56 protein-coding genes (2 of these 56 running past the window's edge) are annotated in these 55,854 nt (G+C 67.8%); 41 read left to right on the plus strand and 15 right to left on the minus strand.

Features of this window, described 5'->3' with window-relative positions:
- Positions 1-526, minus strand: the 5' portion of a protein-coding gene (locus LH400_RS12785) for a M14 family metallopeptidase (RefSeq protein WP_229153102.1). 1,205 nt of this gene lie to the left of the window's left edge; 526 of the gene's 1,731 nt are visible here — the first part of the coding sequence; the start codon lies at positions 524-526; its stop codon lies off the left edge, out of view.
- Positions 527-659: 133 nt separating this feature from the next.
- On the minus strand, positions 660-1,571 hold the full coding sequence (locus LH400_RS12790) for a LysR family transcriptional regulator (RefSeq protein ID WP_229153103.1): 912 nt from the start codon (positions 1,569-1,571) through the stop codon (positions 660-662).
- A gap of 107 nt (positions 1,572-1,678) precedes the next feature.
- Between LH400_RS12790 and LH400_RS12795 the strand changes: the two genes are divergently transcribed.
- The 12 genes from LH400_RS12795 (at position 1,679) to hpxZ (ending at position 13,334) form a co-directional block, all read left to right on the plus strand.
- Positions 1,679-2,686: an ABC transporter substrate-binding protein gene (locus LH400_RS12795; RefSeq protein WP_229153104.1), complete on the plus strand. Its 1,008-nt coding sequence runs from the start codon at positions 1,679-1,681 to the stop codon at positions 2,684-2,686.
- A gap of 46 nt (positions 2,687-2,732) precedes the next feature.
- Positions 2,733-3,623 carry an ABC transporter permease gene (locus tag LH400_RS12800; protein ID WP_229153105.1) on the plus strand — a complete coding sequence of 297 codons (891 nt, stop codon included), beginning with the start codon at positions 2,733-2,735 and terminating at the stop codon, positions 3,621-3,623.
- A complete protein-coding gene (locus LH400_RS12805) occupies positions 3,624-4,409 on the plus strand; it encodes an ABC transporter ATP-binding protein (RefSeq protein ID WP_229153106.1) in 786 nt (261 codons plus the stop codon).
- Positions 4,409-5,167: an SDR family NAD(P)-dependent oxidoreductase gene (locus LH400_RS12810; RefSeq protein ID WP_229153107.1), complete on the plus strand. Its 759-nt coding sequence runs from the start codon at positions 4,409-4,411 to the stop codon at positions 5,165-5,167. Before LH400_RS12805 ends, LH400_RS12810 begins: the two co-directional genes overlap by 1 nt.
- Positions 5,161-5,895 carry an SDR family NAD(P)-dependent oxidoreductase gene (locus tag LH400_RS12815; protein ID WP_229153108.1) on the plus strand — a complete coding sequence of 245 codons (735 nt, stop codon included), beginning with the start codon at positions 5,161-5,163 and terminating at the stop codon, positions 5,893-5,895. The genes LH400_RS12810 and LH400_RS12815 overlap by 7 nt, the downstream gene beginning before the upstream one ends.
- Before the next feature lie 29 nt (positions 5,896-5,924).
- Positions 5,925-6,698: a creatininase gene (locus tag LH400_RS12820; protein ID WP_229153109.1), complete on the plus strand. Its 774-nt coding sequence runs from the start codon at positions 5,925-5,927 to the stop codon at positions 6,696-6,698.
- Between the two features lie 68 nt (positions 6,699-6,766).
- Positions 6,767-7,654 carry an agmatinase gene (speB, locus tag LH400_RS12825; RefSeq protein ID WP_255617275.1) on the plus strand — a complete coding sequence of 296 codons (888 nt, stop codon included), beginning with the start codon at positions 6,767-6,769 and terminating at the stop codon, positions 7,652-7,654.
- 310 nt (positions 7,655-7,964) lie between these two features.
- Positions 7,965-10,331: a xanthine dehydrogenase family protein molybdopterin-binding subunit gene (locus LH400_RS12830; protein ID WP_229153111.1), complete on the plus strand. Its 2,367-nt coding sequence runs from the start codon at positions 7,965-7,967 to the stop codon at positions 10,329-10,331.
- On the plus strand, positions 10,328-11,158 hold the full coding sequence (locus LH400_RS12835) for an FAD binding domain-containing protein (RefSeq protein WP_229153112.1): 831 nt from the start codon (positions 10,328-10,330) through the stop codon (positions 11,156-11,158). Before LH400_RS12830 ends, LH400_RS12835 begins: the two co-directional genes overlap by 4 nt.
- Entirely contained in the window at positions 11,155-12,324 is a 1,170-nt protein-coding gene (locus LH400_RS12840; protein ID WP_229153113.1) for a xanthine dehydrogenase family Fe-S subunit, read from the plus strand. The genes LH400_RS12835 and LH400_RS12840 overlap by 4 nt, the downstream gene beginning before the upstream one ends.
- 58 nt (positions 12,325-12,382) lie before the next feature.
- Entirely contained in the window at positions 12,383-12,913 is a 531-nt protein-coding gene (locus LH400_RS12845) for a MarR family winged helix-turn-helix transcriptional regulator (protein WP_229153114.1), read from the plus strand.
- Positions 12,914-12,959: 46 nt separating this feature from the next.
- Positions 12,960-13,334, plus strand: a complete 375-nt coding sequence (hpxZ, locus tag LH400_RS12850) for an oxalurate catabolism protein HpxZ (protein ID WP_229153115.1) — start codon at positions 12,960-12,962, stop codon at positions 13,332-13,334.
- A gap of 16 nt (positions 13,335-13,350) precedes the next feature.
- Here hpxZ and speB (LH400_RS12855) read toward each other — a convergent pair whose 3' ends face one another.
- Complete coding sequence (gene speB, locus LH400_RS12855) at positions 13,351-14,310, minus strand: agmatinase (protein ID WP_229153116.1); 960 nt, start codon at positions 14,308-14,310, stop codon at positions 13,351-13,353.
- 17 nt (positions 14,311-14,327) lie between these two features.
- The gene (locus LH400_RS12860; RefSeq protein WP_229153117.1) at positions 14,328-14,951 is read right to left on the minus strand and encodes a DUF1989 domain-containing protein; all 624 of its coding nucleotides are present in this window, start codon (positions 14,949-14,951) and stop codon (positions 14,328-14,330) included.
- A gap of 515 nt (positions 14,952-15,466) precedes the next feature.
- Between LH400_RS12860 and LH400_RS12865 the strand changes: the two genes are divergently transcribed.
- The 5 genes from LH400_RS12865 (at position 15,467) to LH400_RS12885 (ending at position 19,347) form a co-directional block, all read left to right on the plus strand.
- Positions 15,467-16,339 carry a transporter substrate-binding domain-containing protein gene (locus LH400_RS12865; protein WP_229153118.1) on the plus strand — a complete coding sequence of 291 codons (873 nt, stop codon included), beginning with the start codon at positions 15,467-15,469 and terminating at the stop codon, positions 16,337-16,339.
- A gap of 43 nt (positions 16,340-16,382) precedes the next feature.
- Complete coding sequence (locus LH400_RS12870; RefSeq protein ID WP_229153119.1) at positions 16,383-17,033, plus strand: amino acid ABC transporter permease; 651 nt, start codon at positions 16,383-16,385, stop codon at positions 17,031-17,033.
- Entirely contained in the window at positions 17,030-17,683 is a 654-nt protein-coding gene (locus tag LH400_RS12875; protein ID WP_229153120.1) for an amino acid ABC transporter permease, read from the plus strand. Before LH400_RS12870 ends, LH400_RS12875 begins: the two co-directional genes overlap by 4 nt.
- A 9-nt stretch (positions 17,684-17,692) precedes the next feature.
- A complete protein-coding gene (locus LH400_RS12880) occupies positions 17,693-18,481 on the plus strand; it encodes an amino acid ABC transporter ATP-binding protein (RefSeq protein ID WP_229153121.1) in 789 nt (262 codons plus the stop codon).
- A gap of 101 nt (positions 18,482-18,582) precedes the next feature.
- Positions 18,583-19,347 carry a phosphoribosyltransferase gene (locus tag LH400_RS12885; protein ID WP_229153122.1) on the plus strand — a complete coding sequence of 255 codons (765 nt, stop codon included), beginning with the start codon at positions 18,583-18,585 and terminating at the stop codon, positions 19,345-19,347.
- 65 nt (positions 19,348-19,412) lie between these two features.
- Here LH400_RS12885 and LH400_RS12890 read toward each other — a convergent pair whose 3' ends face one another.
- Positions 19,413-19,919 (minus strand): MarR family winged helix-turn-helix transcriptional regulator, encoded by a 507-nt coding sequence (locus tag LH400_RS12890; RefSeq protein ID WP_229153123.1) that lies wholly within the window; start codon positions 19,917-19,919, stop codon positions 19,413-19,415.
- 125 nt (positions 19,920-20,044) lie between these two features.
- Here LH400_RS12890 and LH400_RS12895 point away from each other — a divergent pair, with 125 nt between their 5' ends.
- Both LH400_RS12895 and LH400_RS12900 read left to right on the plus strand, forming a co-directional pair.
- Complete coding sequence (locus tag LH400_RS12895) at positions 20,045-21,328, plus strand: amidohydrolase/deacetylase family metallohydrolase (protein ID WP_229153124.1); 1,284 nt, start codon at positions 20,045-20,047, stop codon at positions 21,326-21,328.
- Positions 21,325-22,194, plus strand: coding sequence for an alpha/beta hydrolase (locus tag LH400_RS12900; RefSeq protein WP_229153125.1), 870 nt, complete (start codon positions 21,325-21,327; stop codon positions 22,192-22,194). The genes LH400_RS12895 and LH400_RS12900 overlap by 4 nt, the downstream gene beginning before the upstream one ends.
- 21 nt (positions 22,195-22,215) lie before the next feature.
- Here the strand turns inward: LH400_RS12900 and LH400_RS12905 are convergent, their stop codons facing one another.
- The 3 genes from LH400_RS12905 to LH400_RS12915 all read right to left on the minus strand — a co-directional run bounded on the left by LH400_RS12905 (position 22,216) and on the right by LH400_RS12915 (position 24,478).
- Positions 22,216-22,602 carry a Rieske (2Fe-2S) protein gene (locus LH400_RS12905; RefSeq protein WP_229153126.1) on the minus strand — a complete coding sequence of 129 codons (387 nt, stop codon included), beginning with the start codon at positions 22,600-22,602 and terminating at the stop codon, positions 22,216-22,218.
- 105 nt (positions 22,603-22,707) lie between these two features.
- On the minus strand, positions 22,708-23,706 hold the full coding sequence (locus LH400_RS12910; RefSeq protein WP_229153127.1) for a bile acid:sodium symporter family protein: 999 nt from the start codon (positions 23,704-23,706) through the stop codon (positions 22,708-22,710).
- A gap of 79 nt (positions 23,707-23,785) precedes the next feature.
- Positions 23,786-24,478, minus strand: coding sequence for a GntR family transcriptional regulator (locus tag LH400_RS12915; RefSeq protein ID WP_229153128.1), 693 nt, complete (start codon positions 24,476-24,478; stop codon positions 23,786-23,788).
- 487 nt (positions 24,479-24,965) lie between these two features.
- Between LH400_RS12915 and LH400_RS12920 the strand changes: the two genes are divergently transcribed.
- The 9 genes from LH400_RS12920 (at position 24,966) to LH400_RS12960 (ending at position 34,694) form a co-directional block, all read left to right on the plus strand.
- Positions 24,966-26,051, plus strand: coding sequence for a TRAP transporter substrate-binding protein (locus LH400_RS12920; RefSeq protein ID WP_229153129.1), 1,086 nt, complete (start codon positions 24,966-24,968; stop codon positions 26,049-26,051).
- Entirely contained in the window at positions 26,048-26,581 is a 534-nt protein-coding gene (locus tag LH400_RS12925; RefSeq protein ID WP_229153130.1) for a TRAP transporter small permease subunit, read from the plus strand. The genes LH400_RS12920 and LH400_RS12925 overlap by 4 nt, the downstream gene beginning before the upstream one ends.
- Positions 26,582-26,584: 3 nt before the next feature.
- Entirely contained in the window at positions 26,585-27,910 is a 1,326-nt protein-coding gene (locus tag LH400_RS12930; RefSeq protein ID WP_229153131.1) for a TRAP transporter large permease, read from the plus strand.
- Positions 27,911-28,158: 248 nt separating this feature from the next.
- Positions 28,159-29,787, plus strand: coding sequence for an ABC transporter substrate-binding protein (locus tag LH400_RS12935; RefSeq protein WP_229153132.1), 1,629 nt, complete (start codon positions 28,159-28,161; stop codon positions 29,785-29,787).
- 55 nt (positions 29,788-29,842) lie between these two features.
- Positions 29,843-30,940 carry an ABC transporter permease gene (locus LH400_RS12940; protein ID WP_229153133.1) on the plus strand — a complete coding sequence of 366 codons (1,098 nt, stop codon included), beginning with the start codon at positions 29,843-29,845 and terminating at the stop codon, positions 30,938-30,940.
- Positions 30,937-31,866 (plus strand): ABC transporter permease, encoded by a 930-nt coding sequence (locus LH400_RS12945; RefSeq protein WP_229153134.1) that lies wholly within the window; start codon positions 30,937-30,939, stop codon positions 31,864-31,866. The genes LH400_RS12940 and LH400_RS12945 overlap by 4 nt, the downstream gene beginning before the upstream one ends.
- Positions 31,866-32,702 (plus strand): ABC transporter ATP-binding protein, encoded by an 837-nt coding sequence (locus LH400_RS12950; protein ID WP_229153135.1) that lies wholly within the window; start codon positions 31,866-31,868, stop codon positions 32,700-32,702. The genes LH400_RS12945 and LH400_RS12950 overlap by 1 nt, the downstream gene beginning before the upstream one ends.
- Positions 32,699-33,475, plus strand: coding sequence for an ABC transporter ATP-binding protein (locus LH400_RS12955; protein ID WP_229153136.1), 777 nt, complete (start codon positions 32,699-32,701; stop codon positions 33,473-33,475). The genes LH400_RS12950 and LH400_RS12955 overlap by 4 nt, the downstream gene beginning before the upstream one ends.
- Before the next feature lie 145 nt (positions 33,476-33,620).
- Positions 33,621-34,694 (plus strand): dipeptidase, encoded by a 1,074-nt coding sequence (locus LH400_RS12960; protein ID WP_229153137.1) that lies wholly within the window; start codon positions 33,621-33,623, stop codon positions 34,692-34,694.
- Positions 34,695-34,783: 89 nt separating this feature from the next.
- Here the strand turns inward: LH400_RS12960 and LH400_RS26365 are convergent, their stop codons facing one another.
- Complete coding sequence (locus LH400_RS26365; RefSeq protein ID WP_229153138.1) at positions 34,784-35,917, minus strand: mandelate racemase/muconate lactonizing enzyme family protein; 1,134 nt, start codon at positions 35,915-35,917, stop codon at positions 34,784-34,786.
- A 52-nt stretch (positions 35,918-35,969) separates the two neighbouring features.
- Positions 35,970-37,028 (minus strand): LacI family DNA-binding transcriptional regulator, encoded by a 1,059-nt coding sequence (locus tag LH400_RS12970; RefSeq protein WP_229153139.1) that lies wholly within the window; start codon positions 37,026-37,028, stop codon positions 35,970-35,972.
- A 196-nt stretch (positions 37,029-37,224) separates the two neighbouring features.
- Between LH400_RS12970 and LH400_RS12975 the strand changes: the two genes are divergently transcribed.
- The 9 genes from LH400_RS12975 (at position 37,225) to LH400_RS13015 (ending at position 46,610) form a co-directional block, all read left to right on the plus strand.
- Entirely contained in the window at positions 37,225-38,535 is a 1,311-nt protein-coding gene (locus LH400_RS12975) for an ABC transporter substrate-binding protein (RefSeq protein WP_229153140.1), read from the plus strand.
- A 65-nt stretch (positions 38,536-38,600) separates the two neighbouring features.
- Positions 38,601-39,338 (plus strand): SDR family NAD(P)-dependent oxidoreductase, encoded by a 738-nt coding sequence (locus tag LH400_RS12980; protein WP_229153141.1) that lies wholly within the window; start codon positions 38,601-38,603, stop codon positions 39,336-39,338.
- A gap of 11 nt (positions 39,339-39,349) precedes the next feature.
- A complete protein-coding gene (locus tag LH400_RS12985; protein ID WP_229153142.1) occupies positions 39,350-40,219 on the plus strand; it encodes a carbohydrate ABC transporter permease in 870 nt (289 codons plus the stop codon).
- A gap of 13 nt (positions 40,220-40,232) precedes the next feature.
- Positions 40,233-41,060: a carbohydrate ABC transporter permease gene (locus tag LH400_RS12990; RefSeq protein WP_229153143.1), complete on the plus strand. Its 828-nt coding sequence runs from the start codon at positions 40,233-40,235 to the stop codon at positions 41,058-41,060.
- 6 nt (positions 41,061-41,066) lie between these two features.
- Positions 41,067-42,083, plus strand: a complete 1,017-nt coding sequence (locus tag LH400_RS12995; protein ID WP_229153144.1) for an alcohol dehydrogenase catalytic domain-containing protein — start codon at positions 41,067-41,069, stop codon at positions 42,081-42,083.
- Positions 42,083-43,162 carry an ABC transporter ATP-binding protein gene (locus LH400_RS13000; RefSeq protein ID WP_229153145.1) on the plus strand — a complete coding sequence of 360 codons (1,080 nt, stop codon included), beginning with the start codon at positions 42,083-42,085 and terminating at the stop codon, positions 43,160-43,162. Before LH400_RS12995 ends, LH400_RS13000 begins: the two co-directional genes overlap by 1 nt.
- Positions 43,163-43,192: 30 nt before the next feature.
- Positions 43,193-44,647, plus strand: a complete 1,455-nt coding sequence (locus LH400_RS13005; protein ID WP_229153181.1) for an NAD-dependent succinate-semialdehyde dehydrogenase — start codon at positions 43,193-43,195, stop codon at positions 44,645-44,647.
- Positions 44,644-45,576 carry a sugar kinase gene (locus LH400_RS13010; RefSeq protein WP_229153146.1) on the plus strand — a complete coding sequence of 311 codons (933 nt, stop codon included), beginning with the start codon at positions 44,644-44,646 and terminating at the stop codon, positions 45,574-45,576. The genes LH400_RS13005 and LH400_RS13010 overlap by 4 nt, the downstream gene beginning before the upstream one ends.
- Positions 45,573-46,610 carry a tagatose 1,6-diphosphate aldolase gene (locus LH400_RS13015; protein WP_229153147.1) on the plus strand — a complete coding sequence of 346 codons (1,038 nt, stop codon included), beginning with the start codon at positions 45,573-45,575 and terminating at the stop codon, positions 46,608-46,610. The genes LH400_RS13010 and LH400_RS13015 overlap by 4 nt, the downstream gene beginning before the upstream one ends.
- Positions 46,611-46,689: 79 nt before the next feature.
- Here the strand turns inward: LH400_RS13015 and LH400_RS13020 are convergent, their stop codons facing one another.
- From LH400_RS13020 to LH400_RS13040, 5 genes are all read right to left on the minus strand, one after another.
- Entirely contained in the window at positions 46,690-47,742 is a 1,053-nt protein-coding gene (locus LH400_RS13020) for an ABC transporter ATP-binding protein (RefSeq protein ID WP_229153148.1), read from the minus strand.
- Positions 47,739-48,749 (minus strand): ABC transporter ATP-binding protein, encoded by a 1,011-nt coding sequence (locus LH400_RS13025; RefSeq protein WP_229153149.1) that lies wholly within the window; start codon positions 48,747-48,749, stop codon positions 47,739-47,741. The genes LH400_RS13020 and LH400_RS13025 overlap by 4 nt, the downstream gene beginning before the upstream one ends.
- Entirely contained in the window at positions 48,746-49,603 is an 858-nt protein-coding gene (locus LH400_RS13030; protein WP_229153150.1) for an ABC transporter permease, read from the minus strand. Before LH400_RS13030 ends, LH400_RS13025 begins: the two co-directional genes overlap by 4 nt.
- A complete protein-coding gene (locus LH400_RS13035; protein WP_229153151.1) occupies positions 49,600-50,538 on the minus strand; it encodes an ABC transporter permease in 939 nt (312 codons plus the stop codon). Before LH400_RS13035 ends, LH400_RS13030 begins: the two co-directional genes overlap by 4 nt.
- A 75-nt stretch (positions 50,539-50,613) precedes the next feature.
- Positions 50,614-52,191: an ABC transporter substrate-binding protein gene (locus tag LH400_RS13040; RefSeq protein ID WP_229153152.1), complete on the minus strand. Its 1,578-nt coding sequence runs from the start codon at positions 52,189-52,191 to the stop codon at positions 50,614-50,616.
- Positions 52,192-52,380: 189 nt separating this feature from the next.
- Here LH400_RS13040 and LH400_RS13045 point away from each other — a divergent pair, with 189 nt between their 5' ends.
- The 4 genes in view from LH400_RS13045 to LH400_RS13060 are tightly spaced (each overlapping or abutting the next) and all read left to right on the plus strand, a layout consistent with a single transcriptional unit that may run on beyond the window.
- Positions 52,381-53,370, plus strand: a complete 990-nt coding sequence (locus tag LH400_RS13045) for a GntR family transcriptional regulator (RefSeq protein ID WP_229153153.1) — start codon at positions 52,381-52,383, stop codon at positions 53,368-53,370.
- Positions 53,367-54,068, plus strand: a complete 702-nt coding sequence (locus LH400_RS13050) for a creatininase family protein (RefSeq protein WP_229153154.1) — start codon at positions 53,367-53,369, stop codon at positions 54,066-54,068. The genes LH400_RS13045 and LH400_RS13050 overlap by 4 nt, the downstream gene beginning before the upstream one ends.
- Positions 54,065-55,123 carry a ketopantoate reductase family protein gene (locus LH400_RS13055; protein ID WP_229153155.1) on the plus strand — a complete coding sequence of 353 codons (1,059 nt, stop codon included), beginning with the start codon at positions 54,065-54,067 and terminating at the stop codon, positions 55,121-55,123. The genes LH400_RS13050 and LH400_RS13055 overlap by 4 nt, the downstream gene beginning before the upstream one ends.
- A protein-coding gene (locus LH400_RS13060) for an SDR family NAD(P)-dependent oxidoreductase (protein ID WP_229153156.1) crosses the window boundary here: on the plus strand, positions 55,120-55,854 show its 5' portion. 24 nt of this gene lie beyond the right edge of the window; only the first 735 of its 759 coding nucleotides appear in the window; the start codon lies at positions 55,120-55,122; its stop codon lies off the right edge, out of view. Before LH400_RS13055 ends, LH400_RS13060 begins: the two co-directional genes overlap by 4 nt.

A 55,854-nucleotide genomic window follows, 5' to 3' on the forward strand; every position in this document is an offset into this window, starting at 1 on the left:
ACAGCGTTTCGAATTCGCTCGCCAGAGCCTCCCCCTGCCCGGCGCCGATCCGCAGCCAGCCGGACGCCGCGAGGACAGGGTCGCCAGTCGTTCCCTCCCGCAGGACATTGGGCGCGAAGACACGGTGGGTGATGACGCGCCCGTCCGCACGGGTCAGTTCGACCTCATAGTCGAGCCCTTCGCCGCCCGCTTCAAAGACGGTTTCGACCGGCGCCAGAAGCGGCTTCAGCGGATAGCACTCCAGACGGAAGCGGTCCGGATGGGCCGCCTCGTGCCTCGGATAGCGGATAGACGCCCGCTCCAGACCGGCCGTGTCGACCTCCTCGCGGAAGAAGCAGAGGAGCGGCTTGTAGGCGCTTCGCAGGCGAACCTCGACACCGGCGGCGGCCAGCCGGCGTTCCGCCGCCCGCCGTGCCGGGCCGTCCTCGAACAGCCAGGCCTCCACCCGCTCCCGCGGTTTTGCCGTCAGTTGCGCCACCAGCGCGTCGAGCGTTCGCGGATAGGTCTCGTCGAAGATCGTGGTCATCCGGCATCTTTTGCATCGAGGCGGTCGCGGGACCAGTCGCCGAAGTAAATCCGGCCGATGATTGGCGGCGCGATAGCGAGCCGGAGAGGATGAAGCCCTTGAGGCGTTTCGCGATCGGCTCCCATCGCCGCGCTCAATGTTTCGTCTCGCGCCGCATCTGGCCCCGCACCTCCTCGACGAAGGCCGTGATCGGCGGATGAGCGCGATCGCCCGTGCGCACCGCGATGAAATGCTGCGAGGAGAAACTGTAGCGCGAGGGCTTCAGGGCCCGCATCTCGCCCCGCGCCACATAGGGATCGCCGATATGCCGCGGTAGAAACCCGACATAGGCGCCCGACAGGATCATCATCGCCTGCCCCTCCATCTGCATCACCGTCCCCTCGGGGCGCGGATGATGGGCGCGGTAGATGTCGTCGAAATGCAGATAGCCGCGCACGCTGAACGATGCGGCCTCGATCTCGGCGGCGCTGATCTCCGCGTCGGGCCGGGAAAACAGCGGGTGGCCGCCGCCGCAGTAGAGCGCATGCGGCTCGCGCCAGATCGGCTTGTAGGTGATGCCGGAGATCTTCTGCGACATCGGCCCGATCACGAGGTCGCGCCGCCCGTCCGCCAGGGCCCGCTCGAGGTCGCTGGGCGTTGCCAGCCACAGGTCGACGAACACGTCCGGCGCATAGGCGTGATAGCGACCGAGCGCCGTTTGCAGGCCGAGTTCGGGCGAGGTGACCACGCCGTCGACGATGCCGATGCGCAGACGGCCGGTCAGCCGCTCGCTTTCCTTGCCGATGCGGGCATGGAAACTGTCGATGTCGGCGAACAGGAGCTTGGCCGCGGCATAGGTCGCCTTGCCGAATTCCGTCAGCCGGAAGCCGCCCCGCCCGCGCTCGCAGAGCCGGTTTCCCAACTTCTTCTCCAGCGTCGCGATATGGGTGGAGAGCGTCGACTGGCTGAGGTTGAGGGCGATCTGGGCCGGACCGAAACCGCCGGAATCGGCCAGTTCCACGAAGACTCGGATCAGGCGAAGATCGATATTGTCCAGGCGCCGCATGACTTCACATCGAAGTTTTTCAATCTGTCCTTCGATGAAATCTGATTTCTTTCGATGTGACAATTGCCGACACTCAGGCTCCTTCCCACGAAGAGAAAGGCCCGCCGATGAAATCCCGCAGCCTTACGGCAGCCAGCCTCGCCCTTGGCGCCGCGATCCTGACCTCTTCCCTCGCCTTCGCCGACGACACCGTCCGCGTGATGGCGCCGACCTGGCCGGGCTTCGCGCCGGTCTTCGTCGCGATGGACAAGGGCTATTTCAAGGACCTCGGCCTCGACGTGCAGTTCACCTTCGAGGACGACCGCTCAAACGTGCTCGCCGCCATGGCGCGCGGCGACATCGACGTCGACATGCGGACCGTCGGCGAGCATCAGGGCCGACCGAGGACGCCGGAAACGCCGGGCAAGATCATCGGCACGATCGACAAGTCGGTCGGCGGCGACGGCGTCATTGCGGCCGGCTCGATCGATACCGTCGCGGACCTCAAGGGCAAGAAGATCGCCGCCGAGCCGAACATTCCGGCGCGGCTCCTCCTGCAGCTCGCGCTGAAGAAGGTCGGGCTGAAGCTCAGCGACCTGTCGATCGTGGACATCGCGACGGCCGACACGGTCGCGGTCTTCTCCGACGATTCCATCGCCGCCGTCGCGACCTACGAGCCGTTCATGTCGCAGTCGGTCAAGGCGCTGCCGAACCGCAAGCCGAAGATCCTCATCTCGTCGAAGGACAGCGACATCATCGTCGACGTCATCACCGCGCGGGACGCCGATCTCGACGAGAACCCCGAGAAATACGCCAAATTCCTCGCCGGCATCTACAAGGCGATCGACCTCTACAAGTCCAATCCCGACGAGTTCATCGCCGATGCGGCTCCGCACTACAATCTGTCCGACGCCGAGGTGAAGGACATACTCGACACCTCGCTCGCCTATACCGATCTCGCCGAGTCCCGCACGCTGATCGGCACGGCGGACAAGCCGGGAACGCTGACCGGCATCTTCGACACGGTGATGCAGCTGAACCTCGAGAACGGCGCGGCGGAGGTCGAGCTGAAGGCCTCCGAGGAGATCGATCCGAAGCCGATGTCCATGGTCGAGGATGGCATGGTGAAGGGCTGAGAGGGCGCTTTTGCCGGTCCGGCCGAACGATCGCGGGAGAGAAGCGATGAGCGACGTCCCGAGCGTCCTGTCCGCCGGAACGCGGCGTGGGGAGGGCGCGGCGACACTGGCCGACGGCGCCGCGGCCGTGGAGCGCCGGCCGGCGCGTCCCGCCCGCCGCTCCTCGCGCTTCGGCTTTCGCAAACCCCTGCCGCGCGCGCTCGAACTCACGATCGCGCTCGGCGCCAGCGCTGCGCTTCTCCTCCTATGGGAGGCGATTGCCCGGCTCGGCTTCGTCAACACGCTGTTCTTCCCGGCCCCGTCTGACGTCGCCGCCGCGATGGTCCGCATGTTCGCCGACCAGCACCTCGCCTGGCATGCCGGGGTATCGACGCTCCGGGTCTGGTCGGCCTTCCTGCTCGCCGCCGTCATGGCGATCCCGATGGGCATCCTGATGTCGAGCTACAGGGTGATCGGCGCGGCGTCCGAGCCGGTGATCGACTTCATCCGCTATCTGCCGGTGCCGGCGCTGGTGCCGCTCGCGATCATCTGGTTCGGCGTCGGCGAGGAGACCAAGATCTTCCTCCTATGGCTCGGCACGTTCTTCCAGCTGGTGCTGCTCGTGGCGGACGACATGCGCCGCGTGCCGCAGGAATATATCGAGATCACCCAGACGCTCGGCGGCCGACCGCGCCAGATCCTGCGCGACGTCGCCTTCCGGGCGATGCTGCCGAACCTCGTCGACAATCTGCGCGTCACGCTCGGCTGGTGCTGGACCTACCTCATCATCGCCGAGATCGTCGCGGCCTCCAGCGGCATCGGCTTCGTCATCTGGGCGGCGCGCCGCTACATGAAGACGCCGGAAGTGATGGCCGGCGTCGTCCTGATCGGAATCATCGGCCTTGCCTCCGACCAGATCCTGCGGGCCGTCCATCGCCGCATGTTCCGGTATCTCTAGATGTCGACCTCGGTTGCCCCCTATCTCGTCTTCGACGGCGTCACCAAGCGGTTCGGCGACATTCCGGTCGTCGAAGCCCCCTTCGACTTCGCCATCGCGAAGAACGAGTTCGTCGTGTTTCTCGGGCCCTCCGGCTGCGGAAAGACCACGCTGATGCGGATGATCGGCGGCCTCGACGAGCCGTCTGGCGGCGAAATCCTGCTGCAGGGCGCGCCTGTCGGCCCGCCCGACCGGCGCCGCGGCATGGTGTTCCAGTCCTATTCCTCCTTTCCCTGGCTGACCGTCGCCGAGAATGTCGCCTTCGGCATGAAGTATCGCAAGGATATCGGCGAGGAGGAAAAGCTCGCCCGGCGCGACCGCTATCTCGACCTCGTCGGCCTCTACGAGTTCTCCGACGCCTATCCCTCGCGCGTCTCCGGCGGCATGCGCCAGCGCATCGCGATCGCCAGGACGCTCGCCGCCGGCTCCGACGTCCTTCTGATGGACGAACCCTTCGGCGCGCTCGACGCCCAGCGGCGGGAGGGCCTGCAGGTGCAGCTCCGCAAGATCCAGAAGCGCGACGCCAAGACCATCGTCTTCGTCACGCACGACGTGGAGGAGGCGGTGTTTCTCGCCGACCGCGTCGTCGTCTTCACCAAGCGCCCGGCCTCCGTCGCCGCGGAAGTGGACGTCGGCGCGCGTCTCGGCCCCGACCGGACGCTGGAGCTTCGCGAGAGCGCCGAATTCTTCGCGCTGCGCAACGAGCTTCTGCACCTGCTGCGCTCGGCGGCCGGCGAGGACGACTGATGGCCGGGCTCGACTTTGACGGAAAGACCGTTCTCGTGACGGGCGCCAGCCGCGGCATCGGCAACGGCATCGCGCAAGGGTTCGCCGAGGCGGGTGCGCGGCTGCACATCTGCGCCGAGACCGATCAGGTGTTCGAGGCGGCGAAGGCGCTCGGGGCGACGCCGCATCGCTGCGACGTCTCCCGCAGCGATGAGATCGCGGCGATGATGGCGGCGACCGGGCCGCTCGACGTCCTCGTCAACAATGCCGGCCTCGAGCTGATCACGCCGCTCGACGATCAAAGCGCCGAGAACGAGGCGGCGGTGCGCCGCATCCTGGAGATCAACGTCGTCGGCACCTTCCTCGTCACCGGCGCGGCGGTTTCGGCGATGGCGGCGGGCTCTGCCATCGTCAACACGGCGTCGGTCTGGGGCCGGGTCGCCGAGCCCTGCTTCGGTGCCTATGTGGCTTCGAAACACGCCGTCATCGGGCTCACCAAGACCTTCGCCAAGGAGCTCGGCCCGAAGGGGATCCGCGTCAACGCCGTCTGCCCCGGCTGGGTGAGGACCGAGGCCTCGATGCGCTCGCTCGGCAGAATGGCGGAGCGCGCGGGCGCCGAGCGCGAGGCGCTTCTTGCCGACATCGTCGGCGCGCAGGCGCTTCCGGGCCTGATGGAGCCGCGCGACATGATCGGCGCCTATCTGTTCCTCGCCTCGGATCTCGCCGCCAACATCACCGGCCAGAGCCTCGGGGCCGATCGGGGAGAAGTGCCATGGTAAACACCGAACCGCCCGTCCATCACGATTCGCACCAGGGCCGCCGGGTCATCGTCACCGGCGCCGGATCCGGCATCGGCCGCGCCGCCTTCGAGGCCTTCCGCACCGCCGGTGCCCGGACGATCGGCCTCGACGTGAAGCCTTCGCCGGCTCCCGCGCTCGACTGGGTCGTCGCCGACCTCACCGATGAGGCGGCGATCGTTGCCGGGGTCGCGCAAGCGGTCGCCGCCTTCGGGGGCCTCGACGTCCTCGTCAATTGCGCGGGGATCGAGATCGACGCGCCGATCCGCGAAATCGACGTCGCGGACGTCGACCGGATGATCGCCGTCAACCTGCGCGCGCCGATGCTGGTGACCCGCGAGGCGCTGAAGGGCATGGGCAAGGGCGGCCGCATCGTCAACGTCGCCTCGGAACTCGCCTATCTCGGGCGGCCCAATGCCTCCGGCTATTGCGCGACCAAGGCCGGCATCCTGTCGCTGACCCGCTCCTGGGCGCGCGAACTGGCGCCGGACATCCTGGTCAATGCGGTGGCGCCCGGCCCGGTCGACACGCCGCTTCTTGGCTTCGGCGCGATGAGCGAGGCGCAGAAGGCGATCGAGACCGCCAATCCGATGGGCCGCATCGGCAGACCGGAAGAGGTCGCGCGGGCGATCCTGTTCCTCGCCGCGCCCGAGACGAGCTTCACCACCGGACAGTGCCTGAGCGTCGACGGCGGCGCCGCCATGCACTGACACATCAGAAAATCCACCGAGGACGAAACATGAACGACAGCGTGATGATGGCCGAACTGACCTGGCCGGAGTTTCAGGCGAAGGTCGATGCGGGCGCCGTTGTGTTCCTGCCGCTCGGCGCGACCGAGCAGCACGGCCCGCACATGGCGCTGAACGTCGACGTGGTGCTGCCGACCGGCGTCTGCGAACGCGTCGCCCGCAATATCGGCGGCCTCGTCGCCCCTTGCATTCCCTATGGCTACAAGTCGCAGCCGCGCTCCGGCGGCGGCGAGGCGTTTCCGGGCACTGTCAGCCTCGACGCCAACACGTTTTCGCTGGTCGTCCGCGACGTGGTGCGCGGCCTCGGCCACAAGGGCGTGAAGAAGATCGTCCTGGTGATCGGCCATTTCGAGAATGCCTGGCCGGCGGTCGAAGGCCTCGATCTCGGCCTGCGGGAACTGCGCCGCGACGGCCTTACCGACATCGAGGCGATGCGGCTCGAATATTGGGATTTCGTCGAGCGGGCGACGCTGGACAGGCTCTTCCCGGACGGCTTTCCCGGCACCGAACTCGAGCATGCGAGCCTGCTCGAGACCTCGCTCATGCTGCTTCTGCGACCCGACCTCGTCGACATGTCGAAGGTGCCGGACGACGGGCCGGCGAAATTCCCGACCTTCGACCGCTGGCCGGTGCCGGAGGGCTTCGTGCCGGCTTCGGGCGTGCTGGCGCGGGCCGAGGCGGCGACCGCCGAAAAGGGCGAATGGCTGATGGCCGACCATGTCCGGCTGATCACCGAAGCCGTGAAGGCCGAGTTCAAGCTGTGAGGGATCTCGCCCGCTTCCAGCCACTGGATTCCGGCGCCGTCCCGCGCTTCGCCGGACCGTCCACCTTCATGCGCCTGCCCATCGCGACGCCCGCGGAAGTCGACATCGCGCTCGTCGGCATCCCCTTCGACGGCGGTACGACCAACCGGACCGGGGCGCGCCATGGCCCGCGCGAGATCCGCAACCAGTCGAGCCTGGTGCGCCGGGTCCACCATCAGACCATGCGCTCGCCCTTCGATCTCGTGCGCATCGCCGATTGCGGCGATGCGCCGGTCAATCCGGTGGATCCGGCCGAGAGCCTGGAGCTGATCGCCGGCTTCTACCGCGCCATCGCCGAGGCCGGCGCCGTGCCGCTGACGGCCGGCGGCGACCATCTCGTGACCCTGCCGGTCCTGCGCGGCCTGTCGAAGGGTGAGCCGCGCGGCCTGATCCACTTCGACGCCCATTCCGACACCTATGACGACTTCTTCGGCAACCGCTACAATCACGGAACACCCTTCCGCCGCGCCGTCGAGGAAGGGCTCCTCGACCCCAGGCGCATGGTGCAGATCGGGCTGCGCGGCGCGATCTCGGACGCGGCCAATTACGACTTCGCCAAGGCCGAGGGCATCCGCCTGATCTTCATCGAGGATCTGATGGCGCGCGGGGTGTCAGATGTCATGGCCGAGGCGCGCGAGATCGTCGGCCGGCGGGAGACCTACGTCACCTTCGACATCGACGTTATCGATCCGGCTTTCGCGCCCGGCACGGGCACGCCCGAGATCGGCGGCGTCTCGACCTTTCAGGCGCAGGCGCTGGTGCGCGAGCTCGCCGGGGTCGACATCGTCGGCGCCGACCTCGTCGAGGTCTCCCCGCCGCTCGATCCGAGCGGCATGACCGCACTGACCGGCGCCACCATGCTCTTCGAGCTCCTGTGCGTCGCCGCCGAGGCGAGTGCGCTGCGCCAGCCGGTCTGACCACCACCCACCTTTCCGTCTCTCCCGCACGGCGCCCCGGCAACCTGCCCGGCGCCACGTGTCCGATCGCCGCGAAGCTGCGCGAAATCTGCGCTGATTTCGCGGCTGCAGCACTTGTCAGCATGCCGATCATCAGTATCATGACGATCTGTGGTGTCTTCCGGAACGGGATCCCGGCGGCGGGCCGGCGCGCCACCGGCACGGTTCCTGCCTGTCGTGGCGGGACTACCCGGAACGCTCGCGCCGATCCCGCCCCGCCGGGTCCGGCACGCATTCGCGAGACGGCGAGAGGAAAGATGTGGATCACGCGATGGACGATGCTTCGCAAGCAGCACAGGGCCCGGCTTCACGGCAGGGCGTCGGAGCCTCGGTCGAGCGGCTGGAGGACGGCCGCTACCTTGCCGGCCGCGGCCGGTTCGTCGCCGACATCAAGCTTCCCGGCATGCTCGACATCGCCTTCGTCAGAAGCCCGCATGCCCATGCCCGCATCCGCGGGTTCGGCAAGCCGGACGGATGCGACGACACGGTTTTCGCGGCGGCCGATCTTGCCGGCGTCAAAGGGATCCGCGCCGATTCCGGCCTGCCCGGCTTCCGCTCCTCCGTCCAGCCCATCCTCGCGGCCGAAAAAGTGCGCCATGTCGGCGAACCGATCGTCGCCTGCCTCGCGACCAGCAGGGCGCGCGCCGAGGATCTCGCCGAGAGCGTGACGGTCGATTTCGAGGAACTGCCGGCGGTGTCCGAGATGACGCGCGCGCGAAGCGCAGACGCCCCGCTCCTGCACGAACATTGGGACGAGAACGTCTTCCTGGAGACGGCGGTCGACACCGGCTTCGAAGCCAGCATCCGGAAAGCCGCCGCGGTGGTGAAGCGGACCTATCGCACCGCCCGCCAATGCATGGCGCCGATGGAGGGTCGCGGCGTCGTCGCTACTTGGGACAATCAGGCCGAACAACTCGTCATCTATACGTCCACACAGATGCCGCACATCGTGCGCACCGGGCTCTGCGAATGTCTCGGCCTGGAGCACAGCCGCATCCGCGTGATCCCGCCGGATGTCGGCGGCGGCTTCGGCTACAAGGGCGTCCTGTCCAGCGAGGAGGTCTTCGCGGCATGGGCGGCATACACCCTGCGCCGGCCGGTGCGCTGGATCGAGGACCGGCGCGAGCATCTGACCGGCGGGGCGAACTGCCGGGAGCACCATTACGAGATCACCGGCTATGCGGCAGCCGACGGCACGCTGCTTGCGGTCGACTGCGAGGCGATCGTCGATTCCGGCGCCTATTCGATCTATCCCTTCTCCGCCTGCCTCGAGGCCGCGCAGGTCGCCAGCATCCTGCCCGGCCCCTACCGCATGGCGGGCTATCGCTGCCGGACCTGGTCCGTCGCCACCAACAAGCCGCCCATCCTGCCCTATCGCGGCGTCGCACGGACCGGCGTGTGCTTCGCGATGGAACTGACGATGGACGCGCTGGCGAAGGAGCTCGGCATCGAGCCGCACGAGATGCGGATGAAGAACCTCGTGCGGCGCGAGGACATGCCCTTCACCAACATCACCAACAAATATTTCGACAGCGGCGACTATCCCGAAGCGCTGCGGCGGGCCGTCGCGGCCATCGACCTTCCCGCGATCCGGGCAAGACAGCGGGCCGGCGAGCGGATCGGCGTCGGCTTCTCGATCTTCTGCGAACAGGGCGCACACGGAACCTCCGTCTATGCCGGCTGGGGTATTCCGATGGTGCCGGGCGCCGAGCAGGCCGGCGCGCGCCTGACACCGGATGGCGGCCTGGAACTGAGAGTCGGCGTCCAGAGCCACGGCCAGAGCCTGGAGACCACCCTCGCCCAGATCGCGCATGAGGAGCTCGGCGTTCCGATCGACCGGGTCCGGCTGATCCATGGCGACACGGCGCTGACGCCCTATTCCACCGGCACCTGGGGCTCGCGCTGCGCCGTGATGGCCGGCGGCGCGGTCGCGAGCGCGACCGCCAAGCTTGCAGAACGGGTGAAGACGATCGCCGGCCATCTCCTGCAGATCCCGGCGGAGGACGTCGTGCTCGCGGACGGCTTTGCCCGCGCGGGATCCGGCCAGGGCGAGGTCTCGCTCGCCGAGATCGGCCGCCTCTGGTATCTCGCGCCCCAGCACCTGCCGGCCGGCGCCGAAATGGCCGGGCTCGAGGTCACCGAGGCCTACAAGCCCAAGCGCGACAGCGGCACCTTCTCCTATGCCTGCCACGCCGCGGTCGTCTCGCTCGACGCGGAAACCGGCGGCGTCGAACTCCTCGACTATGTCATCGTCGAGGACGGCGGCGTCCTGATCAACCCGATGGTGGTCGACGGCCAGGTCTTCGGCGGCGCGGCGCAGGGGATCGGCACCGCCCTCTACGAGGAGATGGCGTTCGACCCCGCGGGCCAGCCCATGGCGGCCACCTTCGCCGATTACCATCTGCCGGGCGCCGCCGAGATCCCGAAGATAAGGATCGAGCACATGGAGACGCCCTCGCCGCTGACCCGCTTCGGCCAGAAGGGCATCGGCGAGAGCGGCGCGATCGGCCCGCCGGCGGCGATCGCCAACGCCGTCAACGACGCGCTGGCCGATCTCGGCGTGAGCGTCTCCTCCCTGCCGATCAAGCCGGAAACCGTGCTGCGGGCGCTCGCGGCCCGCCGAAAGGTCGCCGCATGAAGCCCGTCGCCTTCGACTACGATGCCGCCGCTTCGCTCGCCGACGCCCGCGAGGCGCTGGGCGCGCGCGGCCCCCTCGCAAAGATCGTCGCCGGCGGACAGTCGCTCGGCCCGATGCTGAACCTCCGTCTGGCACGCCCTCAGGCCCTCGTCGACGTCTCGCGCCTCCCTTACCTGCGCAGGGTGAGCGACGAGGGAGAGACGCTGCTCTACGGCTCGGGCGTCACCCATGCCGAGATCGAGGACGGGATCTTTCCCGACCCGACGCCCGGCTGGCTTCCCGCCATCGCCCGGCGGATCGCCTACCGCGCCGTCAGGAACCGCGGCACGATCGGCGGCAGCCTCGCCCATGCCGACCCCGCCGCCGACTGGGTGGTGACGCTGACCGCGCTCGGCGCGGAACTGGTCGTCGTCGCAGCAGCCGGCACCGCCACGCTGCCGATGACGGACTTCATCCAGGGGCCGTTCGCGACCGCGCTCGAACCGGGCGACGTCCTCACCGGCGTCCGGCTGCGCAAGCGCGGCCCCTCGGCCCGCTGGGGATACTGGAAGTTCACCCAGAAGATCGGCGAATTCGCCAAGGCCAGCGCCGCCGTCCTGATCGACCCGGAGCGCGCGGAGATGCGGGTCGTGGTCGGCGCGATCGAACGCCCGCCGATCGTGCTGCCGGAGCCGGAGGCGCTCATCGCCGATCCGGACCGCATCCTGTCCGCCCTGGAACAAGCCACCGTGTCGAACCCGCCGGCCACCCTCGCCCTTCATGCCGCAGCCGTTCGCCGCGCCATCGCCGCGGCCACATCGCCGAACGGCAAGGAATCCGCCTCGTGACCGCTATCTGGCTCATCGTCAACGATCGTCGCCATCAGGCCGAGGTCGAGCCGCGGACCCATCTCGCCGACTTCCTGCGCGAAGACCTCCTGCTCACCGGGACGCATCTCGGCTGCGAGCACGGTGTCTGCGGCGCCTGCACGCTGATGGTCGACGGCCGGCCGGTCCGCTCCTGCCTGACCTTCGCCGCGACCTGCGAGGGAGCCGACGTGCGCACCATCGAGGGCTATGACGGCGACCCGCTGATGGCGAGCCTGCGCGCAGCCTTCTCCCGCCATCATGCCCTGCAATGCGGCTATTGCACGCCGGGCATGCTGGCGACCGCCTACGACATCGTGCGCCGGCTGCCGGAGGCGGACGAGGCGCGCATCCGCGAGGAGCTTTCCGGCAATCTGTGCCGCTGCACCGGCTACGCCGGCATCGTCGCGGCGATCGCCGACGTGCTCGCCGCCCCGCCGGCGGCGGCGGTTCAGCCGATCGCGCGGCCGGCCCCGCAGCGGGACACCGACAGGGACTCGCCGACCCGCGAACGCACCCCCGCACCTCCCGAGGGCCGCCCCGCCGCACCTGCATCCCCCTCGGTCGCCATCCCCGAGCGGATCGAGGACGGCGTGACGCTGGAGCGCCGGCTGGAACTTTCCGTCGCACCGGACCGGGTCTGGACGCTGTTCCAGGATCTGCCGTCCGTGGTGCGCTGCCTGCCGGGGGCGGCGCTCGACGCGGCCAGCGAGGATCCCGCCGAGCCAGTCCGCGGCAGCTTCACGGTCGCCATCGGCCCGATGCGCGCGACATTCGAGGGCCGCGCTCTCGTCAGCTATGACGCGGACCACCGCGCCGGCCGGGTCCGCGGCGCCGGGTCCGATCCCGTCAGCCGCTCCCGCGCCGAAGGCGAGCTACGGTTCCGCGTCGCTGATGGCAGCCATTCCGGCGCCTCGGCGGTCGTCGTCGAGATGACCTATCGCCTGAAGGGTCCGCTCGCCCAGTTCGGCCGCCCGGCGATCGTGGCGGACGTCGTCGACCGGCTGATGGCCCGCTTCGCCGACAATCTGTCGGCCTTTGCCGAAGGAGGCGAGGCCGTCCACTCCGAGCCCGTCTCGGGCTTCGGCCTGCTCTTCGGCGCGCTGGTCGACCGGGCAAAGCACCTCTTTGCGCGGCGCCAGGGATGACGGGCGGATGCCTGCGCCTTCGAGTTGCCGATCACCGCCCTTTCTGCTTTCTGGCGCCATGACAACTGCCCTTCCGGACCCTGATTCCACCTCAGATCGTGACGATCCCGCCGAAGTCGGCGGCCAGGAGGCAGGGCTGGCGGCTCTGCGCGAGCGGCCCGGCTTTCTGATCCGCAGGCTGCATCAGATCCACGTCGCCCTCTTCGCCGAGGAATGCGCCGGCGAGAACATCACCCCGGTGCAGTTCAGCATCCTCACCGCGCTGGAGGAGATGGGCGGCTGCGAGCAGACGACCCTCGCTTTGACCGTCGGGCTCGACCGGACCAACATCGCCGACGTGCTCGACCGGCTGCAGAAGCGCGGCCTGGTTCGGCGCCGCGTCGCGCCGAAGGACCGGCGGCGCAAGCTCGTGGCCCTCACCGATGTCGGCGTGGCGACACTGTCGCGCATCAAGGCGGCCGCGGCCGCGGCCCATGATCGGACGGTAAAGGCGCTGCCGCCGGAAGACCGGCAGCGCTTTCTCGACTATCTCGTGCGGCTCGTCGAGGCGAACAACGAGGTCGGCCGGGCGCCGCTGCGCCTGACCTGAGGGACCGGATGGTCCGATCATCCGGGACGGGAGCACCGAGAGACCCATGGACATCAACCTGCCGGACATCGTCGCCGAGGTGACGGCGGCCTTCGAGCGATACGAAGCGGCGCTCGTCTCCAACGATGTCGCCGTCCTCGACGAACTCTTCTGGCAAAGCGAATTCACCGTGCGCTTCGGCACGACCGAGAACCTCTTCGGCTATGAGGCGATCGCCGCCTTCCGCGCGGCCCGTCCCTCCGCCGGCCTCGCCCGCCGGCTGAGCGATACCGTCATCACCACCTTCGGCCGCGACTTCGCGACCGCCTCGACGCTGTTCCACCGCGAGACCAGCGAGCGCGTCGGCAGGCAGATGCAGACCTTCGTCCGGACCGACGCCGGCTGGCGGATCGTTGCGGCGCATGTCTCGCTGACGGGGTGAGCCGGGTCTCGCCGACCTACCGCCGCCTTGTCCGCGCGGCGAAGATCCGGCCGATCGTGTTGAGCAGGATCTGCGCGGCGAGGATCGCCGTCACATCCGCCGGATCGTAGGCCGGCGCCACCTCGACCAGGTCGATGCCGACGATGTCGCCGCGCAGTGCAAGGCCCGCGACGAGCTCGAGCACCTCGTAATAGAGGAAGCCGCCATGGCTGGGCGTGCCGGTTCCCGGCGCGATCGACGGATCGAAGCCGTCAATGTCGAGTGTGAGATAATAGCGCCGGCCCGCCGGGATCCGCTCCAGCACCGCCTCGACGCCCAGACTGCGGACCTGCCGCACCGACAGGATGTCCGATCCCATCGCCCGCGCCGCTTCGTAGCCTTCCTTTGCCGTCGAGGAGACGTTGCGGATGCCGATCTGGCTGAGGCCTGTAACATAAGGTTTTTCGGCCGCCCGACGCATCGGATTGCCATGGCCGTAGCGCACGCCGTGCCGCTCGTCGACGAAGTCGAGATGGGCGTCGATCTGGACGAGATGCACCGGCTCCTCGTGTGAAAAGGCGTCGATGCAGGGGATGTTGATCGAGTGGTCGCCGCCGAGAACGACCGGCAGCGCGCCGGCCGCCAGGATCTTGCGCACGCCATGCTCGATATTGGCGTGGCTCGCGCGCGTGTCGGTGTGGATCATGTCGGCGTCGCCGAGATCGACCATGCGCACGCCGTCGAGATAGGTGACGTCGTCCTCGTGGTCGTACGCCCCGGCATGCCCGAACGCGAAGAGGGTGGAGGCCTCGCGGATGCCGCGCGGTCCGAACCGCGCGCCCGAACGCCACTGCGTCCCCATGTCGAAGGGCGCGCCGAGGATCGCGACATCCGCGTCGATCGCATCCCAGTCGCCGACATAGGGGCTCTTGGCGAAGGTCGAAATGCCGACGAAGGGAAGGTTCAGCCGTCCCGATGCGTAGCCATGCTCTGCCACAGGTTCTCTCCTCCGCCTCAGGCTCTCACGACCGTAACCTCGATTGGCGTCGGCTTCAGCCCTGCCGCCGGATTATGCACCTGCGGGCAGTTGGACAGGACCGCGAGCACCGGCCGTTCGGCTTTGAGGACGACATGGTCGCCGGGCTTGGAAATCCCGTCCGAGATGACGACATGACCGTCCTCGCGAAACGGCACGCGCATGAAGAAATTGATGTTCGGGACGATCTCGGACGGCCCGATTGCCCATTTCGCCAGTTCCGCGATGAAGTTCGAGCGGCAGCTCGCCGTCGTGTCGACATCGTAGCGCAGCTTGTTGCTCTCGTTGCTGCAGCAGCCGGCAAGCGTGTCGTGATAGCCGCAGCTGTCCTCCTCGACCGTCATCAGCACCCTGGCGAGGTCGGAATAGATTCGGCTGCCCTTTGTCACATAGAGCGACTTGTTCACCTTGATGGTGTTCGGCAGGTTCATCCGGTCGAGCGGCAGATCCGCGCCATAGCACAGGAAGTCCACTGCCTGCTGGCCTTCGAGATCGGTGATGCGCAAGCGGTCGCCCGTCTCAAGGCGCCTTGACCAGCGCCCTCCGGCGGGAACGATCTCGGTTTCGCTCGTTCCGGAGACCGGCGCTTCGATTGTGCTCATGGTCGCGATCCTTCCTTGCGTGTGGAGGCGGGCCGGGGGGCCGGGCCTCATCGCCTCGCTCGAAGCAAATTCGAGGCCAGTCACGAGGCATCCGCGCTTAGATCAGCATACTGATCATTCAGGCGTCGGACGCGTTCCGGATTGCGGTTCCTGGCGAGGGATACTGCTCGTTCCCCGCCCGGCGCCGCTCAACTCCACCTCCGGGCGGACCGCTCGCAAATTATGCAGGCACGCCGCCGGTCGCCTCGTTTTCAGGCATAGGCGCGATCTGCGGTGAACCGGAGACAGATCCGCATGGCCCCGTCATTGGACCGGTTCCAGCGTGTTCCGGCGTCGCGCCCGCCGATGGGAAGGTCTGGCACGGCACTTGCTCCGCATACTGACGATCGGTGTCGTCGGCAGACCCGTTGTCACCTTCCGGTGGCGGCAGGCGGCCTGTGCGCAGCGCGCCGGCACCGGTCGTCTCACCCAGCAGCTCCGGCTGCGTCCCCCGCCTGATCCGACAGGAGTCCTGCATGCGTTCCGACCGAGACCTTCGACGCCCCTCGCGTATTCTTTCGCGGCGCCTTGCGCTTGCCGCGCTCGTCCTTGCGCCCCTGACGTTCGCCGGCCTGCCGGGCGCCTTGCAGAGCGCGCGGGCGGCCGATCTCGATTCGATCAAGTCGAGCGGCACCATGAACGTCGCGACGGAAGACGATTTCCATCCGTTCGAATTCATCGAGGACGGCAAGCCGACGGGCTATGACAACGACCTCCTCGCCCTCGTCAGGGAGGCGGCGCCGTTCAAGATCAATCAGGAGATCATTCCCTGGGCCGGCATCCTGCCGGGGGTGACGACCGGCAAGTACGACATGGCGGTCACCGCCGTCCTGGTGAACGACGAGCGCAAGCAGACCCTGGCTTTCACCAGCCCGATCGCGGAGTCCACCAGCTTCTACGTGATGAAGAAGGACCAGGACGGCATCGCCTCGGCCAGCGAGCTCAACGGCAAGACCGTCGGCGTCCAGGCCGGCAGCGCCATGCTGAAGCATCTTCAGGGCTTCAACGACAAGCTTAAGGCGGACGGCGGCTCCGGCATCAAGGAGATCGTCGAGTATCAGAGCTATCCGGAGGCCTATCAGGATCTCGCGATCGGCCGCACCGACGCCGTTGTCAACACGCTGATCAATGTCCAGTCACTGGTCAACGAGAAGCCGGACATCTTCAAGCTCGGCGAGGCGGTGTCGGAGCCGGTGTTCATCGCCTGGGCGACCGCCAAGGGCAACGACGAGCTGGTCGAGTACGTCAATTCGGTCCTCATCGACGCGCGCAAGAGCGGCAAGATGTACGATCTGCAGAAGAAGTGGTTCGGCGCCACCTTCGAGACGATGCCCGAGACGATCCAGTAGGCCGACGCATCCCGCATCGAACGCACGGACGCTGGATTAGCGCATGACCTGGTACGACATCTACGCCATCTTTCAGGGGGCGGTGCTCACCGTGTCGATCTCGCTCGCGAGCATCGTCATCGGACTGCCGCTCGGGCTATGCTTCGCCCTCATCCGCTGGTCCAGGGTTCCGGTCCTCGATCGGATCGTCATCATCTATGTCAGCGTCATCCGGGCTTCGCCCGCGGTGACGCTGGCGCTCATGATCTTCTTCGCCCTGCCCGTCCTCGGGATCTCGCTCGATCCGGTCACCGCCGGCATCGTGACGCTGACGCTGTCCACTGCGGCCTTCAACACCGAGATCTGGCGCGGCGCGCTCCTCTCCTTCCCGAAGGACCAGCTGGAATCGGCGAGCGCCTTCGGCATGCGCCGGGGCCTTCGCTTCCGCCGCATCGTCTTTCCGCAGGTGTTCCACTCGGCTCTGCCGGCCCTCGTCAACGAGATGACATTGCAAGTGAAATCCAGTCCGGCGATCGCCGTGCTCGGGCTCGTCGACATCACCCGCGCGGCGACCCGCGTCGGCGCGCGCACCTATGATCCGCTGCCGCCCTTCGTGGTGGCGCTGGTGCTCTACAGCCTCATCGTCTCCGTCTTCGTGATGACCCAGCGCCTGATCGAACGCCGCCGCGCGGCAGAACTGGCGGCGGCGCTATGAACGGCTTCGCCATCGTCTGGGACAATCGCGACGTCCTGTTCGCCGGATTCGCCAACACGGTGATCATGTCGCTGATCGCCGCGGTCTTCTCGCTGCTGTTCGGCGCGCTGATGGCCATGGCCCTGATGGCCCGCAGCAAGCTCCTGTCGCGAAGCGCCACCGTCTATGTCGATGCGATGCGCTGCGTGCCGTTCCTCCTCTTCGCCTATCTCATCTATTTCGGGCTGCCGAGCTTCGGCATCCGGATGGACAATTGGACCTCCGGCCTGATCGCCCTCATTCTCTACAACATCGCCTATATGGCCGAGCTGCTGCGGGCCGCCTGGCGCGACCTTCCCAAGGAGAGCATCGAGGCAGGCCATGCCTTCGGCTTCAGCGGGCTGAAGCTCGTGCGCCGGATCATCCTGCCGCCGGTCCTGTTTTCGGCGGTGCCGATGATCGGCAACCAGACCATCCAGATCGTCAAGGACAGCGCCTTCCTGACGATCATCGCGGTCGCCGAGCTGACGCATGCGGCCATGGCCATCCAGACCACCTATTTCGTGCCCTTCGCGTCCTTCCTGGCGGCGATCTTCCTCTACTGGATCACCTGCATGGTGATCGAGGCCGGGGTCGCTGCCGTCGGACGCGTCGCCGAGGCCCGCCGCTGAGGAGCGCCCATGACCGTCATCAACGCAGCCGAGCCCTCCCCCGTCGTCCTGACCGCCACCGGCATCGCCAAGACCTTCGGCGCCAACACCGTGCTCCTCGACATGGACCTTTCGGTCCGGCGCGGCGAGACGGTATGCCTGCTCGGCCCCTCCGGCTCGGGCAAGTCGACCTTCCTCCGATGCCTCAACTGGCTGGAACAGCCCGATGCCGGCTCGGTCGTGCTCGCCGGCCAGCGCATCGGCGTGCGCCCCGGCGGCAACATCGCCATGAGCGACCGCGAACTCGCCGAGATCCGGACCCGCATCGGCATGGTGTTCCAGCACTTCGCGCTCTGGCCGCACCTGACCGTCCTCGAAAACGTCATGGCGGCGCCGGTCCATGTCCAGCGGCGCGACAGGGCCGAAGTGAAGCGCGAGGCGGTCGCCCTGCTCGACCGCGTCGGCATCGCGGACAAGGCCGGGCAATTTCCCTCGCGCCTGTCGGGCGGCCAGAAGCAGCGCGTCGGGATCGCCCGGGCCCTCGCCATGAAGCCCGACCTCCTGCTCTTCGACGAACCGACAAGCGCCCTCGATCCCGAACTCGTCGGCGAGGTCCTCGCGGTGATGAAGGATCTCGCCCGCGACGGCATGACGATGGTCGTCGTCACCCATGAGATGGCCTTCGCCCGCGACGTCGCAAGCCGCGTCATCTTCCTCGATCGCGGCCGGATCGTCGAGAGCGGTACGCCCGAGGAGTTCTTCACGAGTCCGAAGACCGAGCGCGCCCGGCAATTCCTCCTGCGCTACGCGGCCCAATAGGCGATGCGCCGCCTCGCCACGCCCCGCCCTGGAACGACCCCGCGCGCAGGCGCTGCGGTTCGGGGCGGCAACGGTCCAGACCGTATCCCGGGGTTGATCGCATGAGCGGGCAGGAGCGTCGCGTCGAGCAGGACCTCTCGCCGTCAGAGGTCTGGCAGCAGCTCTATCCGCCCGGCACCTTCGTGGAGCCGGACCGGCGCGACCACGTCGCGACCTATCCTGCCAGCCTGCCGGACGGGCGCCAGATCGTGCTGCCGATCCGTCCACTGCCGGAGGAAGATGGCCTCGCCGTCGCGTCGCTGATCGTCAACCAGGCGAGCTTTCCGGTCGAGGACGCGCTGATGGATGCGATGGCCGAAATCGTCGCGAAGGCAGGCGCCGAGATCGTCGTCGGCGTCCCGACGCTCGGCCTGACGCTCGCGAACGGCGTCGCCCGCCGCCTCGGCCATTCGCGCATGGCCGCGCTCGGCTCGACCCGCAAGTTCTGGTACGACGACGCCCTCAGCGTCCCTTCCTCCTCGATCAGCAGCCGCAAGGCCGCAAAGACGCTGTATCTCGACCCCCGGCTGGCGCCGCTCCTCGCGGGGCGCCGGGTCGCGGTGGTCGACGACGTCGTCAGCACCGGCTCGTCGCTGCTCGCCGTGCTGCGGCTTCTGGCCAAGCTCGGCGTCGAACCGGTGATCGTCTGCGCCGCCATGCTCCAATCGGAGCGCTGGCGTGCCGCGCTCGAGGCCGAGTGTCCGGGGCTTGCCGAGTGCGTCGCCGGCGTCTTCCGGACACCGCTCCTGCGCCGCACCGATGAAGGGCTCTGGCGCCCGGTCGCGGCCGAGGCCGAGCCGGCCCTCGCTCAGGGGTCGGCCGCATGAACGGCGCGCGCCCGGAACAGGACCGGCGAAAGCGGCCCGGCCGTCCGGGTGCGGCCGCCAATGCTTCAGATGTCCCCGCCGGGCTCGGCGTCGCCATGCGCCGCGACGAGCTTGCGCATCAGGCGGACGAGGTCGCCGCGCTCGCACGGCTCCAGCCGGTCCACCGTCGCGGCATGCGCCTGCCGCACCGCCGGCTCCATCGCCTGGAGAAGCCGGCGCCCCTCTTCCGTCAGCTGCGAGGTGAGCGCGCGCCGGTCGCGCGCGTCGACGCCGCGCCGGATCAGGCCGCGCGCCTGCAGCCGCTTCAGCGCGCCGGTCGTCGTGGTGCGGTCGAGCGCGACGGCGCGGGCGAGGCTCGTCTGGTCGGCCTCCCCCGTCTCGGCGAGCACCGACAGGAGACTGTACTGCACCGGGGTGATCGCGAATTCCGCGCAGAGCTGACCGAACAGGCTGACATGGATCTGATAGAGGCGCCGCGCCAGAAATCCCGGCCGTTCGTCGAGCGGCCAGTGCCCGAGATCGTCTCCCGCGTCCGCGGATGCGCCACGCTTCCTTTCGCCATCTCCCGCCATCAGGTCACGCTTTCCCCTCGCCTCGGCCCCGCCCGTGGAGGCCGGTCGCTTGCACCGAAATGCGAAGTATGCTTCGCTTTTTCCCGACAGGCCAGCCTCGCCGAACAATCCTGAAGGAAGATGTCATGGAAGCCAGCGGTTACGATCTCTTGTTGAAGGGCGGGCGGGTCATCTGTCCGGCCTCCGGCATCGACGGCCAGCGCGACGTCGCGGTGAAGGACGGGCGGATCGCGGCCGTCGAGGCCACCATCCTGCCGAGTTCCGCAAGGCAAGTGATCGACGTCTCGGGCAAGCTCGTCCTGCCGGGGATGATCGACACCCATGGCCACGTCTATCAATATGTCACCGGCCGCTTCGGCCTGCCGCCGGACATGGTCGGCGTCCATTCCGGCGTGACGACGGTCGTCGACCAGGGCGGCCCGTCCTGCATGACCCTGCCGGGCTTCCGCAAATTCATCGTCGAGCCGTCGAAGACGCGGGTGCTCGCCTTCCTCTCCGCCTATCTCGTCGGCGGTCTGGAGGGGCATTTCTACCCGAACCTCTACAGCCCCGAAGGGGTCGACGTCGAAGCGAGCGTCCGCTCGGCCAGGGCCAACAAGGACATCGTGCGCGGCATCAAGGGCCATGCCGAGATCGGCGGCTTCGCGCGCTGGGGCATCAAGGTCATGGAACTGGCAGCCGAGATCAGCCGCAGATCCGACCTGCCGCTCTATGTGCATTTTGGCCAGCTGTGGGGCCTGCCCGAGAGCGGCGTCAACGGCGAGGACGCCGACACCATCCTCGAGCGCGTCATTCCGCTCCTGCGCCCCGGCGACGTCCTCGCCCATCCCTTCACCCGGCATCCCGGCGCCTTCATCAACGAGAAGGGCGAGGTGCACCACGTCATCAGGGCGGCCATGGATGCCGGGCTCAAGATCGACGTCGGGCACGGCAGCCACTTCTCTTATCGCGTCGCCAAGCTCGCGCTGCCGGCGGGCGTCATCCCCTACACGCTGGGCGCCGACATGCACGGCTACAACACCGAGATCCCGGAGGTGCCGGTGCCGGCCGGCACGCCGGAGGAGCATCACGACGACGAGAACCATCCGTTCAAGGGCCAGGCACGCTTCAGCCTCACCCAGGCGATGACCTCGATGATGACGCTCGGACTCTCCCTGGAAGAGGTCGTGCCAATGGTCACCTCGCATCCGGCCGAGATGCTGGGCCGCAGCGACGACCTCGGCAGCCTGGCCGCCGGGCGCATCGCCGACGTCTCAGTGCTTCACGATGATCGCGGCCGCTTCGTGCTGCGCGATAACGAGGACATGCGCATCACCACGGAGCGCCTGCTGCGTCCGGCCTTCTGCCTGCGCGCTGGCGAGCGCTTCGAGGCCGACGCGCCGATCCTGCCGGCCGCGATCGCGGCATGAGCGTCGCCTCGAGCCGCCCCGCCCCGCAGGAGATCTGGGCAAGCCTCACCCAGGCCGAGCGGGACGCGGCCTACAACAACAATGCGGCGGTGGCGAACAGCGCCGCCCTCGTGGAGGCGCGCGACCGCGCCTCCTCGCTCGTGCGGGCGAGCTATCCCGCCAAGCTCGACCTGTCCTACGGATCGGCCGAGCGCATGCAGTTCGACCTCTACCCGGCTCAAGACGGCCGGGCGCCCTGCCTCGTCTTCATCCATGGCGGCTACTGGCAGAAGAACTCGCGCGAGGTCTTCGCGGCCTATGCCGAGGGCGCGCTCGCGGCCGGCTGGTCGGTCGCCATGCCGAGCCACACGCTCGCCCCGCATGCCAGCCTCTCCGACATCGTGGCGGAGATCGGCGACGCGCTCGACTGGATCACGCGGGAGGGCCGTTTCCACGGCATCGACGGGCCGCTGGTTCTCGCCGGCTGGTCGGCGGGCGCGCATCTCGCGGCCATGCTCCTGTCCCATTCTTCCGTCGTCGCCGGTCTCGCGATTTCCGGGGTCTACGACCTCGCCCCGATCCGCGACACCTTCCTGAACGCGGCCCTGAAGCTCACCGACGACGAGATCGCGACGCTCTCCCCGCTCACTTTGCCGGTGACGCAGAAGCCGCTCGCGATCGCCTACGGCACGAAGGAGGTGCCGGCCCTCGTCCACGACGCCATCCGCTTTCACGAGAGGCGCGCGGCGGCCGGCGCGCCGGGCCCGCTGATCCCGGTCGAGGGGGCGGACCATTTCACCATCCTCGACGAGCTCCGCTCACCCTCCGGCACGCTGGTGAAGGCGGCAGGCGATCTCATCGGCTCGCGAAGGCCCGCGGCCGGCTGAGCACCGACTGCGGGGCGCCCGCTATCTCTTCGGCAGCCCGACATGGACGGTGCCGTCCGCGAGCCTGACCGGGAAGACCCGCGGCGGCGGGAAGGACCAGCCGGACGAGACGGCGCCGGTCCTGGCGTCGAAGGACGCCTTGTGCCGCGGGCAGAACAGACGGCCGGAGGCGCACCAGCCGGTCGCAAGGTCCGCCCCCTCGTGCGGACAGGCGCGCTGCATCGCGCCGACCGTGCCGCCCTCGCGGAACAGGACGACCGCTAGGCCGCCGAGCGTGACGCCGCGCAGCGATCCCTCGGGAAGAGCGTCGGCCGCGAGGACGGGATGCCAGACGAGCGTGTCCCCACCGCAACTGTCGTCCTCCGCCCCCTCTCCCGCGGCGCCGGACGGGCTCGAACCGGCGCTCACGGCTTTCCACCGACGCGAGCCTCGCCGGCAAAGCGGGATGCCGGCGCATCCGGGCGCGACAGGGCACGCTTCCCGCCCATCCGTTCGCGGCGCCGGTGCACTGGCTCAGCTCGCCGCCGGCTGCGACACCGTCTCCTCGGCGTCCTGGCGTCCATGATGCGTGGCGATGAAGCTGACGATCAGCAGCTGCAGGAAATGGAACAGCATGATCGGCAGGATGATCAGGCCGATATCTTCGCGGCCGGCGAAGATCACCGGTGCCAGCGGCACGCCCGCCGCGAGAGATTTCTTGGAGCCGCAGAACTGCACGGCGATCCGCTCCTCCCGCGACATCCGCAACAGCCTCGCCGCCAGCGTCGTGACGCCGAAGACCAGGCAGAAGAGAACGACGGCGACGACCGCGATCTCCGCCGCCACGCTCGGATCGTTGCGTTGCCAGACGCCCTCGGCGACCGAATCGCAAAAGGCGCCGTAGACGATGGCGAGGATCACCGCCCGGTCGGCGAGCTTGATCAGCCGCGCCTGGCGCTTCGCCCAGCCGGCCAGCCAGATCCGCGCGACCTGGCCGAGGACGATCGGCAGGAGAACGAGCAGCACGACCTTCAGGATTGTCGGCCCGAGCGGCACGTTCATGCCGCCCGCATGCATGTACCAGGTCATCAGGAGCGGCGTGATGAACACGCCGATGAGGCTCGAAATGGTCGCGTTGAAGATCGCCACCGGCACGTCGCCTCGCGCCAGCGAGACCATCGCCACCGAAGAAGAGACGGTGGAGGGCAGCGCGGCGACGTAGAAGAAGCCGATCTCGGCCGAGCGCGGCAGGAGATCCGGCGCCAGCCACTGGCCGACGAGCACCAGGAGCGGGAAGACCCCGAAGGTCGTCAGCGCCACCACGATATGCGCCTGCCAGCGGGTCAGGCCCTGGCGCATGCGCTCCGGCGCGAGCGTCAGCCCGTAGAGAAAGAACACCGCGCAGACCCCGTAGGTGGTAACCCACTTCCAGTGCAGAAGCCCGCCGCTGCGTCCCGGCTCCGGCCAGAGGACCGCAAGACCTACCACGGCGGCGAGGCCGAACACGAAGGGATCGATCTTCGGAAGACGCATGGGACGTCCCTTTCGATTTCCGGCAGAGGTGAGAGCGCCCACCCGCCGTATTTCGCTGCCGCCGAGCCGGAGCGAGAGTTCAGGTACCGCTCTCGGCGCGCTGTGCGCGGGCCGAATGGGCGGCGATAAAGGTCTTTGCCGAGTTGAGGAGATGCCGGCGCAGGTGCCGTTCGGCGCTCACCCCGTCGTGCTCCAGGATCGCGTCGACGATCGCCGCATGTTCCAGCGTCGATTCGGCCACCCGCTCGCGGCTCTGGAGCTGCGAGCGCCGAAAGGGCGCAAGCTTCACCCGCATGGCCTTGGCGATCTCGACGACGTCGTCATTGTGGGTGCCAGCATAGATCATGTCGTGGAGCAGGCTGTTGGCCTCGTCATAGGCGGCGAAATCATCCTGCCCCACCATCGCCTCCATGGCGCTCTGCTGATCCCACAGCCTGGCCCGCTCGACCGTCGTCATGCGTCCCGCCGCGAGCCGGCCGCACATGCCCTCGATCTCGCCCATCGCCTCGAACATCTGGTCGATGCGCTCGAGCGAGAGATCGCAGACGACGACACCGCGATAGGGCATGCGCTCGACCAGCGAACGCGAGGCGAGCGTCAGGAAGGCTTCGCGCACCGGCGTGCGCGAGACGCCGAAGCGCTGGGCGACGGCGGTCTCGTCGAGCTTGCAGCCGGCCGGCAGCGCGCCGGAGATGATCTCCTCCTCCAGCCCGTCGGCAATGACCTTGCTGCGGACGGGGCGCGGTCCGGCCATGGTGGAAGACATCGACATGGATGGCGTGCTGCCGCCTCGGGCTTTCGGGGCAAGGCGACGGACGCACGCGCGCGCGTGCGATGGCCGGCCTCTTAAAATACAATCTCGTCTTATTCATAATACTCGTATACAGGAAGGCGCGTCAATCGCACCCATGATCGGCCTGCCGCACCTGAGTGAGCTTCTCGCTCGGATGCCGCGGTCTGGTGCTGAGGGACCGCGGATCTGTTTCTTCCGCGAAGACCCCGCTTGCGGTGCTCCGTCACGCGGGCGTCGAACTTCGCCAGCCAATAGGGCGGCATATGCTCACTTTGCGTAGCTCGATTGATGCCAGACTATGCAATCTCCTGCCCTGCTGCCCTTCATGTATACAAATGACGCCTGAGACGCGGCACCATCCGCCTTGCGCCATCGGCCTCCTGCGACTGGCACGGAACCTGCCTAGTCCCGGTCATCCTCTCCCGAGCCCGGGACCGAGGAGTCCATGACCGAAGGAGGCAATCTGATGAAACGGCGTGAATTCCTGACAAGGTCCGCGATGGTGGCGACGGCGAGCCTGGCAGCGCCTGCCGTGGCACGCGCGCAGGACAGCTTCAGCTGGAAGATGACCAATGCCTACGGCCCCGGTTCGCCCTTCTATGTCGAGGGTCCGGGCAGCCCGACGGACTTCTGCAAGAAGGTCGAGGCAATGTCCGGCGGGCGGCTGAAGATCCAGCATTTCGCCGCGGGCGAGCTGATTCCCGCTCTCCAGGGCTTCGACGCCGTGCAGGGCGGCATCGTCGAGATGAACGCGGCCAACGCCTATTACTGGGCCGGCAAGATCCCGGCCGCGCAGTACTTCACCACCGTGCCCTTCGGCATGGACGTCAAGGGCACCAATGCCTGGATGTATGAAGGCGGCGGCATCGACCTCTGGCACGAGATGTACGAGCCGCTCGGCATGGTGGCGTTCCCGGTGGGCAATACCGGCGTACAGATGACCGGCTGGTTCCGCAAGGAGATCAAGTCGGTCGAGGATTTCGACGGACTGAAGATGCGCATTCCGGGCCTTGCCGGAAAGGTCTATGCCAAGCTCGGCGTCAACGTGCAGCTCCTGCCCGGCGGCGAGATCTTCCCGGCGCTCGAGCGCGGCGTCATCGACGCGGCGGAGTTCGTCGGCCCCTATCAGGATCGCCGGCTCGGCCTGCAGAAGGCGGCGAAATACTACTACACGACCGGCTGGCACGAGCCGAACAACGTCACCGAGCTGCTGATCAACAAGGCCGCCTGGGACAGCCTGCCGGCCGACCTTCAGGCGATCGTCAAGGCCGCGGCGATGGCCTGCAATGTCGAAAGCAACGCCTGGTGCGACGCCACCAATGCCGAGGCGATGAAGGACCTCGTCGAGAATTTCGGCACGATCGCGCAGCCGCTGCCCGACAGCGTCGTCGACAAGTTGCGCGAGGTGACCAACGACACCCTGGCCGAGGGTGCCGCGGCGGACCCGCAGACCAAGAAGGTGCACGAGGCCTATTTCGCCTTCAAGAAGCAGTATGGCGACTGGGCCGGCGTCTCCGCCGAGCCGCTGCTGCCGGTGCTCTACAAGTCGTGAGCGTTGTCGAGCGCCTGGCGGACGGAGCCGATCGCTTCGTCCGCGCGGTCGGCGAAATCATGGCCTGGACCGGCCTCGTCATGGTCCTGCTGATCGGCTTCAACGTCCTCGCCCGCTACCTCTTCTCCTACGGCTCCGTCGCGCTGCAGGAGATGGAGTGGCACCTGATGGCGGCAGGCGCGCTGTTCGGCATGTCCTACGGGCTGAACCGCGGCGAGGAGGTGCGCGTCGACGTCCTCTACGCGCATTTCCCGCCGCGGCTGAAGACGGCGATCAACGCCCTCGGTTCGCTGCTTCTCTGCCTCGTCGCGATCGCCGTGGCCTGGCTCGCAATCGGCTTCGTCAGCCAGAGCTACATGCTGCAGGAAGGCTCGGCCGACCCGGGCGGGCTGCCCGCACGTTGGATCCTCAAGGCGATGATCCCGGCCGCCTTCCTGCTCCTCGCCCTGCAGGCGTTTGCCCGCCTGGTCGCGGATGCGGCCGCCCTCTTCGGCGCCCGCCCCTCTCACAGCATTTCCCGCGAAGGCTGAGCCATGCCGGTCAACGAAATCCTCGCGCTGGCGATGATCGGCGCGTTCTTCCTGTTGCTGCTCGGCGGCCTGCCGGTGCCGATCTGCCTCGCCGTCACCGGCTTCGTCTTCGGCTATGCCGGTTTCGGCAGCCTGCTCTTCGGCCTGCTTCCCGCCCGCGTCTTCGGCGTCGTGACGAACTACACGCTGCTCGCCCTGCCGCTGTTCATCTTCATGGGCATCATGCTGGAGCGATCGAAGATCGCCGAGGACCTCCTCGACGTCATCGGCCTCGCCATGGGCAACATCAAGGGCGGCATGGCGCTGGCGATCATCCTTGTCGGCGTATTGATGGGGGCCGCCTCGGGCGTCGTCGGCGCGACCGTGGTCACGGTCGGGCTCATCGCGCTCAATCCGCTGATCCGCCGCGGCTACGACAAGGGCGTTGCGGCCGGCGTCATCTGCGCCTCCGGCACGCTGGGGCAGATCATCCCGCCGAGCCTCGTCCTGATCCTTCTGTCCGACATCATGGGCGAGTCGGTCGGCACGCTGTTCGCCGCCGCGCTGATCCCCGGCCTGATCCTCGCCGGCCTCTTCGTCGCATACATCCTCGCCCTCGGCTACTTCCTTCCGGACCGCGTGCCGGCGATCCCGCTTCAGGAGCGGCTCCAGTTTTCCCGCCGCGCCCTGGCGGTCCGGTTCATGAAGGTCGTGGTGCCGCCGCTGGCGCTGATCTTCCTGGTCCTCGGCTCGATCATCGGCGGCGTCGCCGCGCCGACCGAGGCCGCGGCCATGGGCGCGCTCGGCAGCATCGTCCTCGCCCTCGTTTCCGGACGCCTGAACCTCAGAGTGATGACCGAAGTCGTCCGCGGCGCCTTCGTCACCAGCGCCATGGTGTTCTTCATCCTGATCTTCGCACAGGTCTTCTCGCTCGCCTTCCGCGGCCTCGGCGGCGAGCGGCTGGTGCAGGACGCCTTCGCCTACGTCCCCGGCGGCATAGACGGCCAGCTCCTGTTCCTGATGGTGCTCCTGTTCATCCTCGGCTTCTTCCTCGAATGGATCGAGATATCCTACATCGCCCTGCCGCTGTTCCTGCCGGTCCTGCACCAGTCGGGCGTCGATCTCGCCTGGGTGGCGATCCTCGTCGCGGTCAATCTCCAGACCTCCTTCCTCACCCCGCCCTTCGGCTGGGCACTGTTCTTCCTGAAGGGCGTCGCGCCGCCGGAGCTGAAGACGAGCGACATCTATCGTGGGGTCGTGCCCTTCATCCTCGTCCAGCTTTTCGGACTGTTCCTGGTCTATCTCTTTCCGCAGACCGCCCTCTGGCTGCCGAACGCCATCGGATGGTGATTCCGCCTCGGCAACTGCGCGGATTTTCCCCGCCCGCGGCTTGAGCGACGTCCCTGCCGCGACGATCGGCGGGGCCACGGGGTCGCCGCGGCGCAGTCGTGGAATTCCGGTTCCGTCAAAGGATCGAACCCCTAACTGCGCCGGATATGGGCTTGCCCAACAAACGGGCGATACCATAGTCTCCCGGCATCTGGTCTCGGCGCGCCGTTGAGGATCGTGCCGGGTTGGTCGCTATGAGGTCTTCGATCATGCGTTGTCAGCTGCCGTTCGCCGTCTCGCACAACCTTCGACGAATCGCAGCCGCCGCGCTGCTCTCCGCAGCAGCCTTGGGCCCTGTTCCCTCCGCCTTCGCCGAGACGCCGGCGGACACGCTCGTCATCGCCAACACGATCGACGACCTGAAGGTTCTCGATCCCGCCGAGAGCTTCGAGTTCTCCGGCGGCGATGTCATCAACAACCTCTACGACAAGCTGATCGAGCTCGATCCGAAGACACTGAAGATGGGCCCGGGGCTCGCCAAGAGCTGGGACGTCTCTGAGGACGGCAAGACCTTCACCTTCAAGATCGACACCAGCCGCAAGTTCGCCTCCAGCAATCCGGTGCGGGCCGAGGACGTCGTCTGGTCGCTGCAGCGCGTCGTCAAGCTCGACAAGACGCCGTCCTTCATCATCACCCAGTTCGGCCTCAACAAGGACAATGTCGACCAGAACATCAGGAAGGTCGACGACGAGACGGTCGAGATCGTGGTCGATCGGCCCTATGCGCCGTCCTTCCTCTACAACGCGCTGACGGCGGACGTCGGCGGCATCGTCGACCAGAAGCTGGCGATGGAGCATGCCTCCGGCGACGACATGGGCAATGAATGGCTGAAGACACATTCGGCCGGCGCCGGTCCGTTCACGCTGCGCGGCTGGAAGCCGAACGAGTCGGTGATCATGGAGGCCAACGCCAACTATCCGAACCCGCCGGCGATGAAGCGGGTCTACGTCCGGCACGTTCCCGAGCCGGCGACGCAGCGCCTGCTGCTCGAGCGCGGCGACATCGACATCGCCCGGAACCTGACGCCCGAGGACATCAACGCGGTCAAATCCAATCCCAAGCTGAAGGTCCAGGATTCGCCGCGCGGCCGCATCTACTACGTCTCCGGCAATCAGAAGATGAAAGAGCTTGCGACGCCGGGCGTCATGCAGGCGATCAAATACCTCGTCGACTATGACGGCATGGCGAACTCGTTCCTGAAGGGCCAGGTCGTCGTCAACCAGCAGTTCCTGCCGATCGGTTTCCTCGGCGCGATCGACGACAAGCCGTTCAAGCTCGACGTCGAGAAGGCCAAGAAGATGCTCGCCGACGCCGGCTATCCCGACGGCTTCTCGGTCGAGCTTCTCGTCCGCAATGCGCAGGACCGTCTGGCGGTCGCCCAGTCGCTGCAGAACACACTCGGCCAGGCCGGCATCAAGGTGAACATCCGTCCGGCAACCGGCTCCGAAGTGCTGTCGATCTACCGCGCCCGCAAGGCGGAACTGACGCTGGAGGTGTGGGGCCCGGACTATCCGGATCCGAACACCAACGCCTCGGTCTTCGCCGAGAACCCGGACAATTCCGACGAGGCCCAGCTGACCGGCAATCTGTCCTGGCGCAACGCCTACGCGGCCGAGGAGACCACGCCGATGGCGGAGGCCGCCGTGGTCGAGAAGGACACCGACATGCGCGCCAGGATGTATGAGGAGATGCAGCGGATCGGCAACGAGAAGTCGCCCTTCGTCCTGATGTTCCAGCAGCAGGAGCAGGACGGCATGCAGAAGAACGTCGAAGGCTTCTCGACCGGCGGCGCGGTGTCGTCGGCCTTCTACAAGGCGGTGACGAAGTCCGGCGAGTGACGCCCAGTCTCCGCCACAGGGACGCCACGGCAAGATCCCGTCCGGACACAAGACGATGAGCCTCTCACACGGTGCGCATGATCCGGCGACGGCGGAGGAAGAATCCGCCATCGCCGGTACCGGGTTGCTGCCGCGCATTGCCGGCCGCTTCGGCAAGACGCTGTTCAGCCTGGTGGTGACGCTGTTCGGCCTTCTGCTCGTCACCTTCGCGATCGCCCGCCTCGTGCCGATCGACCCGGCACTGGCGGTGGTCGGCCCGCGGGCGACGCAGGCGCAATACGAGGCGGCGCGCCGGGACATGGGTCTCGACCAGCCGATCCCGGTGCAGTTCGTCAAATATCTGGGCGATGTCGTCCAGGGCGATTTCGGCCGCTCCAACCTCACCGCGCGGCCGGTCCTCGAGGACGTTCGCAACGCCTTCCCCGCGACGCTGGAGCTTGCGACCCTCGCCACCCTCCTCGGCGTTCTCCTGGGAGTGCCGGCTGGCGTCGTTTCGGCAGTCAGCCAAGGTCGATGGCCGGACCATGTGCTGCGGGTCGTCGGCCTTCTCGGCTACTCCATGCCGGTCTTCTGGCTCGGCCTGATCGCACTCCTGATCTTCTACGGCCAGCTTGGCTGGGTCGGCGGTCCCGGCCGGCTCGACGTCTCCTACGAACTCTCCTACGAGCTCGACGTCACCGCCTATACCGGCTCGATCCTGATCGATTCGGCGCTGTCGGGGGCCTGGGACGTCTTCGCCAATGCCCTTACCCACATCGCCTTGCCGGTCTTCGTTCTCGGCTATTTCTCGCTCGCCTACATCTCGCGCATGACCCGCTCCTTCATGCTGGAACAGCTCGGCCAGGAATATGTGACCGCGGCGCGCGTAAAGGGCGTGCCGGAGCGACGCGTCGTCTGGGTCCACGCGCTGGGCAATGCGATGGTGCCGCTGATCACGGTGATCGCGCTCTCTTATGCGGCGCTCTTGGAAGGCTCCGTCCTCACCGAGACGGTCTTCGCCTGGCCGGGTCTCGGCCTCTACATCACCCAGGCGCTGTTTGCCGCCGACCTCAACGCCGTGCTCGGCGGAACGGTGGTGATCGGCGTCTCCTTCATCGTCCTCAACCTCCTGTCCGACCTCCTCTACGCGGTCGTCGATCCGAGGGCGCAATGAGCGACATGCCCGCCCCCTCCTCCGCCGGCGGCCTCAAGGCCTGGCTGACCAGCGACACGCCGCGCTCGCGGCTGCAGGCCCGGGCGATCAGCCTGTGGTTCGCCTGGCGCGACCTGATCCGCAATCCGCTCGCCGTCGTCGGCCTCGTCATCATCGCGGTGCTGATCCTGATGGCGGTCTTCGCGCCGCTGATCGCCACCGCCCCGCCGAACCAGCAGGACCTCGCCAACCGGCTGATGCCGCCCGGCACGGGCGGCCATCTTCTCGGCACGGACGATCTCGGCCGCGACATCTTCAGCCGCATCGTCTTCGGCTCGCGGGTGACGCTCGAGGTCGTGGCGCTCGTCGCGATCACAGCGCCGGTCTTCGGCCTGATCGTCGGCACGGTGGCCGGCACCCTCGGCGGGTGGGTGGACCGCGTCCTGATGCGCATCACCGACATCTTCCTCGCCTTTCCCCGGCTGATCCTGGCGCTCGCCTTCGTCGCCGCACTCGGTCCCGGCATCGTCAACGCCATTTTGGCGATCGCGCTGACGGCCTGGCCGCCCTATGCGCGGGTCGCGAGGGCCGAGACGCTCACCGTGCGCCGCGCCGACTACATAGCCGCCGCGCGGCTGCAGGGCGCCGGAACGCTGCGGATCATCACCGGCCACATCATGCCGATGTGCCTCTCCTCGCTGATCATCCGCGTGACGCTCGACATGGCCGGCATCATCCTCACAGCCGCCGGCCTCGGCTTCCTCGGCCTCGGCGCACAGCCGCCGCTCGCCGAATGGGGCGCGATGATCTCGGCCGGCCGGCAATACCTCCTCAGCCATTGGTGGGTCGCGACCATGCCCGGTCTCGCCATCCTGACGGTCTCGCTGGGCTTCAACCTTCTCGGCGACAGCCTGCGCGACGTGCTCGACCCGCGGGGGGCGGGATGATGACCGGCGCGCCGCTCCTGGAAGTCGAGAATCTCAGCGTGCGCTTCGAGACCAATCGCGGCGTCAGCGAGGCTGTGCGCGGCGTCTCCTTCACGGTCGGGCGCGAGCGCGTCGGCATCGTCGGCGAATCCGGCTCCGGCAAGTCGATGACCGGCCGCTCCATCCTGCGTCTCATCCGCCCGCCCGGCATCGCCACGGCCGATCGCCTCGCCTTCGAGGGCACGGAACTGCAGACCCTGTCCGAACGCCAGATGCGGCGGATGCGCGGCCGGCGCATGGCCATGGTCATGCAGGATCCGAAATATTCGCTGAACCCGGTGATGCGGATCGGCAGGCAGCTGATCGAGGCGCTGAAGGTGCATGAGCGGATCGCGACGCGCGAAGCGAGGGTTCGCGCGCTGGAGATGCTGCGCGACGTCCAGATCCGCGATCCCGAGCGCGTGCTCGCCGCCTATCCGCACGAATTGTCGGGCGGCATGGGCCAGCGCGTGATGATCGCGATGATGCTGATCCCGCGGCCGGACCTTCTGATCGCCGACGAGCCGACCTCGGCGCTCGACGTGACGGTGCAACTCGAGGTGCTGCGCATCCTCGACAATCTGGTTCGCGACCGGGGGATGGGACTGATCTTCATCAGCCACGACCTGCGCCTCGTCTCGACCTTCTGCGACCGGGTGCTGGTGATGTATCTCGGCCGGATCGTCGAGGAGATCGAAGCCTCGCGTCTCCACGAGGCGACGCATCCCTATACGCGCGGGCTCCTCAACTGCCTGCCGGAAGTCGGCGGGCCGCGCGAGCCGCTGCCCGTCCTGAAGCGGGACGCGGCCTGGGCATGAGCGACGTGATGGACTCGCAGAAGCCGAAGATCGCCGTCGACGATCTCTCCGTCACCTTCGTCCAGGGACGACGACGCGTCGCCGCCGTGAAGAGCGTCAGCTTCGCCGTCAGGCCGCTCGAATCCTTCGGTCTCGTCGGTGAGTCCGGCTCCGGCAAATCGACCGTCCTGAGGGCGATCTGCGGGCTCGCCCCGGTCTCCGGCGGCGACATCCGCATCGACGGCAAGGCGATCGCTGAGCCGCGCGACAAGGCCTTCGCCCGCCGCGTGCAGATGGTCTTCCAGGACCCCTACGGATCGCTCCATCCCCGCCACACGATCGACCGCGTCCTCTCCGAGCCGCTCTCGATCCATCGCTTTTCCGATCGGGAAGACCGGGTGGTCCAGGCGCTGAAGGATGTCGGGCTCGACGCCCGCTTCCGCTTCCGCCTGCCGCATCAGCTCTCCGGCGGCCAGCGCCAGCGCGTGGCGATCGCAAGGGCGCTGATCGTCGAGCCGGAGATCCTCCTCCTCGACGAGCCGACCTCGGCGCTCGACGCCTCGATCCAGGCAGAGGTGCTGAACCTCCTGACGCGGCTGCGCGAGGAGCGCAACCTCACCTTCGTCATGGTCAGCCACGATCTCGCGGTGATCGATCACATGTGCGACCGCCTGTTGGTCATGCGCGGCGGCGAGGCGGTCGAGGCGCTCGATCGCTCATCGCTCGCCGACCGAAAGGTCGCATCGGACTACACGCGGGCGCTGCTGACGGCGAGCGAGGGCTATGTCCGCTGAGGCCGGTCGACCGCCGCCCTTCTGACGCGTCCATGGCCTCATAGGGAGCACGCTTCAGTCCCGAGGGAGGTGATAAGGCTTGCGGACGGATCGGGTTCGGGTGTCTAGCTACGCGAAAGCCCGCAGTTCTCCGAGGACCCATTCCATGCCAGCACCCCTCGTCTTCGACGGCCACAACGACAGCCTGCTCCGCCTCTACGTCGACGGCTCGCAGCAGGCGATCGACGCCTTCCTTGCGGGCACGGCGCCCGGCCATATCGACCTCGCCAAGGCGAAGGCGGGAAATCTCGGCGGCGGTCTGTTCGCGATCTTTCCGCCCTCGCCGCGCGATGCCTCGATCCTCGACCGCATGCCGAAGGGGGGCTACCAGCTGCCGCTTCCGGTGCCGCTGGAGACGGCGGTCGCCGAGGCCGCGACGATCGGGATGGTGGCGATCCTGTTCCGGCTGGAGCGCGGCTCGGGCGGCCGCTTCCGGGTCTGTCGGTCGGTGGCCGACATCCGCGCCGCCTGGGATGCCGGCGCGATGGCGGCGGTGATGCATATCGAGGGCGCCGAGGCGATCGACTCCGACCTCAAGATGCTCGACGTCCTTCACGCCGCCGGTCTGCGCTCGATCGGCATGGTCTGGAGCCGCAACAACATCTTCGCCCATGGCGTACCGATGCGCTTTCCCTCCTCGCCGGACGTCGGCGACGGGCTGACCGAGGCGGGTGTGCGGCTGGTGAGGCGCAGCAACGAACTCGGCATCCTCCTCGACCTGTCGCATCTCAACGAAAAGGGCTTCTGGGACGTCGCGCGCCTCTCGGATGCGCCGTTGGTCGCGACGCACTCCAACGTCCATGCGATCTGCCCGGTAAGCCGCAACCTCACCGACAAGCAGCTTGCCGCGATCGCCGAATCGAAGGGCGTGGTGGGCCTCAACTTCGCCACCGCCTTCCTGCGCGAGGACGGATCGATGGACGCCGACACGCCGATCGAGACGATGGCGCGGCATCTCGACGGCCTTCTCGAACGGCTCGGCGAGGACGGCGTCGCGCTCGGCTCCGATTTCGACGGCGCCGTGATCCCGGCGGCGATCGGCGACGCGGCGGGCCTGCCGGCCCTCTTCGATGCACTGGAGAAACGCGGCTATGGCCGGGCGCTCGTGGAGAAGATCGCCCATGGCAACTGGCTGGGCGTTCTCGAGCGCACATGGAAGACGCCGACCAGCGCTGCCTGATCCGGGCAGCCACCGCCCGGTGCGACCGTCGGCGTGTGCGAACGACTGGCCGGCGATCAGGCCGTGTCGGAGCGGCTGCCCCGCCGGCTCTAGATGTCCACCCGGTACCGGCGCAGCGCCGCCAGATCCGGCGCGATGCCGAGCCCGGCGCCCGCCGGGATCGCCATGGCGCCCTCCGAGACTTCGGGAAATCCGGTGACGTATTTGTCCCGCAGCGGGTTCGGGTTCGCATCGACTTCCAGAACGCCCTCGCCGCCGATCGCCGCCAGGTAGTGCAGCGAGGCGACGAGGCCGATGCCGCCGCCGAGCCAATGCGGGCACAGCGTGACGCCGTGCTCCTGCGCGTGGCGGGCAACCGGCAGACCGCCGGAGAGGCCGCCCCACTTGCCGATGTCGGGCTGCAGGAAGGCGATGCCGCCCGCTTCGACCATCTCCGCGAAACCGCTCGTCCCCCGCAGGTTCTCGCCATTGGCAAGCGGCACAGGCGAGGCCGCCGCCAGCCGGGTCCAGTCGGTGATCGGTCTATCGGCACGCATCGGCTCCTCCAGCCAGAGCGGCCGGTACTCGGCGAAGGCCTCCGCCATCGCCAGCGCCTCGTCGAAGCCCCAGGCCTGGTTGGCGTCGACCATGATCGGCGTGTCCGGTCCGAAGGTCTCGCGCAGCGTCTTGAGATTGCCGATGTCGCGGTCGCGGCCGAAGCCGACCTTCACCTTGAAGCGGCGATAGCCCTCGTCGAACTTCCTTTGCGCCAGGATTTCGGGAGCGTCCGCGTTGAGCCCGCTGGCATAGGCCGGCACCGACGCGGCCTCGCCGCCGCCGAGAAACCGGTGGAGCGGTTCGCCGGCGCGGCGCGCCAGCATGTCATGGACCGCGATGTCGAGGCCGGCGATCGCCTGTGCCAGCGGTCCCGGTTCGCCGCTCTGGATCGCCAGCACCTCGGTTCGCGCCGTCAGATGGCCGAAGGCGGCCCGAGGCTCCTCGAACCGCTTGCCGAGGATGAGCGGCACCAGCACCGATAAGATCAGCCGCGCCCGATGTTCCGCGCCAACGGCCGGAAAGTTGCACCACACCTCGCCCCAGCCCTCGGCCCCGTCGGCGCCGACGACCCGCACGAACAGGGCCGGCCGGTCATGCATCGTGCCGAAGGAGGTGACGACCGGCACGGCGATCGGCACCCGGTAGACATGCGGCTCGACGGCGGCGATCTCGAATATATTCGTCACGTGGCAGCCCTCCCTGGCTCCGTGAAATCTCGGGCGGCAAAGACGCCGGCGCTTACGCCCCCGGCGGCGGCGCGGTGGATTCCCGCACGACGAGCGAAAAGTCGATCTCGCGATGCATCATCGCCGGTGCGCCCGTGAGCCGCTGGATCAGATATTCGCCCGCCCTCACCCAGATCTCGTCCGTCGGCATGTGGATCGTCGTGAGGCTGGGGCTGAGATGCCGGCTCCATTCGAGATCGTCGAAGCCAACGACGGAGACGTCGCGCGGCACGGCGAGGCCGAGCTTCAGCGCCTCCAGCATGACGCCATAGGCGATGACGTCGTTGCCGCAGATGACGGCGGTGGGCCGATCGCCGGAAGTCAGCAATGTCCGCGCGGCCTGCCGCGCATCGTCGAGCTTGTAGTTGACCTGCAGCATCCAGTGTTCCGGCGGCACCGCATCATGCTCCGTCAGCACCTCCAGAATGCCGCGAAGGCGCGCCTGGGCGCGGTCGTTGTTGCGCTGCATCGCCGCGACCACGGCGACCTTGCGATGGCCGAGTTCGACAAGGTGCTGGGTAATGCGCCGGCCGGCGCGGGCGTTGTCGACGCCGATCGAGGGATAGGGCTTGTCCGGCTCGTAGACGCCGACATTGACGAAGGGGATGTTCTGCGCGGTGAGCAGCCGGCGCAGATCGTCGTGACGCTTGTCGCCGCGCAGGATCAGCCCGTCGACGCCGCGGCTGACGAGGTTGCGCGCCTGTTTCAGCTCGACGTCCAGATCGTATTCGTTGGTCGCGAGCAGCAGGAGATAGTCGCGCTTCGCAAGATAGGACTGCAGTGCCTGCAGTCCCTGCGCGAACATCGCATTGTCGATGGTGGGCACGATCGCGCCGATCGTACGGGTGCGGCGCGACGAGAGGGCCCTCGCCGACGCGTCCGGAATGTAGCCGATTTCCTCGATGATCGCGCTGATCTTGGCTCTCAGTTCCGGACTGACGGAAGCGGGATTGTTGAGCGAGCGCGACACCGTCGCCGTCGACACGCCGGCACGCTTGGCGACCGCCCTGATCCCGACGGACTTTGCCCCCTCGCCCTGCGTTTCGCCTGCTTTGCTGTAGATCGGTTTCATTCAACCCGCTGGTCGTGCGCCATTCATATTCCTGCCACCAACCCTATCAGAAGTGGCGCGGCAGCGGGAACAGGAAATCGTCAGACATCCCGATTGACAGGGCGCCTCTGCCGGCGATATGTAACCGGTTACAAGAAAAAGCCGCGGCAAAGCGGATGGCTCCGAACAACCGGACCGATCTGGGAGGATCTTCCAAATGACGCAGTCTCTAAAGCAGGCCTGCGGCCTCACCGCCGCCCTTCTCGCATCCGCCGCCTTCGTCCAGGCGGCTCACGCGCAGGATTTCGACTGGAACGCCCACAAGGGCGAGACGATCACCTTCCTCGCGAACAACAACCCCGTCGCCAACGCGATCCTGAAATACAAGGACGACTTCGAGAAGAAGACCGGCATCACGCTCAAGGTCGACAGCTATCAGGAGCAGCAGATGCGCCAGCGCCTGCTGACGGTGCTGAACGCTCGTTCCGACGAGGTCGACGTCTTCATGACGCTCCCCTCGCGCGAGGGTCGGCAGTTCGCCGCCGCCGGCTGGTATCAGGACCTGACCCCCTATACGCAGAAGGCCGTTTCGGCCGACTACGATTTCAAGGGCCTCGGCAAGGCGCTGGTCGACGCCGGCACCTTCGACGGCACGCTGACCGGCATCCCGCTCAACATCGAGGGGCCGCTCCTCTACTACCGCACCGACATCTTCGAGAAGTGCGGCGTCGCCGTGCCGAAGTCGATCGCCGACATCCAGAGCGCGGCGGAGAAGATCAAGGCCTGCTCCGACGCCTCGAACGTCACGCCCTTCGCCTCGCGCGGCCTGAAGCCGGCACTGCCCTACACCTTCTCCAACTTCCTGCACAATGAAGGCGGGGAATACATGAAGGACGGCAAGTCGAACCTGTGCTCCGACGCCGGCAAGAAGGCGCTGAAGACCTACGCCGACCTCCTCAAGACCTACGGCCCTCCGGGCGTCGTCAACTACAGCTTCTACCAGCTGACCTCGCTCTACCGCGCCGGCAGGGCAGCCATGTCCTTCCAGTCCTCCAACGAGTTTCCCTCGGTGATGGAGGGCGGCGAGCGCCTGAACGACACCGGCATCATGCCGCTGCCGGCAGGTAGCGGCGGCTCCCATCCCACGACGATCGGCTGGGCGATGGCGGTGTCGAAGTTCAGCGACCATCCGGAAGCGGCCTGGTACTTCGTCCAGTGGGCCACGAGCCCGCAGATGCAGGCCAAGCTCGCCCTCGAAGGCATCGCTCCGCCCCGCGCCGCGGCGGCCGAAGATGCCGACTACAAGGCCTGGCTCGCCGAGCAGCCGGTGCGCCAGAAGTGGCAGGAAGCGCTGCAGGACCTTGCCGCGAACGGAACATCCGAAGTCGGCTATCCGATCATCCAGAACCCGGAATCGCGTGAATATGTCGGCCAGGCCGTGGACGACATCCTGCTCGGCACGGCCACCGTGGACCAAGCCTGCGCCAATGCGGACGAGCAGCTGAACGCGCTGATCGAGCGCGAATAGCCGCTCCGCACAGCCGCCCGGCAACCACCTCCCTGCCGGGCGGCCCCTCTTATCGGGTCAGTCGCATGTCCAGCCAGCAATTCCAGTTCGCGCCCGGATTTCGAGCGGTCGTCATCGGCGGCCTCGGCGGCATCGGCCTCGCCATCGTGCGCCTCCTGCGCGACCTCGGAGCAAGCGTCGCCGCGACCGGCATCAGCGAAGCCGACATATCGGCCTGCGGGCTTTCCGCGTCCGACGCGCTGTCGCTCCACGTCCTCGACGTCACCGACGACGCTGCCATGCGCGACTTCGCCGGCCGCTTCGACGGGGTCGACCTCCTCGTCAACTGCGCCGGCATCCTCAGGCGCGACGAGGAATTCGAGCTCGACGTCTTCCGCAAGGTGCTCGACGTCAACCTCACCGGCACGTTCAGCGCCTGCCTCGCCTTCCGGGAAGCGCTGGCGAAGAAGCACGGCTCGATCGTCAACATCGCCTCGATGAACGCCTATTCCGGCCTGCCGCGCATTCCCGCCTATTGCGCCAGCAAGGCCGGCGTCGTGATGCTGACGAAGAGCCTGGCGCTCGCCTGGGCGAAGGATCCGATCCGGGTCAACGCCGTCGCACCGGGCTTCATCGAGACCGCGATCAACGCGGAAGGCCGCAAGGACACCGCGCACTACCAGCGCATCGCCGGCCGCACCGCGCTCGGCCGCTGGGGACAGCCGGAGGAGGTCGCCGGCACCGTCGCCTTCCTCGCCATGCCCGCGAGCGCCTACGTCACCGGAAGCGTCTTCGCGGTCGACGGCGGCTTTTTGGCCAGTTGAGGCGGATCGTCATGAAGAGAACCGCATCGCCCAGGATCCAGCTTGTCGGCCTCTCCGCGCCGGCGCTGATCTTCACCGTCGCGATGATCGCTTTTCCCTTCGGCTATACGCTCTGGCTCAGCCTTCAGGCCTTCACCGCAACCGGCATGACGCGCTTCACGGGAGCTGGCAACTATCTCCGAATGATCTCGGACGAGCAGTTCTGGAACGGGCTGTATGTCACCTTCTACCTCTACTTCCTGTCGCTGGCGCTGCAGCTCTTCTTCGGCACCGTCCTCGCGCTCCTCCTCTTCCGCGCCAAGAAGCTGCCCGGCATCGTCCGCTCGCTGTTCATCTCGCCCTTCATGATGCCGCCGGTCGTCGCCGGCATGATGTGGCTCGTCATCCTCGATCCCTCGCTGGGCGCGGCGAACTACATCCTGACCTCGCTCGGCCTGCCGCCCTCGACCTGGCTCGCCTCGCCCGGCTTCGTCGTCCCGACGCTGGCGCTGATCGATACCTGGCAGTGGAGCCCCTATGTCGCGCTGATCGTCCTCGGCGGCCTGCAAGCGCTGCCGCCGAGCGTCTACGAGGCGGCGGAGATCGACGGCGCCTCCGGCTGGAAGGTTCTGTGGCGCATCACCCTGCCGCTGCTCCTGCCGACGCTCGCCACCGCGACGATCCTGCGAAGCGTCGACCTCCTGCGCTTCTTCGACCTCATCTACATCACCACGCAGGGTGGCCCGGCCAACGCCTCGACGACCCTCAACATCTACGGCTTCCGCACCGGTTTCGAGTTCTTCCAGCTCGGCTATGCCAGCGCGCTGATGGTGACGCTCTCGGTCATCGTCCTCGGCGCGGTGCTGGTTCTCAACCGCATGCGCAGCGCGGTCGCCTGGTAGGAGGACGAGAGACATGTCCGCAATCGCTTCCTCCGACCGCGTCACGACCTGGCTGAACGCCGTCCTGTTGTTCCTCGCCGGCTGCGTCGTGATGATCCCGACGCTGTGGATGGTGCTTTCCTCCTTCAAGCAGTCCTTCGAGGTGACGGCCTATCCGCCGACGGTCTTCTTCACGCCGACGCTCGAAAACTATGCCTCCCTCTCCGAGACGACGCCCTTTCTCCACTACGCCTACAACTCGATGGTGGTGACCATCTCTTCCACGGCGCTCGGCCTTCTCCTCGGCGCGCCCGCGGCCTTCGTCGCGTCCTGGACGCGGATCACCTGGCCGGCCGTGGTGACGCTCGTCGCCCGCATGGCGCCGGGCACTTTGTTCCTGCTCCCCTGGTACGTCATGTTCCGGCAGGTCGACATGATCGGCAGCTACTGGGCGCTGATCCTCACCCATGCGGTGATCACCATGCCGATCGTCATCTGGGTGCTCCTGCCCTTCTTCGACAACATCCCGCGCAGCGTCTACGAGGCGGCGCAGGTGGACGGCTGCTCGCCCTTCCGCGTGTTCTGGCGGATCGCGCTGCCTCTCGTCACCTCCGGCCTCGCGGTCTCGGCGATCCTCGCCTTCGTCTTTTCCTGGAACTACTTCCTGTTCGCGCTGGTCCTGTCGAACTCCGACACCAAGACGCTGATCGCCGCCTCCTTCAACTTCATCGGCGAAGGCTCGACGAACTGGGGCGCCCTGATGGCCGCCGCCACGCTGATCGCCCTGCCGCCGCTCGTCCTCGCCGTCATCGTCCAGCGCTGGCTGATCTCCGGCCTGACGCTCGGCGCCGTGAAAGGCTGATCCACCATGCAGACCGAACCCCTCACCCAGCGCCCGCAGATGCGCGCGGCCGCCTTTCACGGCGAGGACCGCATCACCGTCGAGACGCGGCCCCTGCCCGAGCCCGCGGCCGGCGAGGCGCTGGTGAAGATCCTGCGCACAGCGCTCTGCGGCTCCGACTTCAAGCTCTGGCACAACGGCGCCGAGCACGTCGCCGGCCACGAGATATTCGGCCGCGTCGAGCAGCCGGGCCATGAGCTCGATGGCCAGCGCTGCGCCGTCTACATTCCCGTCCATTGCGGGCATTGCGCCGCCTGCCGGGCCGGCGACACGCAGATGTGCCTCGAAGTCTCCTCGCTGATCGGCTGGAACCGTGACGGCGGCTATTGCGAATATGTCGCCGTGCCGGACAACTGCCTGCTGCCGGTGCCGGAGGACATTCCCGACGATCTCGGCCCCCTCCTCCTCGACACGATCGGCACCTCCGCCCATGCCGTCCGCGAGGCGCAGCGCTTCGTGCCCAAAGACGGCGACCCGGAAGTGCTCGTCACCGGCGCAGGGCCCGTCGGCCTCGGCGTCGTCCTCGCCCTCAAGGCGCTCGGCTACGAGAAGGTGTTCGTGTCCGACCCCAATCCCGGCCGCCTCGCCATCGCCGTCTCCTTCGGAGCGGCGGCGCATCCGGTCGGCAGCCGCGACAAGCGCTTTGCCATGATCGTCGAATGCTCCGGCGCGCATGTCGCACGCAACCTCGCGATCGAGCTCGTCCTGCCGAAGGGCGTCATCGTCCTCGTCGGCGAGAACGCCGCCCCCTGGACGATCACCGAGGACAAGGTTTTTCGGCGCAAGGACTTCGCCATGCTGCGCACCTTCTACTTCCCGAAGGCCGACCTTGCCGCGAACATCGAGCTCCTGCGCGCCAACAAGGATCGCTATGCCCGGCTGGTCGACGAGCGCTTCGGCCTCGACGCCCTGCCCGAGCGGTTCGCCCATTTCGCCGAAGGCAAATCCATCAAGCCGGTCCTCGCCTTCGAGGAGACGCGCTGATGGCCTCGATCTCGATGCGCAGCCTGGTGAAGAAGTACGGCGACCTCACCGTCATCCCCGAGCTCGACCTCGAAATCCCGGACCACGAGTTCGTGGTGCTGGTCGGCCCGTCCGGCTGCGGGAAGTCGACGCTGCTGCGGGTTCTCGCGGGCCTTGAAGCCGTCAATGGCGGCGAGCTCCTGATCGGCGACCAGCTGGTCAACGATGTGCCGGCGGCACGGCGCGATATCGCCATGGTCTTCCAGGACTATGCGCTCTATCCGCACATGACCGTCCGCCAGAACATGGCTTTCTCGCTCGAAATGCGGGGCATGACCAAGGAGGAGATCGCCGGGCGCGTGACACGCGCCGCGACGCTCCTTCATATCCAGGACTTCCTCGACCGGCGGCCGAAGGCGCTGTCGGGCGGCCAGCGCCAGCGCGTCGCCATGGGCCGCGCCATCGTGCGCAATCCCAAGGTCTTCCTGTTCGACGAGCCGCTGTCCAATCTCGACGCCAAGCTGCGGGCGCAGGTTCGCGCCGAGATCAAGGCACTGTCGCAGCAGCTGCGGACCACCATGGTGTTCGTGACCCACGACCAGGTCGAGGCGATGACCATGGCTGACCGGATCGTGGTGATGAAGTCCGGCGTCATCCAGCAGGTCGGAACGCCGGAAGAGGTCTACGAGACGCCGACCAACCTCTTCGTCGCCGGCTTCATCGGCTCGCCGGCCATGAACTTCCTGCCCGTCACGCTGCGCGGGGACTGGGCAGCGCTTGCCGACGGGCGCACGCTGCCGCTGAGCCTGCTCGGTACCGGCGCCGCCAACCGCCCCGAGGGCGACGCCACCCTGATCCTCGGCGTCCGGCCAGAGCACTTCACTGTGGCGCCGGACGATCCGGACGCGCTTGCCGTCACCGTCGACCTCGTCGAGCCGCTCGGCTCCGATACGCTGGTCCACTTCCGGCTGGCGGAGACCGACGCGATCGCCCGCGTGTCGCCTGATCTCCGTCCGAAGCCGGGCGACACCCTTCCCCTCATCCCGGTCCGCGGCAAGACGCTCCTGTTCGATCAGGACTCCGGCCGGGCGATCCGCTGACACGACATGACAAGGAGTATCGACGTGACGATACAAGGCCTCACCGACCCCGCTCTCTTCACCGAGCGCTGCCTCGTCGGCGGCGAATGGATCGGCGCAGCCAAGGGCGCCGGCATCGCAGTCACCGATCCGGCCGACGGCCAGGTCATCGCCGAAGTGCCGAGCCTCGACAATGCCAGCGTGAAGCGCGCGATCGACGCGGCGGAAGCGGCCCAGAAGGACTGGGCGAAGCGCTCCGCCAAGGAGCGGGCCGGGCTGATCCGCCGCTGGTACGAGCTGATCCTCGAAAATGCCGACGACCTGGCGAAGATCCTCACCGCCGAGCAGGGCAAGCCGCTGGCCGAGGCGAAGGGCGAGATCGTCGCCAATGCCGCCTATCTCGAATGGTTCGCCGAAGAGGCCAAGCGCGTCTATGGCGACATCGTGCCGCCGCCGGGCGCCGACCGCCGGATCCTCGTCGTCAAGCAGCCCGTCGGGGTCTGCGCGGCGATCACGCCGTGGAACTTTCCGAACGGCATGATCACCCGCAAGGCCGGGCCGGCGCTGGCCGCCGGCTGCACCATCATCGTCAAGCCAGCCTCGCAGACGCCGCTCTCGGCGCTCTCCCTCGGCGTCCTCGCCGAGCGTGCCGGCATTCCCGCCGGCGTCTTCCAAGTCGTCACCGGCAAGGCGCGGGAGATCGGCACCGAGTTCACCGCCAATCCGAAGGTCGCCAAGATCTCCTTCACCGGCTCGACCGAGGTCGGGCGCTGGCTGATGCGCGAGGGCGCAGCTACGATCAAGCGGCTGTCGCTGGAGCTTGGCGGCAACGCCCCCTTCATCGTCTTCGAGGACGCCGATCTCGATGCCGCGGTCGAAGGCGCGATGATCGCGAAGTTTCGAAATTCCGGCCAGACCTGCGTCTGCGCCAACCGCATCTATGTCCATGAGAGCCTCGCCGGCGCCTTCGCCGAAAAGCTGGCGGCGGCCGCGAACGCGCTCAAGGTAGGGCGCGGCACCGAGGCCGGCGTGACCCAGGGACCGCTGATCGACGAGGCGGCCGTCGCCAAGATGGAGGAGCATTTGAGCGATGCGCTCGGTCATGGTGCGAGCCTCGTCACCGGCGGCAAGCGGCACGAACGCGGCGGGACCTTCTTCCAGCCAACGGTGATCACCGGCGTGACGCAGGAGATGAAGCTCGCGCATGAGGAGACCTTCGCGCCGCTCGCGCCGATCATCCCCTTCACCGACGAGGCGGACGTCGTCGCCATGGCGAACGACACCGAGTTCGGCCTCGCCGCCTATTTCTACACCAAGGACCTCGCCCGCATGTTCCGCGTCGCCGAAGCGCTCGAAAGCGGCATCGTGGGCGTCAATTCCGGCCTGATCGCCAACGAGATGGCGCCGTTCGGCGGCTTCAAGCAGTCCGGTCTCGGGCGCGAAGGCTCGAAATACGGCATCGAGGAGTATCTCGAGACGAAATACATCTGCGTCGCCGGGCTATGACCGCAGGCGCGCCGGACTGGGGCGACCGCCCGGGCACGGTGATCTGCCTCGGCCTGTCCGCCTTCGACTATATCTGGCAGGTCGAGCGCCTGCCTGAGGGCCGCAGCGACAAGGTCCGGGCGCCGGAGTTCCTGACCAAGGGAGGCGGCATGGCCGCGACCGCGGCGGTCGCCGTGGCGCGGCTCGGCGGTCGCCCGAGCTTCTGGGGCCGGGCCGGCGAGGACCGCGAGGGCGCGGCGATGCGGGACGAACTCGCCGCGGAAGGCGTCGACGTCTCCGGCTTTCGCCTCTTCGGCGGCGCCCGCTCATCGATCTCGGGCGTATTCGTCGATCCGGCGGGCGAACGGCATATCGCGAATTTTCGCGGGCAGGGTCTGCCGCCGGCGCCGGACTGGCTGCCGCTCGACGCCGTCGCGAAGGCCGGCGCCATCCTGGCCGACCCGCGCTGGCCGGAGGGGGCGGAAGCCGCCTTCGCCGCGGCGCGCAAGGTCGGCATTCCGACCATTCTCGACGCCGATGTCGCCGACCGCGAGGTGTTCGAGCGCCTGCTTCCGCTGACCGACCATGCGATCTTCTCCGCGCCCGCCCTGCTCGGCTTTGCGGGTGCGGACACGGAGGGGGCGCTGGGAAGCGTCGCGGCCTTCGGCTGCCGGATCGCGGCGGTGACGCTCGGCGGCGACGGCGTCCTCTGGCGCGAGCATGGCGCGACCGCAAGCAGACCGGCCCTGCCAGTCGCGATCGTCGACACGACCGGCGCGGGCGACGTCTTTCACGGCGCCTATGCGCTGGCGATCGCCAAGGGGGCGCCGACCGCCCACGCCATGGAATTTGCCGGCGTCGCCGCCGCGTTGAAATGCACGCAGGCCGGCGGCCGCCGCGGCATCCCGACACTCGAACAGACAATGCGATTTTGGAGAGACAACTCATGACGACGATCGGCAAGAGCCGCGGCCTGACCCGCCTGGCGGACGCGGACGGACACTTCACCATGGTGGCGCTCGACCAGCGCCCGCCGCTGATCGCCGCCATCGCCAAGGCCAAGGCCATCGCACCGGCCGAGGTGACCTTCGCCGACATGATCGCGGCCAAGCGCCTCCTGGTGAAGGCGCTCGCGCATGACGCCTCCTCGATGCTGTTCGACCCGAACTTCGCCATTCCCGCGGCGATCGACCTTCTGCCGGCCAGGACCGGCCTGATCGTCACCTTGGAGGAGCACCGCTTCGAGGAGACGCCGGGCGGGCGCAAGTCGCGCTCGATCGACAACTGGAGCGTCGAGAAGATCCGCCGAGTGGGCGGCGATGCGGTGAAGGTTCTCGCCTGGTACCGGCCGGACGCCACCGCCGAGGTGATCGCGCATCAGAAGGCCTATGTGCGCGCCGTCGGCGCCGAGTGCCGCCGCCACGACATCCCCTATGTCCTGGAACTCCTCGTCTACCCCTTCCCGGACAGCGCCTCGCACACCACCGACTACGTGGAATCGCCGGACAAGCGGGCCGAGCTCGTCATCGAGAGCGTGCGGGAATTCGCCAAGCCCGAATATGGCGTCGACCTCTACAAGCTGGAGACGCCGCTTCCCGGCGCCTCGCTGCCGGCGCCGGACGGTAGCGCCGCGGCTCGCGAGGCCGCCAAGGAGTTCGAGACGATCGGGGCGATCTGCCGGGATGCCGGCATTCCCTGGGTGATGCTGTCGGGGGGCGTTGCGCCTGACCAGTTCGAGCGGGTCATGTCCTATTCCTACGCCGCCGGCGCACGAGGCTTCCTCGCCGGCCGCACGATCTGGCTCGACGCGGTCCAGTCCCACTTCCCGGACGAGGCAAAGGTGTTGGCCGCCCTGCGGGGCGACGGCCTCAAGCGGCTGCAGGCGCTCACGGCTCAGGCCCGGGAGAAGGCCGAACCGTTCCAGGCGCGCTACGACTTCGACGGCATCAGGCGGGAAGGCGACTTCGCCGCGGCCTATGCCTGATCCAGCCAAGGCCTGACGCACCACAACAGAACCGACTGCCGCCGCGACGGGAAACCGACGGCGGCGGATCGCCTCATCGTCAGGCCGGCTCTACGGCCCGCACTCGCGGCTCGAAGGCCGGCGTGCCGAAATCGGCAAGGTGGCAGGCCGCGCGGTGGTCTCCGGTCCGCTCCGTCAGAAGCGGGCGCTCGGCGAAGCAGCGCTCGAAGACGTGCGGGCAGCGCGTGTTGAAGAGACAGCCCGCGGGAAGGTCGAGCGGGCTCGGCAATTCCCCCCGCGCCGCCGCCGTCCGCGTGCGCCGGCCGGGATCGAGCTCGGGCGCGGCGTCGAGCAGCGCTCTCGTATAGGGATGCCGCGGCGCCGAGAAGAGCGCCTCCGTCGGCCCGATCTCGATCACCTTGCCGAGATACATGACGGCGACCCGGTGCGAGATGTGCCGTACCAGCCGCAGATCATGGGCGACGAAGACGACGGTCAGATGCAGCTCTTCCTGGAGCTGCAGGAGAAGGTTCACCACCTGCGCCTGGACCGAGACGTCGAGTGCGGAGACCAGTTCGTCGGCGACGAGCACGTCCGGCTCGACGGCGAGCGCCCGAGCGATGCCGATGCGCTGACGCTGGCCGCCGGAAAACTCGTGGGGATAGCGCTCGGCGGAATCCTGCGGCAGCCGGACCAGATCGAGGAGTTCGGCGATGCGGCCAGGGATCTCGGCGCGCGGGCGCATCTTGTGCACCGACAGCGCCTCGCCGAGGATCTGGCGCACGGTCATGCGCGGGTTGAGCGAGGAATACGGGTCCTGGAAGATCATCTGGACCCGGCGGTTGAAGGCCCGCCGGTCAGAGCCTCTCAGTTCGCCGATGTCCTGGCCCTCGAAGCGCACGCGGCCGTCGTCGGGATCGAGCAGCCGCACGAGGCAGCGCGCGAGCGTCGACTTGCCGCAACCACTCTCGCCGACGATGCCGACCGTCTCGCCGCGATGGATGGCGAGGTTCACCCCGTTCAGCGCGTTCACGGCGAGCCGCGGCCGGCCCGCCAGGCGCGAGACGATGCTCTGCGGCATCGGGAAGCGCACCACCACCTCCTCCACGGAGAGCAGCGGGGCCGAAGGATGCTTGGTGCCGCCCATCATCATGCCGGCGCTCCGGCGGAGGCGACGCGTTGGTGGTGGAAGCATGAGACCATCCGCCCGGGCGCGAAGGGATCGAGCACAGGTCGCTCCTCGCGGCAACGGGCGGTCGCGAAACCGCAGCGCGGGGCGAAGGCGCAGCCGGGCGGGATCGCGGCAAGGCTCGGCGGCGTCCCCTCGATCGATGTCAACATGGTCCGCTCCGCCCCGCCGCGCGGCACCGACCCCAGAAGCCCGCGCGTATAGGGATGGTGCGGCTCGGCGAAGACGTCGGCGACGCTGCCGCTCTCGACGATCCGCCCCGCATACATCACCGCCATCCGGTCGCAGGTCCCGGCGACGACGCCGAGATCATGGGTGACGAAAACGACGCTCATGGCAAATTCGTCGCGCAGGTCGAGGATCAGCTTGAGGATCTGGTCCTGGATCGTCACGTCGAGCGCGGTGGTCGGCTCGTCGGCGAGGAGCAGCTTGGGATCGCTGGCGAGCGCGATGGCGATCATCACCCGCTGCTTCATGCCCCCGGAGAACTGATGCGGATAGTCGTCCAGCCGCCGTTCGGCGGCGGGAATGCCGACGAGGTCGAGGAGCTCGATCGCGCGCTTGCGGCGCTGGCGCTTGTCGAGCGCCGTGTGCGCGGCGAGGTTCTCCTCGATCTGCATCCGGACCGGAAGCACCGGATTGAGCGCCGTCGTCGGCTCCTGGAAGATCATCGCGATCTCGCCGCCCCGGACCCGCCGCAGCGCGCGTGCCGGCATGGAGAGAAGGTCCTGCCCCCGCCACAACACCCGGCCGGTGACTTCGCCGGGCGCATGAACGAGCCGCATCAGCGAGCGCAGCGTGACGCTCTTTCCGGAACCGCTCTCGCCGACGAGGCCCAGCACCTCGCCCGGCATGACGTCGAAGGAGACGCCGTCGACGGCGGTGACCGGGCCGCTCGCCGTCCGGAACACCGTCGTCAGCCTGTCCACGCTGAGCGCCGGCTCGATCGAGACCGCCTCAGCCGCGCTCATTTCTTGGTCCTCAAGAGCTCGGCGAGGCCGTCGCCGAAGAGCGAGAAGCCGAGGCCGGTGACGACGATGGCGATGCCGGGGAAGACCGAGATCCACCAGGCCGTCGCCATGAAGTTCTTGCCGTCGGCGATCTGCACGCCCCATTCGGCCGCCGGCGGCTGCGCGCCGAGGCCGAGATAGCCGAGCGAGGAGCCGAGTAGAATCGCGAGCGCCATGTCGGTCATCCAGTAGACGATCGCCGGGGTGATGGCGTTCGGCAGGAGGTGGCGGAAGATGATCCGCATCGGCGTGTAGCCCATCGCGCGGCCGGCATCGGCATAGTCGAGCCGCTTCTGGACCTTGACCTCGCCGGCGACGAGGCGGCCGTAGAACACCCAGTCGATGACGCCGACCGCGATATACATGTTGACGAGGCCGGGGCCGAGCACGGCGACGATGGCGATGACCAGCACCAGGAAGGGAAAGCTGATCACCGCGTCGACGATGCGGCCGAACAGCGTCTCCGTCAGCCCGCCGGCATAGCCGACGAGCGCGCCCACGATCGTGCCGACGATCAGCGGTCCGACCGTGGCGAAGACCGCGATCTGCATGTCGATCGTATAGGCGTGGATCACCCGCGCGAGGACGTCGCGGCCGAAACTGTCGGTGCCGAAGGGATGCGCCCAGTCCGGCGGCGACAGGAGCGCATTGTAGTCCATCGCGATCGGGTCGTAGGGCGAGAACAGCCCCGGCACGATCGCCAGGACGAGGCTCGCGGCGAGGATCAGCCCGCCGGCGACGAAGGTCGCCGGCAGCCGCCCGAGGCGCAGACGGCGGCGCGCGCGGGGGGCGGCGGTCGGCAGTGTCATGGTCATCGCGCCACCCGCGGATCGAGCCAGGCCTGAACGATGTCGGTGGCCAGAAAGGAGAGCGAGACGACGAGGGCGAGCGCCAGGGTCAGCCCCTGCACGACCGGATAGTCGCGCCCGTAGATCGAATCGATCATCAGCCGGCCCGCGCCCGGAATGGCGAAGACGGTCTCGGTGATGACGGCACCGCCGAGCAGCGTGCCGACCTGCAGGCCGAACAGCGTCACCGTGGAGATCAGTGCGTTGCGCAGGACGTGCCGGGTCATGATGAGACGCGAGGACAGCCCCTTGGCGCGGGCGAAGTCGACATATTCGGCATCGATGACCCCGATGATGGCGGCCCTCAGATTGCGCATCAGGATCGCCGCCAGGCTGAGGGCCAGCGTCACGGCCGGCAGGAACAGGTGGTAGAGCTGGTCGCCGAACGTGTTGCCGAAGCCGCCGACCGGGAACCAGTGGAGCTGGGCGCCGAAGACGGTGAGGAGGATCAGCCCGACATAGAAGACCGGCATGGAAAGGCCGACCTGGAACGAGCCGCGAATGGCGCTGTCGGAGATCCGGCCTCGCCGGGTCGCGGCCACGAAGGCGAGCGGCACCGCGAGGACGAGGGCGATCAGCGCCGCCATCGCCGTGAGCATCAAGGTCACCGGCAGACGCTCGGCGATGAGGCTCGCGACCGAGACCTTCAAATGGATCGAATTGCCCAAATCGCCGGTCGCGATGTTGCGGACGAAGACCAGGAACTGGACCGGAAGCGGCTTGTCGAGGCCGAGCTCGGCGTTGATCCGCACGACGTCCGCGTCGCGGGCCCGATCACCCAGGATGGCGCTCGCCGGGTCGCCCGGCAGGAGCCGGACGAGCACGAAGATCACCACCACGATGAAGGCGAGCGTCGGGACGAGCTGCAGGAGGCGGCGGGTGATGAAGCTGAGGAAGGCCAATGAGCCGAGCCCGTATTTGCGCGATCGATGAGCCTGTCGGCGGCGGAGCCGGAGCGTCCGCCGCCGGCGTCTCGCTTACTTGTCGATCCAGGTCGCCCGGAAGACGTTGTTGCCGAGCGGGATCTGCAGGAAGCCGTGCACCGTGTCGCGCAGCGCCACCGGATAGGGCGTCTCGTAGAGCGGGATGATCGGCCCGCTGGCGTTGTAGATCTTCTGGATCTCGGCGTATTGCTCGGCCCGCTTCTTCTGGTCGATCTCCTTCTGCGACGCCTCGAACAACTCGTCGGCCCGCTCGCTCTTCCAGCCGGAATGCACCGCGTCGATGTTCTTGGAATAGACGTAGTAGGAGGTGATCTCGTTCGGGTCGGCGATGTCGTCGGTCCAGGCGCCGGCGCGCATGTCGAACTCGCCGTCGCGGTATTTTTGCGTGCGGGTCGCGTTGTCGACCTGCTGCAGTTCCAGCTTGATGCCGATCTGGCTCCACATCTGCTGCAGGGCCGTCGCCGTGCCGATCTCGTCCTGGCTGCCGGCGAGGATCAGGATCGAGGTCGAGAAGCCGTCCTCGTAGCCGGCCTCCTTCATCAGCTGCTTCGCCTTTTCCAGGTCGTAGGGATAGACGGCGCCCTCGCCCACATGCAGCGGCGTCGCCGACGACATGTAGGACGACATCGGCGTGCCGACGCCATGGGTGACGATCTGGATGATCGCCTGCTTGTTCGCGGCGTAGTTCATCGCCTGGCGAACCTTCTCGTTCGACAGCGGATTGTCCTTGCCGCCGACCTGCGGGCGCACGTTCATGATGACGTCGGCGATGCGCGTCGAGGGGAAGAGCTCCATGTCGATCCCCTCCGCCTGCTTCAGCTCGGCGACGCGGGAATAGGGGATCAACTCGGCACCATCGATCTCGCCGGACTGCAGCTTGAGGATACGCGTCGCGTCGTCCGGCAGGAGGTCGAAGGTGATGCCGTCGAGATAGGGCAGCGGCTTGCCGTCCTCCCCCTTGTCCCAATAGTGCTCGTTCTTGACCAGCTCCATGGTCGATCCGCGCTGCCAGGACTTCAGCACGAACGGTCCGGAGCCGACCGGATGCTCGGCGAAGGACTTCGCCTTTTCGGCGTCGGTCTCGCCTTCCGAGGCCTCGAACTGCTTCTTCGGCAGGATCGCGGCGTTGAACACCGTCAGCGCCGGCAGGATGGCGGGGTCGGTATGCTTCAGCTTGATGGTGATGCCGTCATCGCCCTTGGCGACGACGTCGTCGACGGATTGGAGCAGGAAGTTCCAGATGCCGTTCTCCGGATTGGCCGCCCGCTTCAGCGACCAGATCACGTCGTCCTGCGTGATCGGCGAGCCATCGGAGAACATCGCCCCCTGGCGCAGCGTCAGATCGACCGACAGCCCGTCATCCGCAACCTTCCACTCGGTCGCCAGCCCCGGCTTCAGGCCCTTGCCGTCGTCGGTCGGCAGGATCAGCGTGTCATAGAGGTTCGACAGGATCCAGATGTCGACATTGGCGTCGTTGAGGACCGGATCGAGGAACAGGCTGTCGGCGTAACGCCCATAGTGCAGGACGCCGCCGCGCTCGACCGCGAGGGCCTGCGAGCTGACGCCGAGGAGAAGCGCAGCGGCGATCGCCGAGCGGATGATGGTCTTCATGAGCGGAGGCCCTCCATGTCACGCAGTGTGCCAGAACGCTGGTACGATAGGCATGGCGAGGCGGGCGAGTCAATTCGCTGATCATGCCCTCTTTTTGGGCGCAATGCCCAAACAACTGCCGCATCGCAGGGCTTGTCCGGCTTCGCAGGATCGTGCTAGCCACGAAGTACAGTTGGAGCCGGACTCTCGATGAATTTTCATGTCGATCGCGACCTGCCCGTGCCGATCCGGTCGCAGTTGAAGGGCCTGATCGAATACGGCATCGCCTGCGGCGAACTGAAGGCCGGCGAAGCGCTTCCGTCCGTGCGCGAGCTCGCGGAACGGATCTCCGTCGCGCCGATGACGGTAAGCCAAGTCTATCGGGAACTGAAGACGGAAGGCCTGATAGAGGCGCGGCCGGGGTCGGGCACCTTCATCGCCAATTCGAGCCAGGCCCGGATGGCCTCGCGGCCCGAAGCCATCCAGCTGCGCCGCCGGATCGATGCCCTCATCGACGAAGGGCTCGCCATGGGGGTGCGCGCCACGGACCTCGCCTCGCTGGTCAATTCCCGGCTGTTCTACCGGACCAGTCTCGGCCGGCGCACCCAGGTCGTGATGGTCGGACTGTTTCCGGAAGCGACCGCCAGCTATGCGCGTTTCATCGCCTCGCGGCTCGGCGAAGCGGCAACGGTCGAGCCGCTGACCATCTCGGCCATGCAGCGCAATCCGGAGATCCGCGCCCGCGGCGCCTCCGCCGATCTCGCCATCACCTTCGTCAACCGCCAGCGGGAGGTGGCGGCGCTGTTGCCGAACACCAAGGTGGTCTCGATCAGCTTCATCCCGTCCGAGGAGACGCGGCGCTCGCTCGCCTCGCTGGACCCGCTGGCAAAGGTCGCCGTCGTCTCGCGCTTTCCCGACTTCCTGCCGATCATGAAGGCCGGCGTCCAGCGCTTCGCGCCGCATGTGCCGACGATCGCGGCGACCACGGTCGAGGAGCCCGACCTTGCCGAAATCGTCGAGCGTTCGAGCGTCGTCGTCTACGCCAGCGGTGCCGAAAGCGTTCTGCCCCTGGTCGGGCCGGATCGGCCGGCCATCGAATACCGCCACATTCCCGATCCCGCCGACATCGAGCGGATCGTCCATCCCATCGTTCGGGGATCCGCAGACAGCGTCCCCTTTCCGGAAAGGGAAGCGTCATGAGAGTTTCGCAAGTCAATTGGCCCGAGATCGAGGCCTATCTGAAGACCGACGACCGCGCGATCCTGCCGCTCGGCTCCACCGAGCAGCATGCCGGCCTGTCGCTCTCGGTTGACTCGATCCTATCGGAACGGGTGGCCGCGGAGGCCGCCGAGCCCTTGGGCGTTCCGGTCTTCCCGGTCCTCGCCTATGGCCTCACGCCCTATTTCCTGGCCTATCCCGGCTCGATCTCGATCCGCATCGAGACCTATGTGCGGATGGTTCGTGACATCCTCGACTCGTTGAAGCGCCAGGGCTTCAAGCGCATCCTGATCGTCAACGGCCATGGCGGCAACCAGCCGGCCGGCAGCCTCGCGATCGAATGGATGGCCGACAATCCCGGCCACTCGGTGAAGTTCCACAATTGGTGGAACGCGCCGGAGACCTTCGCCAAGGTGCAGGAGATCGACCCCGTTGCGTCGCACGCCTCCTGGATGGAGAACTTTCCCTGGACACGGGTCGAAGGCGCCCAGCTGCCGACGCAGATGAAGCCGATGATCGACCTGTCGCTGATGCGGATGATGGACCCCGACAAGGTCCGCGCCTTCCTGGGCGACGGCAATTTCGGCGGCTATTACCAGAAGCCGGACGACGACATGCAGGCGATCTGGAACGTCGCGGTCGCCGAGACCCGCGCGCTGATCGAGGGTCCCTGGGCGTGAGCGAAACGGAAAGCCCTGCCGCTCCGATCCTCATCTGGGGCGCCGGCGCGATCGGCGGAACCCTCGGCGCCGCCTTCCTGCGCACCGGCCACAGCGTCGTCTTCGTCGACAATGACGGCGACCATGTCCGCGCCATCAACGCCAAGGGCCTGTCGATCGCCGGGCCACTGTTCGAGGTCACGGTGCGCGCGCCCGCCTTCCTGCCGGACGAGCTTGAGGGGACGTTCGAGACGATCTTCCTCTGCGTGAAGGCGCATCACACCGAGGCCGCCACCCGGCAGCTAGCGCCGCACCTTTCCGAAGCCGGCTGCGTCGTCTCCGCCCAGAACGGCCTCAACGAATACGTCATCGGCCAGATCGTCGGCGAGCCGCGCACAATCGGCTGCTTCGTCAATTTCGGCGCCGATTATCTGGAACCCGGCCTCGTCCACTACAGCGGCCGGGGCGCGGTGGTGATCGGCGAGATGGACGGTGCCCGGACCCCGCGCGTCGAACGACTGCACGCTCTTCTGCGCGGCCTTGCCGACGACGCGATCCTCTCGGACAACATTCTCGGCTTTCTCTGGGGCAAGCTCGTCTACGGCGCCCTCCTGTTCGCCACCGCGCTCACCGATCTGTCCATCGCCGACGCCCTCGCCGATCCGGCGCACCGGCCGGTGCTGACCGCGCTCGGCCGCGAGGTGGGATCGGTCGCGACGGCCGCCGGCATGCGGCTCGCGCCCTTCGACGGCTTCGATCCGCTCGCCTTCGTCCCGGATGCGCCGGCCGCGCGCACGGCGACGTCCTTCGACGACATGGTCGCCCACAACCGCCGCTCCCTGAAGTCGCACAGCGGCATCTGGCGCGACCTCGCCATCCGCAAGCGCAGAACCGAGGTCGATGCGCAGCTCGGGCCGATCGTCCAATTCGGCGAACGCCACGGCGTCCGGGCGCCACTGACTGCGCGCCTGATCGCGATGATCCACGAGATCGAGGACGGGACGCGGCCGCTCTCGGCCGACAATCTGAGCGATCTTGCCGCAGCGGGTCGGGACGGGAAAGTGAGCGCCGCATGAACATTGCCTTCGAGGGGCGGACCGTCCTCGTCACGGGAGCCGCCCACGGATTCGGCCGGACCATCGCCATCGGCTTCTGCGAGCGCGGCGCCAGGGTGATCGCCTGCGACATTCTCGAAGCCGAGCTTGCCGAGACCGTGCGGCTGGCCGGGGCCTCCTGCGAGGCACGCCCGCTCGACATCACCGAGCGCGACGCGGTCCAGGCCGCGGTCGGCGAGATCGAAGCGCGCGACGGCGGCGTCGACATCCTGGTCAATTGCGCCGGCGGCGTCCTCGGCCAGGTCGGCCGGCCGATCGAAGAGATCGGCGAGGCCGACTGGAAGGCCATCTTCGCCGTCAACCTCTCCGGCGCCTTCTACATGACCCAGGCCGTCGCTCCGGCCATGAAGCGCCAGAAATGGGGCCGCGTCGTCAACATCTCCTCCGGCGCCGGGCTCGGCATCTCGCTCACCGGCATCCAGGCCTATGCCAGCGCCAAGGCCGGCCAGATCGGCCTCACCCGCCAGCTCGCGCACGAGCTCGGCCCCTTCGGCATCACCGTGAACAACGTCGCGCCGGGCTTTGTGCGGTCCAATCCCACCACCGAGCGGCAATGGGAGGCGATGGGGAAGGAAGGCCAGGACAGGCTGATCCAGGCCATCGCCCTCAAGCGGCTCGGCAGCCCGGAGGACATCGCCAACGCCGTGATGTTCTTCGCCTCCGAACAGGCGGGCTGGATCTCCGGACAGGTG

Origin of the sequence: Jiella soli (assembly GCF_020615385.1) — a bacterium.
Classification (GTDB): domain Bacteria; phylum Pseudomonadota; class Alphaproteobacteria; order Rhizobiales; family Rhizobiaceae; genus VKMB-3413.

Excerpts from the sequence above, each read along its gene's own strand:
- LH400_RS12790 (WP_229153103.1), bottom strand. The coding sequence starts at position 1,571 with ATGCGGCGCCTGGACAATATCGATCTTCGCCTGATCCGAGTCTTCGTG.
- LH400_RS12795 (WP_229153104.1), top strand. The coding sequence starts at position 1,679 with ATGAAATCCCGCAGCCTTACGGCAGCCAGCCTCGCCCTTGGCGCCGCG.
- LH400_RS12800 (WP_229153105.1), top strand. The coding sequence starts at position 2,733 with ATGAGCGACGTCCCGAGCGTCCTGTCCGCCGGAACGCGGCGTGGGGAG.
- LH400_RS12805 (WP_229153106.1), top strand. The coding sequence starts at position 3,624 with ATGTCGACCTCGGTTGCCCCCTATCTCGTCTTCGACGGCGTCACCAAG.
- LH400_RS12810 (WP_229153107.1), top strand. The coding sequence starts at position 4,409 with ATGGCCGGGCTCGACTTTGACGGAAAGACCGTTCTCGTGACGGGCGCC.
- LH400_RS12815 (WP_229153108.1), top strand. The coding sequence starts at position 5,161 with ATGGTAAACACCGAACCGCCCGTCCATCACGATTCGCACCAGGGCCGC.
- LH400_RS12820 (WP_229153109.1), top strand. The coding sequence starts at position 5,925 with ATGAACGACAGCGTGATGATGGCCGAACTGACCTGGCCGGAGTTTCAG.
- speB (WP_255617275.1), top strand. The coding sequence starts at position 6,767 with ATGCGCCTGCCCATCGCGACGCCCGCGGAAGTCGACATCGCGCTCGTC.
- LH400_RS12830 (WP_229153111.1), top strand. The coding sequence starts at position 7,965 with ATGGACGATGCTTCGCAAGCAGCACAGGGCCCGGCTTCACGGCAGGGC.
- LH400_RS12835 (WP_229153112.1), top strand. The coding sequence starts at position 10,328 with ATGAAGCCCGTCGCCTTCGACTACGATGCCGCCGCTTCGCTCGCCGAC.
- LH400_RS12845 (WP_229153114.1), top strand. The coding sequence starts at position 12,383 with ATGACAACTGCCCTTCCGGACCCTGATTCCACCTCAGATCGTGACGAT.
- hpxZ (WP_229153115.1), top strand. The coding sequence starts at position 12,960 with ATGGACATCAACCTGCCGGACATCGTCGCCGAGGTGACGGCGGCCTTC.
- LH400_RS12860 (WP_229153117.1), bottom strand. The coding sequence starts at position 14,951 with ATGAGCACAATCGAAGCGCCGGTCTCCGGAACGAGCGAAACCGAGATC.
- LH400_RS12865 (WP_229153118.1), top strand. The coding sequence starts at position 15,467 with ATGCGTTCCGACCGAGACCTTCGACGCCCCTCGCGTATTCTTTCGCGG.
- LH400_RS12870 (WP_229153119.1), top strand. The coding sequence starts at position 16,383 with ATGACCTGGTACGACATCTACGCCATCTTTCAGGGGGCGGTGCTCACC.
- LH400_RS12875 (WP_229153120.1), top strand. The coding sequence starts at position 17,030 with ATGAACGGCTTCGCCATCGTCTGGGACAATCGCGACGTCCTGTTCGCC.
- LH400_RS12880 (WP_229153121.1), top strand. The coding sequence starts at position 17,693 with ATGACCGTCATCAACGCAGCCGAGCCCTCCCCCGTCGTCCTGACCGCC.
- LH400_RS12885 (WP_229153122.1), top strand. The coding sequence starts at position 18,583 with ATGAGCGGGCAGGAGCGTCGCGTCGAGCAGGACCTCTCGCCGTCAGAG.
- LH400_RS12890 (WP_229153123.1), bottom strand. The coding sequence starts at position 19,919 with ATGGCGGGAGATGGCGAAAGGAAGCGTGGCGCATCCGCGGACGCGGGA.
- LH400_RS12895 (WP_229153124.1), top strand. The coding sequence starts at position 20,045 with ATGGAAGCCAGCGGTTACGATCTCTTGTTGAAGGGCGGGCGGGTCATC.
- LH400_RS12900 (WP_229153125.1), top strand. The coding sequence starts at position 21,325 with ATGAGCGTCGCCTCGAGCCGCCCCGCCCCGCAGGAGATCTGGGCAAGC.
- LH400_RS12910 (WP_229153127.1), bottom strand. The coding sequence starts at position 23,706 with ATGCGTCTTCCGAAGATCGATCCCTTCGTGTTCGGCCTCGCCGCCGTG.
- LH400_RS12915 (WP_229153128.1), bottom strand. The coding sequence starts at position 24,478 with ATGTCGATGTCTTCCACCATGGCCGGACCGCGCCCCGTCCGCAGCAAG.
- LH400_RS12920 (WP_229153129.1), top strand. The coding sequence starts at position 24,966 with ATGAAACGGCGTGAATTCCTGACAAGGTCCGCGATGGTGGCGACGGCG.
- LH400_RS12930 (WP_229153131.1), top strand. The coding sequence starts at position 26,585 with ATGCCGGTCAACGAAATCCTCGCGCTGGCGATGATCGGCGCGTTCTTC.
- LH400_RS12935 (WP_229153132.1), top strand. The coding sequence starts at position 28,159 with ATGCGTTGTCAGCTGCCGTTCGCCGTCTCGCACAACCTTCGACGAATC.
- LH400_RS12940 (WP_229153133.1), top strand. The coding sequence starts at position 29,843 with ATGAGCCTCTCACACGGTGCGCATGATCCGGCGACGGCGGAGGAAGAA.
- LH400_RS12945 (WP_229153134.1), top strand. The coding sequence starts at position 30,937 with ATGAGCGACATGCCCGCCCCCTCCTCCGCCGGCGGCCTCAAGGCCTGG.
- LH400_RS12950 (WP_229153135.1), top strand. The coding sequence starts at position 31,866 with ATGACCGGCGCGCCGCTCCTGGAAGTCGAGAATCTCAGCGTGCGCTTC.
- LH400_RS12955 (WP_229153136.1), top strand. The coding sequence starts at position 32,699 with ATGAGCGACGTGATGGACTCGCAGAAGCCGAAGATCGCCGTCGACGAT.
- LH400_RS12960 (WP_229153137.1), top strand. The coding sequence starts at position 33,621 with ATGCCAGCACCCCTCGTCTTCGACGGCCACAACGACAGCCTGCTCCGC.
- LH400_RS12970 (WP_229153139.1), bottom strand. The coding sequence starts at position 37,028 with ATGAAACCGATCTACAGCAAAGCAGGCGAAACGCAGGGCGAGGGGGCA.
- LH400_RS12975 (WP_229153140.1), top strand. The coding sequence starts at position 37,225 with ATGACGCAGTCTCTAAAGCAGGCCTGCGGCCTCACCGCCGCCCTTCTC.
- LH400_RS12980 (WP_229153141.1), top strand. The coding sequence starts at position 38,601 with ATGTCCAGCCAGCAATTCCAGTTCGCGCCCGGATTTCGAGCGGTCGTC.
- LH400_RS12985 (WP_229153142.1), top strand. The coding sequence starts at position 39,350 with ATGAAGAGAACCGCATCGCCCAGGATCCAGCTTGTCGGCCTCTCCGCG.
- LH400_RS12990 (WP_229153143.1), top strand. The coding sequence starts at position 40,233 with ATGTCCGCAATCGCTTCCTCCGACCGCGTCACGACCTGGCTGAACGCC.
- LH400_RS12995 (WP_229153144.1), top strand. The coding sequence starts at position 41,067 with ATGCAGACCGAACCCCTCACCCAGCGCCCGCAGATGCGCGCGGCCGCC.
- LH400_RS13000 (WP_229153145.1), top strand. The coding sequence starts at position 42,083 with ATGGCCTCGATCTCGATGCGCAGCCTGGTGAAGAAGTACGGCGACCTC.
- LH400_RS13010 (WP_229153146.1), top strand. The coding sequence starts at position 44,644 with ATGACCGCAGGCGCGCCGGACTGGGGCGACCGCCCGGGCACGGTGATC.
- LH400_RS13015 (WP_229153147.1), top strand. The coding sequence starts at position 45,573 with ATGACGACGATCGGCAAGAGCCGCGGCCTGACCCGCCTGGCGGACGCG.
- LH400_RS13020 (WP_229153148.1), bottom strand. The coding sequence starts at position 47,742 with ATGATGATGGGCGGCACCAAGCATCCTTCGGCCCCGCTGCTCTCCGTG.
- LH400_RS13025 (WP_229153149.1), bottom strand. The coding sequence starts at position 48,749 with ATGAGCGCGGCTGAGGCGGTCTCGATCGAGCCGGCGCTCAGCGTGGAC.
- LH400_RS13030 (WP_229153150.1), bottom strand. The coding sequence starts at position 49,603 with ATGACCATGACACTGCCGACCGCCGCCCCCCGCGCGCGCCGCCGTCTG.
- LH400_RS13040 (WP_229153152.1), bottom strand. The coding sequence starts at position 52,191 with ATGAAGACCATCATCCGCTCGGCGATCGCCGCTGCGCTTCTCCTCGGC.
- LH400_RS13045 (WP_229153153.1), top strand. The coding sequence starts at position 52,381 with ATGAATTTTCATGTCGATCGCGACCTGCCCGTGCCGATCCGGTCGCAG.
- LH400_RS13050 (WP_229153154.1), top strand. The coding sequence starts at position 53,367 with ATGAGAGTTTCGCAAGTCAATTGGCCCGAGATCGAGGCCTATCTGAAG.